Below are 57,671 nucleotides of genomic sequence, written 5' to 3' on the forward strand. Positions count from 1 at the left end.
TGATTTTCCCTTTCCTCCTGGTAGGAGGGGTCACGCGACACTCAAGTCGAGTGGACCGAAAAAACCGGGGCATTCCAGGGCGTGACGCAGAATCCGCATTCTTCAGCGGTAGATCCTCCCCGTAGATTGCCCGGAGGAACCGCTCATCCTTGAACAGCTCCTCAAGCTTCGCCTGCGCCAGGGCGCAGTGCTTGTCCACGTCCAACTCCACCGGAGAGCGGCGGCTCACCGCGACGCGTCCTCGGACGGTATCGACGCTGGCCTGACAGTTTTGGCCACCTCTGTCCTTGTCCATCACATAGTTGTGCGCAAAGATCGTGCCCGGGATCAGCGGTGATGGTGCTTCCCCCAGAATGGAGTCGCCATTGCGTTCCATGGCGGTCCGACTGACGGGCTCTGCGGTGATTTCGTAGTCCTCCATCAGATGCCTGGATTGGCTACTGAGGCAGCTCCAGCTGAACCAATGGGCGGGCTCGGTGATTTCGACGAAATCCCCACGGTCCATCGGTATGCCGTGGTCCGCGTACACAGGCATGAGTTCGTCCGAGCACGGGTTGAAGATGTCGAACTCCGGGGCATACGGATCAAAGCCCGTGTTGATCGCGGTGTAGTCCACGCGCTCCCAGAACTCAGCGCTCTCCGCCGTCTCCTGCGATGCCTCCGTTACAGGGGCCACCGGCTTGGCAGCGCCCGGTGCGCCCGGGCGCACCACACATCCGCTCACCGCCACCCCGGCGAGGACAATCGTGGCAGCCACGCCCAGCCGCGCGAAGTTCTTGTCATTCGCCACGACTGACTCCTCCTTGCGACACGCGCCGCGTCGCAGGCTCGGCGCTCTTCAACGGCAGGTCGTCTCCATACAGTGCGCGCAAGAATTGTTCGTCTTTCATCACGGAATCGAGGAGCTGCTGCGCGAGCTCACAATGGAGTGCCAGCTCATCGACCTGGTACGTGGTGCCATGGGATACCGCGAGTCGCCCGCGGGCGGTATCGATGTTGATTTGGCAGTTCTGCCCGCTCTTCTCCGTGTGCATCACGTAGTTGTGGGTGAAGTAGGCGCCCGGGACGATGCTTTCAGGGGCGTCCTCCCGAAAGGCATCAGAGCGGGTCTCGATGAGGGTGGGGTTAATCGGTTCCACTGCGATTTCGTAATCGGAGAGGAACCGCTCTGGGTCCTTCATCAAGCAGTTCCACATCACCAAATGGGGTTTTCCTTCGATGACATGGTCGTACGCGCGGGCCTGCCCTAAGCCGAGAGCTTCGTACACTGGCAACAGCTCATCTGCGCAGGGGTTAAACAAGTCGAGGTGCGGGTCGTAGGGGTCAAAGCCGGTGTTGATGGCCGCGTAGTCGACCGTCTCCCAGAAGTCCCCCGCCGCCGGACCTGTGTCGGCCGCCGTTGATGTCGCCATCCCTGCTGCGGGTTCTTCTCCCCCGCCCTGTGGAGTGTTGCTTCCCGGTGCCACCACGCAGCCCGCCGCAAGCAGTCCGACTGCGCCCACTGCTGCAGCGCGCCCGGCACGCACGACGGACGGCCGCAGATGCCGGCCCCGCCGCAGGGCGCGGGTGTTGCTGTTGCTATTTGACGGCGTTGGTGAACGCATCGTTGCGATCCCATTCCTCAGCAATCATCCATGCGGCCGTGCAGGCGTCAGCCCGGGAGGGGAACGATCCGCCGGACAGCACCTCGAGGGTGAAGCGCCCGCGGGTGCGGGAGTCGTGGGCGATCGCGCAGGAGATGTCGAGGTCGTCCGTAGCGGCGAGTCGGTAGTACTGCACGGTGGTGGAGTGGGCGGGCAGCTCTTCGGTGGCGATGTGGGGTGCGCGCTGGCGGGTGTCCCAGTCGCTGGTGAGGTGGATGATGACGTCCTCGTAGGGGGCGAAGGTGGGCCGCAGGTAGCAGCTGTGCATGAGTCCGGGGAGGGAGTATTCGGGGAAACCGCCGGCCACCAGGTCGTAGCTGCCGTAGAGGTCGAACAGTTCCTCGCTGCAGGGGTTGAGGAGCTTCTTCTTCTCCGCGGGCAGTGCGGCGTACAGCGGCCCGTCGAGCCAATCACGTTGTTGTTCTTTAGCACGTTCCCGCCAGTCCACACTGCCTTCGGGCAGGAGGGCTTCGTCCCCACCGGTCGTGGCCCCGGGGAGGGTCGGCCCACCGGCGGCGGGCGGGATCCATTCCTCGGGGAGGGTGCGCTCCAGGTCGTCTAAGCGTTTCTTGCAGGCCGCGTCGCAGCGCTCACCGGCGGCGCGGGCGAGCCGGCCTTGGGTGGTGCCCCACCAGTCGCCTTCGGCGGCGCGGGCGAGCCGGCCTTGGGTGGTGCCCCACCAGTCGCCTTCGGCGGCGGCCGGGGCGTCGCCCCGGTGGCGGCCCCGCCCGGGGTTAGTGTCCGCCGCCGTGTCGTCGCCGTCCCTCGCCCCGCGGGTGCGGGTGGCCGCGGCGCTGCCGCGCGGCGGGGCGGGTGTGGCCGCCGCGGGTGCCTGCCCCTCGCGGTCGAACAGTCCGCCGCCGCGGGCGGCGGTGGGCGGGGTGCTGCTGTCGGCGGCGGTGTGCGCGATACGCGGTGCGTGCTGCCCGCCGGGCAGTGCGCAGCCGACAAGTCCCAGGCCGGCAAGTCCCAGGCACCCCAGGAGCAGCCCCCGCTGCAGCGCGCCAGCGAGGCGCGAACCCTGCCCGGGCGGCGCGGTGCGCGGCTGCGGGTGGCCGCCGGGGTGGGCGTACGCGTGTGAACGATTGTGTGGCATGAGCCATCCCCTCCGAGAACACGGCACACACGCGCCCCACCGCGCAGGCTCCACCGGCAGGACTCCGGCGGCACGGCCCCAGGCGCGCCCCGGGGTGGGGTGCGTGTGTGCATCACATGGAAGACAAGAAAAGAAAGACAGTAAAGACAGTGATGTGAAGACGCCACGCCTCCGCATCCCACCCGCCGTGGTGCGTCTGCACCACAGGCCGGGGCCTGTCGGACTTTGGTGTGGGATGCGAGGTGTGGTTCTCCCCCGCGCGTGCGGGTGCACGCATGGTTGTTGGCAGTGTGCCACAGCAAGGGTTGGCTGCGCAGCGTTTTCGGCAGGATTTTTTCCCACCCCCTCGCAGCGGGGCCTCAGCACCCCAATCATTACCCCCGCCAATTACCCCCATTTGTGTACTCCACACTCATTTTTCGCCGCCGCGCCCCGCCGCGCGGATCGGCCTCAGCGACCGGGTCGCGCACCCCGCACTCGCCCCCGTGCGGGGCCTCCTGGGGAGCCCCCTCGCCGCGCCGTGCCCCGCCCTCAGCGCCACCCCGTGACACCCTCATCGCCGTCCCAGTACCTCCTCACCGCCGCCCCGCCACAGGCACGCACGTACGCTGCGCCTCACCCCTCCTCGCGCCCCCGTCGCGCACACTCACGCTCCGCAGGGCGGAGGCGGCTCCCCCGGGACGGCTGCGGGCCGGCTTCGCGTGGGGGCTTGTCGCCCGACCTGCACATGCACGAGCGCCCCACCGGCAGCGAAGGGGTGTGGCTGCTGAGGGGGCGCTGATGAGGGCGGCTGCGGGGCGCGGGGTGTGCGCCCGCCTGCCGCGCGGGGTTGTTCTGCGTGCCGGGTTAGAGCACCAGGCCGAAGACCGGCACCGCGAGGAAGTAGGTGACCAGGGTGATGAGGACGACGCCAATGAGGTTGAGCCACAGGCCGCCGCGCACCATCTCAGAGATCTTGACGTAGCCGGAGCCGAAAGCGATCGCGTTCGGCGGGGTCGCCACCGGCAGCATGAACGCACAGGTGGCGGCGAGGGCGACGGGGATGGTGAGCAGCATGACGTTCTCCGGGGCGGCCTCCGTCAGGCCGATGCCGACGGCCACGCCGCCCATGATCGGCAGGAACGCCGCCGCGGTGGCGGTGTTGGAGGTGAACTCGGTGAGGAAGATGATGATGAGCGCAATCGCCGCGATGAGCAGGATCGTCGGCAGATTGGCCAGCGCCTTGGACTGTTCACCGATCCACAGGCTCAGACCCGACTCGGAGAACATCTTGCTCAGTGCGAGACCACCGCCGAACAGCAGCAGCACATCCCACGGCAGCTTGGAGGCTGTCGCCCAGTCGATGAGCCGCACGCCCTTCTTCAGGCGGGTGGGGATCATGAACAGCAGCATGGCTGCCGCCATGCCGATCGCAGCATCGGCGATGGCCAGCTTGCTGTCCGTCCGCTTGAGCACGATCGGGATGACAACCCAGCTGATGGCGGCACCGGCGAAGATGATGGCGGTGAGCGTCTCACCGCGGCCCATGCGGCCCATGTCGTCGAGCTCTTTACGAATCAGGTCCCGGCCGCCGGGGATCTCAGCAATCTCGGGCTTGAAGATGGTGACGAGGATGAACCAGGCAATGAAGAGGAACACCACGGCCAGCGGCACGCCGACCATCATCCAGCGGCCAAAGCCGATGACAATGTCGTGGGTGTCCTCTAGGTAGCCCTGGAGCAGCGCGTTCGGCGGGGTGCCGATGATGGTGCCCAGCGAACCGATCGACGCCGAGTAGGCAATGCCCAGCATGAGGGCGGTGGAGAAGTTCTTCAGCTTGTCCACGCCACCAATGATGTCGGCGGCGAGCATGACAATCGACAGACCCAGCGGCAGCATGACGACCGCGGTCGCAGTGTTGGACACCCACATGGACAAAAAGCCCGTGGCCAGCATGAAGCCCAACACCAGCTGCTTCGGCTTCGTACCGACGGCCAGCACCACCGCGAGCGCGAGGCGGCGGTGCAGGTTCCAGCGCTGCATCGCGAGCGCCAGGATGAAGCCGCCCATGAACAGGAAGATGGTGGGGCTGGCGTATTGCCCGGAGATCTTGCCGAAGGCGATGGTCTGGCTGAGCGGGAACACCACCAGCGGCACGAGTGCCGTGGCGGCCAGGGGGATGGCCTCCGTCATCCACCAAATGCCCATGAGCACGGCGGTGGCGGCCGTGATCCGCAGCGCGGAGTCCGTGAACGGCACCTCCGCGTCCGGCTGCAGGCCGTTGACGATGTCGACCGCCGAGTGGGGGAAGATGAGGTAGATGAGGATGGCCGCCAGGATGCCGGCGACCATGCCGATGCCGTGGCGGCGGACGGGGTGCTCGCCGACGCCTTCGGCTTGCTCCAGGTAGTCCATGACCGTGTGGTCGCCAAGGTTTTCGTCTGTGTGCTGATGCACCTGAGGACTCATATCAGGTGTTCCTTTCACCAAAGGGGTAACTGGTGCTCCTCCCTGCCGGTCACAGCCCCCGTGCGATGGACAGGAGCTGCGTCGGTGGTGAGGACACAGGGGACAGTCCCCGCGCACGCCACGGTGTCGCCAGAGACGGCGTCACGCAAAAAAAAGGCATCACCCCAGGGGTGGCGGGGTGGGCACGTGCGGCGGGGTGCGCCGCGAGGTGGAATCGCGGGGAGGAAAGAGCAGCGAAGAAAAGAGTGAAGAAAAGAACGACACCCACGGCACCACCCACCCCGACAGTGCGGGGACGGTGCGGTGGTGGGGGACGAACACGTCGCGGCGCATGCCAGGCAGCGGGGGTATCCGCACCGCTGAGATGGGTGAACTGGCGACAACAACGATTGCCAGTTCGCGCACACCCCACGGGAAAGCCGGTGGGACGACCATGCGCCGCTTCACGTCACAGAACACAAAGTAACGGACACCACGCGGACCTGTCTATGCGTCACACCCGCAGCCCTACCCCCGCCCCACCGATTGGGGGTAGCAGCCCCACACACGCTGTGCGGCGATGCGCACACGTCGGCCACCCGCACGGCGCACACCCCACCCGCCAGGGGCCACACCATCCAAGGATGGACACCCTGAGCGACGAGCGCCGGTCGATCTGGGACCGGCTGGCGAACGCCCCCGCCAGGCCTATCAGAGCTGTGAACGGTGGCGGACGACAACGGCGAGCCGCAGGTGCCTCACTGTGGCTGGCCCTCGGACTACCCCCTGTCTTGGGAATGATCGAGTTCGTCCCTCACCGGCTCACCGGATTCCGGGGACTCGCCAGCCCCTCCCAGCAGGGCCTTGAGTGGTCCCAGATCGACTGGGGTAAGCTCCCCAGGTTCCTGTTCTGAGACACGCTCGCCTACTGGCTGTTCATCATTCCACTGTTCTACCTGCGGCGGTATTTCTGGCGGCAGGAACATCAGGACACCAGCGACAACGACGGCGAGGGTGCACTATAGAGCTCCCGCGAAACCGACATGAACCGGTCCCCCTTTTGCACTTCCATTCCCTTTGATTCAGCCTCACGAACAGCCCTACCAATGCCCCAAGGGCCGCTCCCTGCGCACTACGGAACCCCTTCGGGTACCCCCTTGCCAAATCTATCACCACTGTTCAGGATGTAGACACCACAGAATTGCCACCCCCACCACCTGAAAATTTCCCACATTCACCCCCTTGCGAGCGTTGTTTAGGTTAGTGTGTCCATCAAGAACCCAACCTCCCGATTGGAGCGAGTATGATGAAACGCAAGATCTTAGCGCTCATCAGCGCTGCACTGCTGCTCCCTGCAGTCAGCGCTCCAGCCAACGCCACGCCCGAAGACGCACAGTACGAAGCATTGCTCTCGTCACTGCCTGCCGAAGACCGCGCTGTGGTCGAAGACTACGTCGATCGTGAAATGCGGTATCAGACCCAGCAACATGACGGTCCTCTTGTCATCAACGACGAGGGGGAGACTGAAGACTTGTCTTCCCGAGCGGAGTATCAGCCTCGCACGCTGAGCCCGTTCAAAGACAAGAACAAGTTTGTCGGCGAGCTCTGGAACCAAACGCAGGGGCTATGCACGGCGAACCACATCCGCGGGAGTTTCTGGCTTACCGCTAAGCACTGCTTCCGTAATGGGAGTGAGTTCAACGGCTACATCAAGCAGTATGACGGCACGAAGGCAAACGTCTTGGCTGTATATCTGCACCCCAACGCGACAACCGATCTTGCGATGGTGAGGGTGAGTTCCGGCTTGTCGCCGGAAACTCCTGCACTCTCCAAGGAGCGCCCGAAGAAGGGTACCCGGTTCGCAGTCACCGGTTACGGTGGCCAACGCGACGGCGTTCCCACCCGCTCGGTGTTTTTCGTCACGGACTACGACAAGACCTATGGAAAGCAGCAGTGGCACGGACTGATGGAAATCCACCTCGACGTTCCGCTCCCACACGCGACCGTCGGAGGCGACTCCGGCTCCGGGCTCTTTGCTTATCCCACCACTCTTCATGGTGTCTTGAGTGGCGGTTCCAAAGATCCGAAGGACCCCAAGTACCGAGATTACGCAACCCCTGTCGCAGATCATCTCACGTGGATCAACGAGACCATGAAGACTCCACCTCCGAAGCCTATTGACGTGGTGAAGCCTTTGGATCCCTGCCTTTCCTTCTGCTGGTCCAGCAGCGGAATCAGCAAGGCTGGCGTGGAGACCATTCGTAACCTGATGGAGGAACAGTGACTCACTCCCGACGCATCACGACGCTTGCTCTCGCGGTCGGCCTCTGTGTCCACGGGCTCGCCGCCCCTGCGTCGGCGCAGTCCTCCCACCCAGCGGTTAGTTCCGATCCGGCAGCCCAGGGCTCCGCAGCGTTCGTCTACGGTTCCACCAGTGGCCGCCCCGCAGATGGTGACCTCATCCGTGATTTCCTCCTGATGTTCACGAGTCACCCGGACCGGGTGTTTTCTGCGCTCGAGCGCTGGAACTCGATGTCCTCGTCCTCATCAACGAGCAGCTAAGGATGATGCACTCATGAAACGTTACGCACCCGTTCTTCTCGCCCTGTCGGCCGCAGTGTCACTCGCCACGGCGACTGACGCGCACGCCGCAAGCTCGGGGTCAAGCACGACGAGCTCCACGCAGGCGGGCACAGACACCACCATGTCCCGCGCACGCGCAGTCGAGATTCTCATGCATGGTCCGCTGGACGAATCCCAGGTGATCATGTGCAAAGAGGACCCCCACTGGCCGCCCGGGATGATGATCACCAAGGAAGCCCGGTGGGGTGCAGATGCTGTCTGCCCGGACGAGGCCATCAGCGACGATGACATTGAGGCAGCCCTGGCGCGGGCCGCCAGCGACATCACCATCCTGTTCGAGGCTCAGCAGCGCACCTGGCAGTCGAAAGCCAATGGGTTGTTCCACCATCGTCAGCCCCGATTCTTCGGCTACCTGCCGGCCGTGCTCGGACAGGGAGCCTTGTCCTCGTAGCGCACCTCCCCGGCACACCCCGCAGGCACGCCCCCGGAAGTAGGAGTTCACTACTTTCTCGGGGGCGTGCCTTGTCGCATGTTAGGCGGTCAGCCCCGTCATCTGGTTGATGAGCCAGGCGTACTCGTAGGCCGATTGCCGCCAGGAGGCGTAGCGGCCGGACACGCCGCCGTGGCCGGCGGCCATTTCCGTCTTCAGCAGGAACTCACCGGCGGTGGCAGTCTCGCGGAGGGCGGCGATCCACTTCGCGGGTTCCACGTACAGCACCCGGGTGTCGTTGAGGCTGGTGGTGGCCAAAATGTTGGGGTAGGGCTTGGCGGTGATGTTTTCGTAGGGCGCGTAGGAGGCCATGTAGTCGTACACCTCCGCATCATCCAGCGGGTTGCCCCACTCGTCCCATTCGGTGGCGGTGAGCGGCAGTTCCGGCATGAGCATGCTCGTCAGCGGATCGACGAAGGGCACGGCGGCGTGAATGGCAGTGAAGTACTCGCCGCCCAGGTTCGCCACCGCCCCCATGAGCAGCCCGCCCGCGGAGCCACCCGCGGCCGCCAGCTGCGGCGTCGTCGTCACACCTCGGGCAATCAGGTCCTTGGCGACCGCGATGAAGTCGGTGAAGGTGTTGCGCTTCGTGGTGGTTTTGCCGTTGTCGTACCAGCCGCGGCCCATCTCCCCGCCGCCGCGGACGTGCGCGACCGCGAAGATGATGCCCCGGTCCATCAGCGACAGGCGCATGACGGAGAAACCCGGATCGATGGAGTGCTCGTAGGAGCCGTAGCCGTACAGCAGCACCGGGTGCGGCTGGCTGACATCGAGGTCCGCGCGGTGCACCATACTCACCGGGATGCGGGTGCCATCCTCCGCGGTGGCCCACAGGCGGCGCGCCACATAATCCTCCGGGGTGTAGCCGCCCACCACTTCCTGCTGCTTGAGCACCACCCGCTCCCCCGTGGCGGGGTCCAGCTGGTACAGGGTGGACGGCACCGTGAAGGAGCCGTAGGCTACCCGCAGGCGGCTGGCCTCCCATTCGGCGTTCGCCCCCATCGAGCACGTGTACAACTCCTCCGGGAATTCCAGCTGCTCAAAGGTGCCGAAGAGATCCGCCAGGTCGCCGTCCTGGTCCTCGCCCGGCGCGCGGAGATCCATGATCGCCAGGCGGCCGATGCCGCCCGCCCGGTAGCCCAGCACCAGCCACTGGGCGAAGGGATCCACCCCCTCGAGGCGGACGTCCGCGCGGTGCGGCACGAGGGTGTACGCGGCATCGAAGTCGAGCGGCTGGCCGACCTCCACCACACTGACCGCGAAGTTCGGGCCGAAGGCGTTGTGGGTGACGACCCACAGGTCGCGGCCGCCGAGGTGGATGTGGTCGACGTCGTACTCGCGGCCCTCCTCGCGGGGGCGGATGCACGTGAGCGCACCCTCGGGGTCGCGGGTGTCAAGGTAGTACACCTCGGAGGTCACCTTGGAGCCTGCGGCCACCAGCAGGTACTTCTCACTGCGGGTGGTGCCCACCCCAAGCCAGAAACGCTCATCGTCTTCCTGGTAGACGAGCACGTCGTCCGCGACGTCCGTGCCCATGCGGTGGCGCCACACCTGATAGGGCCGCCAGGAGGAGTCCACCCGGGTGTAGAAGAAATACTCGTCGCCGACCCAGGTGCCGCCACCGTCGATGTTGTCGAGGCGGTCGGGCAGCAGCTCGCCTGTCGCCAGGTCGAGGAACACCAGGGTGTAGCGCTCATCGCCGGCGGTGTCCGTGCTGTAGGCCAGCACCGAGCCCGAGTCGTTGACGGTGGAAGTACCCATGGAGAAAAACTCGTGCCCCTCGGCCAGCGCATTGCAGTCGAGCATGAGTTCCTCGCCGGGGAGGGTGGAGTCTTCGCGCACCTCGGGCGGCATTTCATCGGCCGCGCCGGTGGCGGGCACGCGGCACAACATGCCGTAGCTTTGGCCCTCCTGGGTGCGGGTGAAGTACCACCAGCCGCGCATGCGGGTGGGCACCGACATGTCGGTTTCCTTCACCCGGGACTTCATCTCGTGAAAGAGGTTCTCCCGCAGCGGGGCGAGGAACTCGAGCTGGGAGTCTGTGTAGGCGTTGTTGTCCTCCAGCCAGGCGCGGAGCTCCGCGGAGTCTTTGTCGCGCATCCACTCGTAGTTGTCGACGAAGTCGCGGCCGTGGTGGCTGCGGGTCACCGGGCGGGCCGCCGCCCGGGGCGCGGTGTGTGCATCCGTGTTCATTGTGGAATCCATGCCAGCCATCCTACGGCAGCACACCTACGCCACCGCCGGCCGCACAGGGCACCGCTCCCCGGCACCTGGGCGCGCGGCGCACCCAGCCGCCGAGGAGCGGACAGAGGAACGAAAAAGACAGATACCTGGAGGGCCTTTAAGCCCCGGGGGCGGCGACGCGCGCCAGGTAGTCGGCGAAGCTCGTGCCGGAGATCTTCTCAAAGGCTTCGATGTAGCGGGCCCGGGTCGCGGCAATGACGTCCTCGGGCAGGGTGGGCAGGTCCTCCCAGTCGGTGGTGTTGGCCTTCAACCAGTCGCGCACGTACTGCTTGTCGAAGGAGGGCTGCACCTGGCCTTCCGAGTAGCCCTCGGCGGGCCAGTAGCGGGAGGAGTCCGGGGTGAGCACCTCGTCAGCCAACACCAGCCGGCCCTCAGCATCGCGCCCGAATTCGAACTTCGTGTCCGCGAGGATGACGCCAGCATCCTCCGCGATGCGGGCGGCGGCGGTGTAGATCCCCAGGGTGGCGTCGCGGAGTTCCTCCGCCGCCTCCTGCCCGAGGGCGTTCACCACATAGTCGAAGGTGACGTTTTCATCGTGGTCGCCGATCTCTGCCTTGGTGGCGGGGGTGAAGATCGGCTCCGGCAGGCGGGAGGCCTCCGTCAGTCCCGGGGGAAGCTCAATTCCGCACACGGCGCCGGTCTCCTGGTACTCCTTCAGCGCGCTGCCGGTGAGGTAGCCGCGGGCCACGCACTCGAAGGGCACCATGTCGAGCTTGTTCACCAGCATCGCCCGGCCGCGCACCTCGGCGGGGATGCGGGGGTCGTCGAGGGGGGCTGCGACGTGGTTGGGCACGTCGAGGGCGTGGAAGAAGAACTCGCTCATCGCGGTCAGCACCGCCCCCTTGTCGGGGATGGGGGTGTCGAGGATGTAGTCGAAGGCGCTGATGCGGTCGGAGACCACCATCAGCAGGGTGTCGTCATCAACGGCGTAGATGTCGCGCACCTTACCGGCCGCGATGCGCTCGTAATCATTCAGGCTGCTCACGCCCCTCATGCTAGTGCGCGGCGGCAGAAAGCAACCCTCCTCCATTGCCCCCGGGGCTAGTGCACCCTACCCCCGCGCCGGGGCGCACCCTTTCCTTATATATATAGGGTGCAGTGCAGTGCAGTGCGGGACGGTGCGGTGCAGTGCCGTGCGGTGCGCGCCCACGGCACCTTTAGGTGTGGGTGGCGTCGGCGCGGCTGGTGCGCAGGTGCGCGAGGACGTGGGCGACGTCGCGGATGTCGAGGGTCGGCAGGTAGCACTTGGTGATCCCCAGGCCGATGGCGGGGAGGGCGAGTTCGTCGCGGTAAAGCAACGACCAGGTGCGGTGTTGGGGTTGGAATTTCTTCTTGAAGCTCGCCAGGGAGCGGAACCCGTAGAGGGGTTCCATGGTGTGGCCGATGTGGTCGAGAATGCGCTCAAGGACCCGGGTGCTGTCGCCGTCCTCAGGCGTGGGGTGCGCGAGCGGAGCCCCGGAGAGGCTCACCCAGTCGAGTCCTTCCTCACTGGCGGCGAGGACAGCTTCGGCGATGAGGAATTCGACGACCGGGCGGAAGCCTGCGGCGTCGCGCCGCATGAAGTCGAGCACGAGGCCCCGGGTGGTGCCGTCGACGCGGGCCGGCAGCCAGCTGGTCACCCCGTGGATGTGGCCGTCTGCGCCGACGGCGAGCAGCAGCCGGGCGCCGGGGAGTTGCTCCACCCCGCCGAGAGTGAACCCCATCTCCGGCAGGGCTTTGTCTTGGACCCATTCTTCCGACAGGGCGATGATGCCCTCCCGGGTGCGGCGGGGCGCCTCCTCCCAGGTGGTCCACTGGGCGGTGATGTGTTCTTTCGCCGCCCGGTTGCGGGCGGTGCGCACATCCTGAAATTTCTTGCCCGTGAACGTGACGCTTCCGCGGGTGTCGATGAGGGATTCTTGGGCGACGGGCACGCTGCGGTAGCCGGGGCGGTGGAAGTCCTCGTCGACGGAGTACCAGGCGACCTGCCAGCCCATGCTGCGGGCGTAGGCCTCAAACGCGGTGGCGATCTCCGCGCGCAGCACCCGGCGTTCCGCGGCGGCGGCCGCCGACGTGGGGTCCACCCCGACGCCGGCGATGCGGCCGGCGAGGACCGGCTCCCCGAGGGTGATCGCCACCCCGAGGTGCACCCGGTAGGCAACGTAGCCTGCGTCGACAGGGTCCTCCTCTCCCCTTTCGGCGAGCCCGCCCAGGGGCGGGATGTCTGCGCTCGTGGCGAACCAGTAGCGATTGTCCGGCCACACCGTCATCGCGCTCAAGTGATCGCCGGTGCCGCTGGCGAGGATGCGCCGGGCGCGCGCCACCTGCGCGTCCTCGTGCGGGACCCGCAGTAAGGCGCCCGCGAGGAACACCGCGACCACCACCCAGCAGGCGGTGTGGGCCCCACCGGTGACAGCCCACGCCCAGTAGTCCTGGGGAATGTGGGTGCGGGGCGCGGCAATGGTGTGCGGCAGCACCAGCCGCGGCCAGTCCCCCGGCGTCCAGGGGGTGTCGAAGTGGCGGCGCAGCACCCAACTGCCGGCCGCCCAGGCACCGACAATCGCGAGGAGGGATGCACTGAGGCCCACCAGGTTGAGCCGGGAGCCGCGCACGGGGAAGCTACGCACCGTCACCAGCAGCAGCACAACCGCCAGGCCGCTCGGCGCCAGCGCCCCGCCGAGGTCCACCCACTCGGCAGTACTCGCGGTGGCGGGATCCCCGGCGAGTGCTTCCGCGGAGGCGGCGATGACGAGGAGGCTCGCGAGCTGGCTGCCCAGCATCACCCACCAGGCGAGCCGCCGGCCCCGGGCCAGCCCCAGGGCGGCGACGAACACCACCACGAGCGGCAACGCCCCACTCATCAGGTTCGCGAACCACGCCACCGAGTCGTAGCCTGCGGGAGTGTCCTGCCGGGTGGCAACATCCCACCCGGTGAGCAGCATCGAATCCCGCCAGGGGGCGATCTGCCGGGCGAACTCGGTGACGCTGCCGGCGGGTGCCCGGTGCACCGTCGGCGGGGTCAGTGCCGCAAGGAAGGGGCCGACAAGGGCTTGGACGGTGACAAGCGCGACCGCGAGGCGCCGCTCCCGGACGGACACCCGCGGCCACGCCAGGCGCAGGCCGGCCTGCCGGTGCCCGAGGAGGATACCCAGCCCCGCCCCGCAGGCCAGGGGGAAATCCTCCACCGTGCCGGAAAACAGCAGCATCGTCGCCGCGAGCGCGCCCGCCGCCACCCACACGCGGGTACGCCACAGTGCCGGCGCACTCGCCGCGGCCACGCAGGCGGTGAACACCAGCCACGGCCAGGGGGTGAAGTACATCTGGGCGGAGAACTGCTCGCCCCACGCCGGCACCACAGCGGACGCTGCCCGCACCAACAGCAGCCCGCAGGCAGCGCTGGCGACCTGCCCGCCCAGCATCACCGCCACCAGCCGCCGGGGGCCACAAAGCCGCTGCGCCGGGGGTAGCACCACCAGCGCCAGCACCACACTCATGACCAGCCCCACAAGGTGCAGGTCTCCCACACCCGCGGTGAGCAGCTGCCAGGGGCGCAGCTGCCCCGCCACGATGGGGAGCTGGAGCACCTCCACCGGCAGGAAAAACGTGCCCAGCAGCATCAGCAGCACGATGCCCGTGATGATCATTGGTGCCTCCCGCAGTCGTCTCGCATGGTCTGTGGGCGCCACCGCACAGCGGCGCACGCACACACAAGGACTCTTGCAGCCTATCCCCCGGGCGGCTACAGCACGCATGCCGCAGACAACGCCCACGCACCCGCGTAGCGGATCACCCCTGGTCCCAACGCCCTCCCCCATCTGGGAGCCACGGGTGCCCCGCGGATGCCGGAGAGATACCCTCGACAACATGGTTGCGTCCCCTCATTCCCTGGAAGCCGGCGACCCCCAGCAGCCGCCGCCGATGACGTGCGACTCGGCAGTGCCCGCTCCGGGGCCGGCGCCGAAGTCATGGGCGGCCATCGTCGCAGCGATCCTCACAGGGGCGTGCTGCCTGGCGTGGCTGTTGTTCGGTACTCCGTACCGGTGGGCGGGACCGCTGTGGCAGGACCCGCCGATGGTGCCGTTGTCGTCGTTCGCCGCGATCCGGCTGCTGCCACTGGATGTGGCGGGGACCGTCTGCGGGGTGGTGGCCGGGGTGCTGGGCCTGCGGGCCCGGGGCGCTGTGCCCCGGGTGTGGCGGTGGTCAGTGCTCGGGGCGCTCATCGTCGGCATCGCCACGGTCGCCGCCGCCTGCGGCGCCGGGGACCAGGTGACGCCGCTTGCCGCGGTGGGGGTCGTGGTGTGTTGCTGGCCGCTGGGAGTCTGCGCGGCCCGGGCGGCCGGGTGGCTGGGCGCGCCCCGCACGGTCCCCCTCATGCAGTGGCTGGATAGCGTGGCGCTGCCGCTGGCACTGCTGCCGATAGCGCAGTCGCTGCGCCTGTCGGGGCGCGTCGCCACCGGCCTGTGGCTTACTCCCCCGCTGGGGTGGGCGCTGATGGTGGCCGTGGTGGTACTGCTCGTGCGGGGTGTACGCCGGCATCTTGCATCCCGGGGGACTCTGGGCGCACCGGGCGCGTGGGTGGCGGCAGCGCTCACGATCCTGGGCCTGGGGGCGGGTGTCGTCGGGTTCGTCACCACGGTGGCCGCAGCGTCGGCGATGGCGTTCGCCGACGCACAGGGCGAGGTGACCTCGCCCGTGGCGGTGGACGTCATCGCCGTAGGCGTCCAGGGCATGATCGTCGTGGCGACTGCGTGCGGGCTGGTCGGCCTGGTCGGCCTGATTGCTGGGTGCGCGGGGTGGGTTGCCGCGCCGCTGGTGCAGCACCGTATCGCCCACGGCATGACCGTCCGGCAGCAGCATGTGACGTTCCGTCTCACAGCGATTGTCCTCGGCGGGTTGTTCCTGCTGGGGTTCGTCTTCGCCGGTGGCGGGGTGGTGCCCAGCTTCAGCCTGCACACCGGCCACGCGCTGGTGCCGATTGTGGCGTTGCCGCACCCGCCGCTGCGGGTGCTCTATGAAATCATGGCGCAGCAGCAGGGGCTGCAGCCCTACCCGCAGGATGCGGATATTCCGCTGGCGGTGGCGGCCGCGCCGTTCCCGCCTGGCGGGGGCGTGGTGCTGGCGCTCTCACCGGCGACGCTGGGGGCGACGGTGGCGGCGTGCCTGGGCGTGTGGCTGCTGCTGTGGGGCCTGTGGCCCACGGTGTCCGCGCGCAGTGGGCGCCGGCTGCGGGCCGGTGTGCGGGCACTCCCCGGGGTGCTGTGGGCCGTAGGCGCGGCTGCCACCGTGTGGATGCTCACCCACCTCGCCGACGCCTCGGCTGTGCTGTGGTCACCGCACACCCTGACCGAGAGGGCAACGATAGGGGGTTCGTTCCTGCTGTCCCACGATTACACCCCGCTGGTGGAGGCGACGAACAGTTTCCAGGATGCCCACGCGCTGGCGATCTGTTGTTTCAGTTTCCTGCTGGTGCATACGCTGGCGGCCACCGCGGTGCGCCGTGTCACCGGGACACCGGGCGGTCCGCGGTGGGTGTGGGCCGGGTTGGCGGCGGCGTGGTGGCCGCTGGCGACAGGCCTGGTGCAGACCCTGCCGCAGCCTCACGGGTGGGCGGTCAGCGTATCAACGGCAGGCCCGGCCGCGCTGGTGTGCGTGACAGCTGTCGGCACGGTCGTCTGTGTCCTGTGCGCGGCCAGGGCTGCCGCCCGCGCCGAACAGTAATGTGGGAGTGCCACCCGCCCAGCACCGGCGAAGGAGATTCCCCATGACACTCAGCCTGCGGCGCACACTACCGCCCGCGTGACACGCCCGCTGCGGGCGGCGGCGGCAGGGCTCGCCGCGGCCGCCTGCGCGGCCATCGGCGTGCCAGCAGCCACCCCGCCGACCCGGGTACACCCCGGCGGCACCTGGGGTGAGGAGGTCGTGCCGCCGGTGGCGACGTGGACTCTCACCCCGGGGTATGGGCTCGCCCTCGTCAGTGTCGTGGTGTGCGGCATCCTTGCCGGGTGGGGGCTCGGCGGCCGCGCCCTTAGCCGGTGGGTGTGGGGCCACCTGGTGGCGGGCACGCTCCTGCTCGGGAGTGTGGCGGCGCACTCGGCTCTCGGCGCGGGCTCCCTGCCCGGCGGTGGGCTGCTCCTCTCCGCCGCGGTCGCGTGCGTGGTGCTTCCCGTGGGCTACATCGGGGGCTTCGCACTGAGTCGGCGCCGCGCCGGGGGCACCGCACCGCATGCCCCCACCGCGCCGGTCGTGGTCGCCGGGTGTGCGGTGCCGCTGGCGGCGCTGCCCCTGGCTGGGGCGGTCGCGGGTACGCCGGGAACGTGGGCGCAGCTGCTCGTGGATGCCTCCTGGGTGGTGTCCGCCTGGCTGCTGGTCGCGGCCGTCGCCGCCGGAAGCCGCCTGCTGGGGTGGGTGCGTGGGCGCAGCCCCCGGCAGCAGGCGTGGGTGATGTGGTCGGCGGCACTACTGTCCGGCGGGGTGCTGGCGATCCTCAGTCTCAGCTGGGCGTTGGGCCTGCCGGAGGGCCTGCGCCCGGAGGTGAACGTCGACACGGCCGAGTCCTGGGCGGCGGTTCTGCGCGTCCTCGCGCTGCGGGGTGCAGCACCCGTCGCACAGCTGGTGTGTGTGGCCGTGTTTTTCCTCGCCGTGTGGGGGATCGCCGCGCAGCTCAACGCCAGCCCGGATCGCAGCGGACGCGTGTTGGCCCGGGCAGGTGTGGCCATCTGGGGTGCGGCGCACACCTGGGCGTTCGTCTGGTACCGGCTGTTCATTCCCCTGCAGCTGGATGGGTCGGCTCTCTCCTACCACCTCGCCGCCCGCCCGGGGCTGTTGCTGCCACTGGCGACGACCCTGCCGGGGGCGGCCGAGTGGACGTGGGTGCTGGCATGGTGGACGCTGCGCACTCAGCTGGTGTGCGGCCTTGGAATGTGGGCGCTGCTCTGGGTGGGGTTGTCTCTCGTGGGGCAGCATCGACGGGAACCCACGGTGACGCTGTGGGGTCTTGGGGTGGTGGCACTGGGGTGGTGTGCCGCCCACGCGGCGACGTTGTCGCTGCAGCCGGCGCGCCTCGCCCGCGCCCAGGTTGAGGACGCCTTCGTGGCCGTGTGGCCCGGCACCACGAGCGTGATCCTCGCGCCGCAGTCGGTGGCGGTCTCCGTCGCCGCAGCCACCCTCCTGTTCAGCTTTCTCGCTCTCGACGGGGTGCGGCGCCACGACGTGCGCCAGGCCGGGGCCGGCGCGGGCTGGTGGCTGGTGGCTACCGCGATGCCGACGGCGGCGCTCGCCGGGGGCAGTGCCCCGTGGGTGCTGCTGGGCTGCGGTGCTGCCGTGAGCGCCGCGTGTGTCCTCACGCGCCGCCCAGCCCCCGCCCCCGCCTCAGAAATCAGGGGCACCCCATGACCCCGCAGCGCACCGCCGGCGTTCTCGGGCTCGCCGCCGGGGTGCTGGCATTAGTGCTCTTGTCGCTGCCTGCCGCGTGGATGCCGCCCTACCCCGACCTGCTGTGGGGTGCTCCGGGTTCCCCCGGGATGGCGTGGCACCCCACCTGCGGGGTGTGCGTCGCCCTGATCGCAGGGGTCATGGCCGCCGCGCTGCTCGCTCCCCGCTGGCGGTGGTGGTGGGGGCCCGCGGCCGGCGGCGGTCTCCTCGTGGTTGTGCTCGTGATGCTGTGGGTGGGCGGCTGGGAGGTGCCGCCGCTGGCAGTGCGCGCCCTGGGTGCTGCGGGGTTGCTCGCGCAGGTGCTCCCCGCCGGGATGGTGCTGCGCGACAGGGTGCTCGCCCGTGGCGCGCACCAGGTGACATGGCGGCAGCTCGCAGGCAGTGTCGTGTGCGTGGCCGTCACGTGGCCGCTCGTGCCGGTCGTCGTGGCGCTGTCCGCCGGTGGGCGCACATGGGCCTCGTGGGACGCGGTCGTCATCTCCGCCGGCGGGTGGGTGGTGGCCTGGTTGGTGGTGGTGTGGGTGTGGCCGCGTCTGCGGCGCAGCCCCTGGCCCCTCCAGGGGGCCGCGATCATCATGATTCCTGTGGCCGGTGTCATCGATAGACTGTGGGTGCCGCACACGGCCGACAGCGCGCCCGCGATCGCAAGCCTGATTCTCCTCCGGGGTGTGCTCGCAGGCTGGGCATTCTGCGGTGCCGGGGTCCTCGCCCGCGCGGCCCGCACCGCCAGCGCCGCACTCCGTACCGGGCCCGACGTGACGGCGCGCGTCCTGGCGATCGTTGGGGCTTTCGCCTTAGGCGTGCCGTGGACGATCAACTGCATGCTCATCGCGTTCGGGATTCCCCTGTCGTTCACCCACCCGCCCTCCGCGTCGGTGTTGTCGCTCAAGGCCGCGCCGCTGCCGTCGCTGCTCACGGGGAATCCGGATGTCACCATCTGGGAGCTGTCCGCGAACTCACTCTGGGCGAGCGCGTATCTTCTCGGCGGGCCGCTGCTCGTGGGGTGGGGTGTGGTGGTGCTGCTGCGCAGCCTCTGGGCGCGGATCTCCACCAAGGATGACGGCGCGCTCTGGGGCGTGGTGCTGTGGGTGATGGCCGTGGTGAGTGTGGCGGCGGTGCTCGCCTTCGCCACGAATCCCACGAGCGAGGAGCTGCTTCCCCGCAGGCTGTTCGCCACCGGGGCGGTGTGCTGCGCCGCCGTGCTCCTCACCCGCCACCGCGCGGCCCCCGTGGTCGCCCCCTGGCTCGTCGCTGTCCTCGCGTTGCCGGACGCGCCGAACCCGGCAGTTCTCGCAGGCTCCGCCGCCATGGCCAGCGCCGCGATCCTCGCCGCCACGCTGTGGACCACGCGCAGCGCGCCCGCCCCCGGCAATCAGGGGCGGGCGCGGCGTGCGGGGGCAGAGCTGAGTTAACGCAGCGACAAAAACAGCTTTTCCAGCTTCGCGGCATCCACCGAACCGCCTGTGGGGTCCTGGCGGAAGCATTCCTGCATGCCGGAGGCGATCATGGCGAAGCCGGCCCGGTCGACGGCGGAGGACACCGCCGCGATCTGGGTGACGATGTCTTCACAACTCCGCCCCTCCTCCAGCATGCGGATCACCGCCGCCAGCTGGCCGTGGGCGCGCTTGAGGCGCGTTGCGATCGGCTTCGTCACGTCCGGGTCAAGCTCCATGGATTCCTCTCGAGCGTTGCGCGGCGAGTGCCGCATAGGTCTGGTAGCCGCCGGCCAGGTTGACGGCGGCAATGCCATGCCCGCGCAGCAGGCAGGTGGCGGTGTGGCCGCGCACGCCGACGGCGCAGTGCACCACCAGCGGTTGCGGCAGTGCCGCCACCTCGTCGAGGTGCTCCCGCAGGTGGTCGAGTTCGATGTTGAGTGCGCCGTCGATGTGGCCGCGGGCGTATTCGCCGGGGGTGCGCACATCGAGAACACTACAACCAGTGTCACACAGTGTAAGGAACTCAGTGACGCTGATGGTTTCCGACAGGCCGGTGGCCTGATTGTCGGCGACGAATCCCAGCATGGTGATAGGGTCTTTCGCCAGCCCAAACGGCGGGGCGTAGGCCAGGTCAATGCCGGCCAGGTCGACCACGCTTAAGCCCCCGGCGATCGCGGTGGCGAGCACATCAATGCGCTTATCGACACCGCTGGTGCCGACGACCTGTCCGCCGAGGATGCGCCCGGTGGGCTTGTCGTAGACGAGCTTGATGTGCATCTGGCTCGCGCCGGGATAGTAGGTGGCGTGGTCGAAGGGGTGGGTGTGGATGGTGGCGTAGTCCGCGCCCTTGGCGCGGGCGGTGCGCTCATTCCAGCCGGTGGCGGCGGCCACGAGGCCACCGATCCCGACGATCGCCGTCCCCAGCACCCCGGTGCGACTCCGCTCACCTGCGGCCGCGGCGTGGCCGGCGATGATGTCGGCGGCGGTGCGCCCATCCCGGTTGGCGCTATTGGCCAGGGGCACGTGGGTAGAACTGCCGTCGAGGCGGTCGACTTTCGCCACGGCGTCGCCGACGGCGAGAACATCCGCAGCGCTCGTGCGGTGCTGCTCGTCAACGAGGATGGCACCCCGGTCGTCGAGGGCGATGCCCGCGGCCGCCGCCAGTGCCGTGTCGGGGCGCACGCCGGTGGCGGCGACGACGAGGTCGGCGGGGAGTACGCGCCCGTCGGCCAGTTCCACCGCGTCCGCAGTGATCGCGGCCGCCCGGGTGCCGGTGAGGACCGTGATGCCCATGTCGGCCATGTGGTTATCCACGAAGGCCGCCATCTCCTCGTCCAGGGGCGCGAGGATCTGGGGTGCGGCCTCCACGAGGGTGACCGCCACGCCTCGGGCGTGGAGGTTCTCCGCGAGCTCCACACCAATGAACCCGCCGCCCAGGATGACGGCAGTTGTCGGCGCCTCCGCCAGGGCCGCGACGAGGGCGTCGACGTCGGCGACGTTGCGCAGCGTCAGCGCCCGCTCGACGCCGGGCAGCGGCGGCACCGACGGCCGAGCCCCCGGCGCCAGCAGCAGCTGGTCGTAGCCCAGGGTGTACTCCCCGTCCGGGCCGGCGACGGTCACCTCATGGGCCGCCACGTCCAGCGCCACCGCCTCGTGGCGCACCCGCACGTCCAGGCGGAAGCGTGCCGCCAGCGACTCTGGGGTCTGCAGCAGCAGCGCCTGCCGGTCCTCGATGACCCCGCCCGCATAGTAGGGCAAGCCACAGTTGGCGAAGGAGACATGCTCCCCGCGCTCCAGGACAATGATCTCGGCGTGCTCGTCCAGGCGGCGCAGCCGGGTCGCGGCCGACATGCCGCCGGCCACACCGCCGACGATGACATACGTGGCCATGGCGACTTACCGCCCGAACAGCTTGCCCAGGAAGCCGCCGGACTGCTCCCGGGGGCAGGTGCACTGCTGGTTCTTCGGCACGTTCGCCATGACGGCGTCGACGTGCTGGCCGCAGCCAGCCCAGGTGGTCTTACCGCACTTCTTACAGGTCACAGGACGGCACATGGGAAAAGCTCCTTCGCATCAGTCTCCGCGCACAGTGCGCGGGGACACCGGGGACATTCTTGCGGAACACGTCAATGGACGTGGCGGTGGCGAAAGAAACAACCACCGCCACGACACCCATCACCCAACACCATACCCCCCGGGGTATCCACGTGGGGCCAAAATTCGCCACATCACCCCCACACACCACCCCCGCCGCCGGGCACAACAAATGCCCCCGGGGCTGCGCCTGCGAGGCGCCGCGCCGAGGGCATCGGGGGTGGTGTTAGAGAATGTCGCCCGGGGAGTAGTCGGCGGCCCCGGGGTGCGCGGCCTTGAGCTGCTCAATGCGGGCCAGCACCCGGCCGACCTGGCCGGAGGCGTCGCCGATGAACGCCTGCCGGTCGGCGAGTGCCGCGAGGAGCTGTTCTTCGTCGAGCGGCATCCGCTCGTCGGCGGCGAGCCGGGCTACGAGGTCCTGCTCCCCGCCGTTTTCGCGCATGTTGAGCGCCACCGCCACCGCGTGCTCCTTGATGATCTCGTGGGCGGTTTCCCGGCCCACGCCGGCACGCACCGCCGCCATGAGGATGCGGGTGGTGGCGAGGAACGGCAGGTAGCGTTCCAGCTCCCGGTCGATCATGGCGGGGAAGGCACCGAACTCGTCGAGGACGGTGAGGAAAGTTTCGAACATGCCGTCCAGGGTGAAAAACGCGTCCGGCAGGGCCACGCGCCGCACCACGGAGCAGAACACGTCGCCTTCGTTCCACTGCTGGCCGGACAGGTCGGCCACCATGGTGAGGTAGCCGCGCAGCAGGATCTGCATGCCGCCGACGCGCTCACAGGAGCGGGCGTTCATCTTGTGCGGCATCGCCGAGGACCCCACCTGGCCTTCCTTGAAGCCTTCGGTGACGGTCTCGTTGCCGGCCATGAGCCGGATGGTGTGCGCCAACGAGCTCGGGCCCGCACCCAACTGGACGAGCGCGCTCAAGGCATCGAAGTCGAGGGAGCGGGGGTAGACCTGCCCCACCGAGTCAAAGACGTGGGCGAAACCCAGGTGGTGGGCGATCGACTGCTCCAGGGCGGCCAGCGCCTCCTGGCTGCCCAGCAGGTCCAGCATGTCCTGGGCGGTGCCCATGGGGCCCTTGATGCCGCGCAGCGGGTAGCGGGCCAGCAGCTCCTCCACCCGGGTCACGGCCACGAGCATCTCGTCCGCCGCGGAGGCGAAACGCTTGCCCAGGGTCGTCGCCTGGGCGGCCACGTTGTGGCTGCGGCCCGCCATGACCAGCTCCTGGTACAGCGCCGCCCGGCGCCCCAGGCGGTCAAGCACCGCAATCGCCTTATCCCGCACCAGCGCCAGCGCCTGGGCGACCTGCAGCTGCTCCACGTTCTCGGTGAGATCGCGGCTCGTCATCCCCTTGTGGATGTGCTCGTGGCCGGCGAGCGCATTGAACTCCTCAATGCGAGCCTTCACATCGTGGCGGGTCACCTTCTCCCGGGCGGCAATACTCGCCAGATCAATCTGGTCGATGACGCGCTCATAGTCGGCGATCGCCTCGGCGGGGATGTCCACACCCAGCTCCCGCTGGGCGCGCATCACCGCAATCCACAGCTTCCGCTCGGCAATAATCTTCGACTCGGGCGCCCACAGCGCCACCATCGCCGGGGAGGCGTAGCGCGTCGCGAGAACATTCGGGGTTGCGTTCAACGGGAAATCCAATCAGTCATGCGCTCAAGCGCCGCCAACAATTCTTCAGTATCGCCGCACACGCTCATACGCAGCGCGGTACGGCAGGAATCCGTGGAGCCGAAATCGGCCCCCGGGGCCAGCGCCACACCCGTGGCGTCCAGCAGGTCCGCGCAGAAACGCTGCGCGTCATCCGTGAGCGAGGAGGCATCCAACCACAGGTAGAAACTGCCATCGGCCGGGGCGGCCAGTTCCATCCCCAGCGCCTCAAGGCGCGGGATCGCCAGCGCACAATTGCGCTCATAGCGCGCCACCAGGGGGGCGAACTCCTCCGCATGGTCGAAGGCCGCCAGTGCCGCGTACTGGCTCACCGCCGGCGGGCACAACGCCAGATTACCCAGCAGGTTTTCCACCGGGGTCACCAGCTGCTCCGGAAGGATGAGCCAGCCGACCCGCCAGCCCGTCATCGTGAAAAACTTCGACATGCTGCCGACGACGATCGCGTCCTGCGAAAACTGCCGGGCCGTCGCCAGCGGCCGGCCGAAGGACATCCCGTGGTAAATCTCGTCCGAGATCAACCAGCGGCCACTGTCCTCCGCCCAGCGCGCCAGACGGCCGAGTTCCTCTGGCGAGATGATCGTCGCCGTCGGGTTCGCCGGCGAGGTCACAATCAGCGCCTGCGACTCCGGGGCGTACTCCTCCACCAGCTCAGGCGTCGGCTGGAAGCGCGTGTCAGGCCCCACCGGCACCGCATCCACCTCCAGGTTGAGCGCCCGGGCCGTATTGCGGTACGCCGGGTACCCAGGATCGGTGATCGCGAGGTGCGCGCCCGCATCGAGCAGCGCAATGAACAGCGCCACCAGCCCGCCCGAGGAGCCCGTCGTCACCACCACCTGGGAGGCCTGCGTCGCCACGGAGTAGGTCTCGCGATGCCAGCGGGCAATCCGCTCCCGCAGCGCGGGCAGGCCAGCGATCGGGGTGTAGCCGTGCTGCGCGGTCGCCGCCGCGGCGGCCACCGCCTCCGGCAGGCGCGCCTCCGGCTGGCCGACACACAGCAGAATCGCATCCCCGTGGGTGCGCTGCCGCTGCTCCGCGCGGCCCACGATATCCATGACGCGGAACGGCTCCACCTGGGAGCGCCGGGAGGGCTCCATCAGTCGCTCTCCCCGAAACGCTCCAAGTCCTGCACCCGGCCGGCGGCAATGATGAGGTCACCGGACTGGATGATGTCCTCCGGGCTGGCGGGGCGGAACGACCCCTTCCCCGAACGGATCGCCATGATCCGCACCTCCGCCGGCGCATGCGACGCCGGCTGCCCAATGAGCGACATCGGAGGCGCGAGCTTCACCATCGCGAAGTCCCGGTCGAACTCCACGTACTCCTCCACCCGGCCCGAAATGAGGTGCGCGACCCGGCGGCCCGTGTCCCGCTCCGGGCGGATGACATGGTGCACGCCAATACGGGACAGGATTTTCGCGTGGCTCAAGTTATCGGCCTTGGCCCACACGTTCGGCACCTTCAAATCCACCACCACCGCCGAGGCGGTGAGCAGCGAGGCACCCATGTCGGAGCCAATACCAATGACCACCCGGGGGGCCTCATGCACACTGAGCTGCTTGAGCGCATCCACATTCGTGGTATCCGCCACCGCCACGTGCGTGAGCAGCGGCGCCGCCTTCGACACAATCGACTCGTCGGCATCCACGCCCAACACCTCCACACCGGAGTGCACGAGCTCCTCGCCCAGCGCCAAACCAAAACGGCCCAAGCCCAGCACCACCACCGGCGGAATCTTCTGCTTCGGGCGGAACATGTTAACCAATGAGAGGCCTTTCCACGGGGTAGTTGTACAGGCGCCGCTGTTCGCGGGCCGCCATCGCAGCCACCAAAGTGATCGGGCCGATACGGCCCGCGTACATCAGGACAGTAATCACCAGTTTCGCGCCCGTCGGCAGCGCGCCCGTAATGCCCGTCGAGAGACCGACGGTCGCAAAGGCGCTAATCACTTCGAACACGATCTGGTGCGTAGAGAACTCCGGGGCGATGAGCTGCACCGCAGCAATCGCCATCGCCACAATCAGGCTCGCGAGCATGAACACCGCCAACGCCTGCCGCATCGTCCGGTTCGGGATACGGCGCTCAGAGAACAGAATCGAATCATCGCCCCGGATCTCCGCAATCATGACGGCTACGAGCACCGCCACCGTCGTGATCTTCACCCCGCCGGCCGTACCACCCGAGCCGCCGCCGATGAACATCATAAAGTCGGTGAGCATGAGGGAGGAGGGGTGGAATTCACCGAAGTCGACGGAGTTGAAGCCGGCGGTGCGGGTGGAGACCGACTGGAAAAACGCCGACAGGATCTTGTCTTTCACGCCCAGGTGGCCCAGCGCCCCGTTCCACTCCATGAGCCCGAACCCCACCCAGCCGAGGGTGACCAGGATCGTGGTGCCGATGAGCACGAACTTCGTCGTGAGGCTCACCCGCGGCAGGTGGGTAATGCCCTGGGTGCGGCGCCGCACCCGCAGCGCCAACTCCAGCAGCAGCGGGAACCCCAGGCCACCGATCATCAGCGCCGCCGCAATCGGCAGCAGCAGGCCCGCATCGGAGACAAACGGCACGAGGTTGTCGCTGTGGAGGGAAAAGCCCGCATTGTTAAACGCGGAGATCGAGTGGAACACCCCCCACCACAGGGAGCGCCCCCAGTCCATGCCGTAGCCGACGTGGAAACGCACCACGAGGAAACAGGCGATGATGAACTCGACGGCGGCGGTGAAACTCAACGTCGCCACCAGCAGGGTTTTCACATCCCCCAGCTGCGCGCCGCGGCCCTCCGCGGAGGCGTTCAGCCGGGACTTCACCCCAATCTGGCCGGCGATCACCCAGGAAGCAATCGTCGCCAGGGTCATGATTCCCAAGCCGCCCGCCTGAATGAGCAGCATGATGACCACCTGGCCGAAGTGTGACCAGTAGGTGGCGGTGTCGACCACGATAAGCCCGGTGAGGCACACCGCCGAGGTGGCGGTGAACAGTGCGGTGACGAAGTCCGCGCCGCCGGCATCCCCGGCCCGCGACATCGGCAACAGCAGCAGGCCGGTGCCGACGAGGACGAAGGTGGCGAACGCGCCCGCCACCAGCTGCGCCGGCGACAGGGCCTTCGGCGCCGCGCCCCGCCCCGCACGCCCGGCGCGCCCCACCGCCGGCCGGGTGGTCGGCGTGGTGGGGGTGCCGGCCACGGGGGTGGTGGGCCAGGGTTTCCAGCGCGGCTGGGACTCCTCGCTACTCATCGCAGGTGATGCGGCCTTCGACGGCAGGCAGGGCGATGTCGCCCCGGTAGTGGGAGCCGGCCAGCTCGATGCCGGCGAGGACGGCGTAGGCGTTGTCGCGGGCGGCGGCCAGGGTGTCGCCGGTGCCGATGACGTTGAGGACGCGGCCGCCGGCGGAGACCAGCTGGCCGTCGGCGATGGCGGTGCCGGCGTGGAGGACCTGGGGATGGTCCGCGCCGGTGATGACGTCACCGGTCGTGGGGGACGCGGGGTAGCCGGCGGCGGCAAGCACCACGGTGAGCGCGTAGCCCTCCTGCCAACTCAGCGGGGGCTGCTCCGCGAGATGGCCGGTGGCCACCGCATACAGCAGCTGCGCGAGCGGGGTATTGAGCAGGGCCAGCACGGCCTGGGTTTCGGGGTCGCCGAAACGGCAGTTGAATTCCACCACGGCCGGTCCCTGCGCGCCCCACGCCAGGCCGGCGTAGAGCAGGCCCGAGTAGGGGGTGCCGCGGCGCACCATCTCGCGGGCGACGGGCACGCACACCTCGTCGACGATGCGCTGCACGCCACCTGCCGGCAGCCACGGCAGCGGGGTGTAGGCCCCCATGCCGCCGGTGTTGGGGCCGGTGTCGCCCTCGCCGACGCGCTTGTGGTCCTGGGCGGGCAGCAGCGGCACGACGGTCTCGCCGTCGACGAGGCAGAACAGGGACACCTCGGGCCCGTCGAGGAAGCTTTCCAGCAGCACCGGGTTCCCGGCCGCCAGCACGGCGTCGACGTGGGCCCGCGCGGCCGCGCGATCCGGGGTGACGACCACTCCCTTGCCGCCGGCCAGGCCGTCGTCCTTGACGACCCACGTCGGCCCGAAGCGGTCGAGGGCGGCCTCAATGTCGGCCGCGGCGGCCCCCGGGTGGAGGGTTTCCGCCACGGCGGTGGCGACACCGGCGGCGGCCATGACGTCCTTCGCGAAGGCCTTCGAGCCCTCCAGCTGGGCGGCTGCCTTGCTCGGGCCGAACACGGCGAAGCCGGCGGCCCGCAGCTCGTCCGCCACGCCCGCCACGAGCGGGATTTCGGGGCCGATGACTACGAGGTCGGCGGACACCTCCCGCGCCAGGGCCACGGTGGCGGCGCCGTCGGTCACATCCGGCAGGTCGCGCAGTTCCGCGACCCCGGCCATGCCGGGGTTTCCGGGTGCGGCCACCACTGCGGTGGTCTGAGGGTCAGCTGCCAGGCCTGTGACCAGCGCGTGCTCGCGGGCGCCGGAACCGATGACGAGAATTCGCATGGGGCTTAGTCTAACGCCCCCACACCCGCCGTGTTCACTGGATTACCCCCGCCGCCGCCCCCACACTCCCGGGCTGGCGGGTGATTGATAGCCGGCGGCCGCATGGCTACCGTGGGATGCTATGAGCACAGTGTTTAGCAAGATCATTGCAGGCGACATCCCGGGCCGCTTCGTCTACCGCGACGAGGATGTCGCGGCGTTCCTCGACATCGCCCCGCAGAACTACGGCCACACCCTCGTGGTGCCCGTGAAGGAAGTCGACCGGTGGACGGACCTGGACCCGGAGACCCTGGCGAAGGTCATGGCGGTCGCGCAGGCGGTGGGCCGCGCCCAGATTGAGGTGTTCGGCTGCCCCCGCGCGGGCGAGATGATCGTCGGCTTCGACGTGCCCCACACCCACGTCCACGTCTTCCCCGCCTGGGGTGTCGAGGACTTCACGAAGGCCCCCATCGCCACCCCGGATGAGGAGAAGATGGCTCACGCCCACGAGGCGCTGGCGGCACAGCTCGCCGACTTCCACTACCCCGCCTAGCGATGATGAACCTCGTGCCGTCTGCCGCCGTGTCCACGTTCCTGCCCACCCGCGGCTGGTTCGAGGACGATTGGCGCGCCCGCCCTGACCGCCGCCGCCCCTGGCCGGTGGTGCTCATCCACGGCACGACGGTGAGCAACGGCGACTGGCTGGAACTCGGTGCCGGGCTGCGGCGGCAGGGCTGGGCCGTGTTCGCCCCCGCCTATGGGCACCGGGCCACCAACCGGGTCGCCGACAACGCCGCCGAGGTCGCCGCCTACTGCGAGCAGGTGCTCCACGCCACGGGTGCGGAGCAGCTCATCATGGTCGGCCACTCCCAGGGCGGGCTCGTGGCCCGCGCCGCCCACGCCCACCACGGGATTCCCCTCAAGCACTTGGTGTGCCTGGCGACCCCCAACCACGGCACCACCCTCGGCGGGATGCTCTCCGGAAGAGTCACCTCGGAGCGCAGGGCCGCGCAGATGCGGCAGCTCATTGATCGTTTCTTCGGCCCCGCCGGCCAGGACCAAATCGAAGGCTCCGAGTTCCTCACCTCTTTAAACGCCGCCGGGGAGACCCTGCCCGGCACCAGCTACACCTGCATCGCCACCCGCACCGACACCACCGTCGTGCCCGCCGAATCCTGCTTCCTTGACGGCGCGAACAACATGTGGGTACAGGACTACTATCCGCGGGCGCTCGTCCTCCACGAGCAGATGCCCTTCGACCGGCGGGTCCGCTCCCTCGTCATTGGCGACATTGAGCAGTGGCAGCGGCTCACCTAGGTTGCCCGCACCCGGTGGTTAAGGGAATGCTGGGCGTGTGACACTCAACCTCATGCACGTCATCCCCCGCCGCGGGGTCATGCCCAGCCCGCTGCCGCTTGTCCCCGGGGCGTACCCGGTGGTGTTCCTCCACGGCAGTTTCGGCTCCGCCGGAAACCTCGCCGACCCGGCGCGCGCCGTCCAGGAGGCCGGGGTGCCGGCCATTGGGGTGGAGTACGCCTCCCGCGGGGTGGGCGACCTGCGGCGCGGCCTGGTGGAAATCACCCGCCAGCTCCGGGCGATCCTGGCCACCTGCGACAAAGTCGACCTGGTGGGGCACTCCATGGGCGGTTTCATGGGGCTGCAGGCCGCCAGCCAGGAGGAGTTTTTTGGCCGCATCGGCACCGTGGTGGGCCTTGGGGCCCCGTTCAAAGGCCACCCCATTGAAGGCACTGTGCTCACCCGCTTCGCGGTGCGGCACCTCTTCGGCCCCGCCCACGATCAGCTCTACGCCCACGAGCACCAGCCGCGCGCCGTGCCAGAGGGCCTGCGGGTGGTGTCCATCATCAGTGATAACGACCAGATCGTGGACCGGGAGGTCGCCGAGTTCGGCGACGTGGTGGAGGTCTCGGACGTGCCCCACTCGCTGCTCGGCAGCCTCGTGGAGGAACCCCTTGTCGCGCTGGGGCGGCCCGAGTTCGACTCGGTGTTGGCCCGCTTCCATTTCAGTGGCGGGCAGGAAGAACCCGGCGCGGTGAAGAAATTCCTCATGCCCTAAGGCACCGGCCGAATTGCTCTGGGCGTGGGCGGGATGCTTGCATGACGGGCATGAGTGAAGCGACAGCCGACATCGACGGCGTGGACTACCCCTTCGACTGGCCGGAGGACACCACCCTCCTGGCCGCCATGCTGGACGCGGGGATTCCCGCCCCGCACTCCTGCACCCTGGGCCAGTGCGGTGCGTGCCGCTGCACCGTGGAGGGACCCGAGTCCACGATGCGCATCAACCAGGTGCTCGACGACTTTGATGTGCGCGCCGGCGACCGGCTCGCCTGCCAGACGGTGCGGGTGCCGGGGGACACCACGCCGGCGGAGATTTCCTACCCCTTCTAGGCGGCGAGGAGGATCTCCGCGCCGCGGCGCTGGGCGCGGGCCAGCAGCTCCTCCAGGGGACCGCGGCGGTGATGCGCCAGCCACACGGTGGCGAAGGTGAGGAAGACGAGGATCTGCCCGGGCAGCATCCAGGCGGGGAATTCCTCCGGCTCCGGCACGCTGTCCCACCCGGGTACGGGCCTGCCGAGGAGTTCGTCGTCGGCGCGGTAGGCCGCGTCAAGGACCTCCTGCACGCTCGTGGCGCGCGCCGCCGCATCCTGCAGTTCGCGGAGGATCGTCTCTTCGTCCACTGTGGACTCCACCACGGCAGGCTCGGGCGGGGAGACCGCTGCGCGGTCGTCCAAGATACCCAGCCCGATGCCAGTGACCAGGACGTGGACGACGTACACCGTGAGCGCCATCTGCCCCATGCGCTGCACGGGCAGCAGTGACACTCCTGCCGCGCGCCAGCGCACGGCCGCCCGGCCCAACTGCTCACAGCACACGATGACGCCGACCGCCACGGTGGCGGTGAGGAGCACATCATCCGGGGTGCCGCTGTGCGGCCAGGCCACGCCCCACTGCTGTAGCCACGGCCGGGCCGCCAGGCACACCGCCGCAGCTGGGACCGCCACCCACCACCAGCGGCTCGTGCGGGTGCGGATGTACCAGGAGCCGACGAGCCCATAGACCACCCACACCGGCACCGGGTAGGCGTTGACCGCACCAAACATGGCCCCGGCGAACACGACCGCCGTCACCAGCTGGTTGCCCAGCAGCAGCACAACACCCAAGAGCACCTGGTAGCGGGGGCGCCACGCCAGCACGAGGCTGAGGACCACCATCGACACCCCCAGCGGCACGAGCACCACCGCAATGTGCGACTGCACCGTATCCAAGGCCACGCCTGCCACGCCCAGCAGGGCGCCGCGCACCAGCAGCTGCAGCCGCCCCGCTGTCGGCAGCATGAGCACCGTGGAACAGCCCACGAGGACCGCAAACAGGGTGGAGGGGTACCCGGAGGACAGCTCCGCCACCCAGCTGCGGACCCCAGCGTCGCCGCTGCTGTGCCACTCGGCGGGGTAGATGTGCGCCACGATCATCCCGATGATCGCCACCGCGCGGGCCACGTCGAGGCCGATGATGCGGCCGGTGGGACTACTCATGGGCCGCATTCGGCAACGTCACCGTGAACGTGGTGCCCTCCCCGAGGGTGGACTCCACGTCGACGGTGCCTCCATGGGCCTCCACGAGGGACTTCACAATCGCCAAGCCCAGGCCACTGCCGCCACTGTTGCGGTTGCGGGACGCATCCGCCCGGTAGAAACGCTCAAAGACGTGGGCGGCATCCTCCGCGCTCATGCCGACACCGTTGTCGGCGACGGTGATGGTGGTGGTGAACTCCCCCGGGCACAGCGTCAGCGTCACCTGGGCGTCACTGCCGGCGTGCACGAGGGCATTGTTCGTCAGGTTCGTAATGACCTGCCGCAACCGGCCCGCGTCGCCCAAGACCACCGGCACCGAATCGCATTCGCTGTTGACGATGATCTCCCGGTCGGGGTGTGCGACCCGCAGGCTCGTGGCCACGCTGACCGCCACATCGAGCAAGTCGACGGGGTCCGCGGCCAGCTTATTGCCCTCCGCGCGGGTCAGCGCCAGTAGATCCTCGACGAGCACACTCATCCGGTCCGCCTCGTCCTCAATCCGGCCCAGCACATAGTCCGCGTCCGGTGCCGCACCGGAACGGTAGAGTTCCGCGAACCCGCGCACAGAGGTCAGCGGGGTGCGCAGCTCGTGGGAGGCGTCACCGACGAAGCGGCGCATCTGCTGCTCCTTCTCCCCGGACTCCACGATCGACTGCTGCAGCCGCGCCAACATGATGTTGAGCGCCTCCGCCAACTGGCCGACCTCCGTGTTCGCCGGCCACGCCGGCACACGCCGGTCCAGATCGCCCGCGGAAATCCGCTTCGCGACCTCCTCCACCGTGCGCAGCGGCCGCAAACTGCGGCGAATGACCATGAACGCCACCACCGCGAGGAACACCAGCACCATCGCGCCGATGAGCCACTGGGTGAGCGCCAACCACGCCAACATGTGGCGCTCGTTGCTCGTATCGCGGCCCACGATGGTGGTGGAATCCTCATCGCTGACCGCCAGCACCCGCCAGGGATCCTGGGAGGCCGAACCATCGGCCGCCGGCACCGTCACCGGGGTGCCATCCACCGTCAAGTTCTCAATCTTCGGCGCCGACGTCGAATCGTTCAAAATGAGCGTGGTGCCATCCGGCATGATCTTCGCGACGAAGAAACTCGACGGCGGGCGGGGAGTGTTCTGGGAGAAGAAGTCGCCCCGCCGCGCCCACCCATTGGCCGCATCCAACAACTCGTCATCCACCCGGGAGTACACGAACTCCCGCATGATGCCATCGACCGCGACCGACGCGGCCCCCATCCCGACGCCGCTGAACACCACCACAATGACCAGCAGCAGTGTGCGCAGCGGCAGCGTGCGCATCATGAGCGCGGGGTGCGCAGCACATAGCCCACACCACGCACGGTGTGGATGAGCTGCGGTTCCCCGGTATCCACCTTGCGCCGCAGATAAGAAATGTAGGACTCGACGACGTTGCCGTCGCCACCGAAGTCGTAGTGCCACACGTTATCGAGGATCTTCGCCTTGCTCAGCACCACCTCCGCGTTGAGCATGAGGTAGCGCAGCAGGTTGAACTCCGTCGGCGACAGCTCCACGATCTCGCCCGCCTTCGTCACCTCGTGGGTGTCGTCGTTCAAGGTGAGGTCCGCGTAGCTCAACTGATTCGACGGCTCCTCCTCCACCTGGGCACCACGCCGCAGGATCACCCGCAGGCGGGTAATGACCTCCTCGAGGGAGAACGGCTTGGTCACATAGTCGTCCGCGCCGATCGTCAACCCGTGGATGCGGTTTTCCACCGCATCCTTCGCGGTGAGGAACAGCACGGGGCCCTCGTGGCCCTCGGTGCGCAGCTTCGGCAACAGGTCGAAACCATCCATGCCCGGCATCATCACGTCGAGGATGAACGCATCCGGGGAGAATTCGCGGGCAACTTTCAACGCTTCCTGGCCGGAGGACGCTGTCGCGACCTCAAAGCCCTGAAACTTCAGGCTGACACTCAGCAGTTCCACAATGTTCGGCTCATCATCGACGACGAGCACCTTGGTGGTGGCCTCACTCACGGGCGTAGCAACCTTTCCGGGGACAGGCGGGGAGAAACAATCACACACAGGTTTTTTGAGACCACTGCCCATGCGGCAGTGGTGCGTGTGCCACCTCAGTAAACCACCATCTCCTGGCACGTTGCTGGCAACAGCCGCAGAAATAAGCAGGAATGCCCGCCCGCCGCCACGCACAAACTCGGGGGCAGCAGGCGAGCATTCCATTCAATGGGTGCCCGCCCCATCTTCAGGGGGGTGGGTGCTCTGGGGCGGTCACCGCGTGCGCACCGACGCGGATGGGAGGTTCATCGGCGCGCACCACTCATGCTAGAAGACCGCGGGAGTCCGTGTCTGGAAAATCGAAGAAAAATTTTTTCTCCTCCCCCTGGGGGATGTAACAGGTGTGCAGCCCCCGCGATAGGTCGATGGGACTACTCCCACTCGCGGGTGCGTGCCTGTCGCGCACGCCCCGCACCCTCACTCGCACACGACAGAAGGTCTTTTTTTCATGGACGTCATCGCCACTCCCCTGTTTGCTCTCGTCGGCATCGCGCTGGCCGCGCTGGCCACCCCGCTGGCGGCACTCATTGCCCTGCTCACCGGGCCCCTGCATCAGGATGTCGCCGCCGAGGCCGGCGACTGGGACAACCTGAACGTCGCCGACCAGGCGGTCAACAGCGTCGCCGACTTCTTCGGCGTCGGTGCCGGCCTGTGCGAGCCCACCACGAAGGAACAGACCTCCGGGGAGGTCTTGTTCGGGCAGCCGAAGCAGTCCGGCAGCTCGCTGCCGACACTGCTGCCGTGGTTCACGGCCGGCCAGTACGAGGGCCGCACCGTGCCCTGCAAGCCGCTGACCTTCAGCAAGTAGCCCACACCCGGCGCGCACCTCACCTGGTGCCCGCCGGGTGTCGTGTTTGTCTACCCCGCGGCGCCGACGATGCCGGAGCGGCGGCGGACGGCAAACACCCACTGACGCACCCCGGTCGCCGACAGGCTCAACACGAGCAGGAGATCGAGGCCTGCCTCCACGAGGTCGGCGGCCGAGAAGGTGTCGGCGGCGGTGAGGAAGGAGAGTTCCGCCACGCCGACGACGGTGGAGACGATGAGCAGCGCCAGGCGCGCCCACTTCCGGCGGCCCAGGGTCGCGAGATACAGCACGAGCTCCACGGCACTGATGCCGAGCATCGCGGCGCCGGCGAAGACCACCTCGTGGTCGACCTCCTGGCCCAGCCAGGGGATGCCGACAAGCAGCAGGGAGGCCACCGTTTTCAGGGCGATCACCATGCCCGCGAGCTGCAGTTGCTTCGGGGGAAGCTCCCGGTCGAGGACTTCCGCGCGGCTGTGGATGAGCTCCGAGTGGGCGGCGGGGACGAGCCCCGCGTCGGCGGCGCGCGCGGCCGCGCCCGTGACATCAAGGACCGGCATGTTCCCGTCGGAGCGCACCGCGTCCCCGCCGCCGTTGCGGTCGTGGAAGGCGGTGGTGAAGTCTTCGATCACCTCGACGGTGGCGGCGTGGTCGGTGTAGCGGACGGTATCGATGATGTAGTCGCGTTCGGCGTCGATGTCCTCATCGATTTTGTGGGTGACCTGCAGGGTCCAGGTGCTCAAGCCGACGGAGGTGTCGAAAGTGCCGGCCGCCAGCCAGTCCACCCGGTGGCCGCCGGGCAGCCGCCACCCACCCGGCACCCGCCAGAAGCGCACGTGGTGGCGCTGCGCGGCGCTGCCGTCGACTTCCTGCTGGAAGGCGAAGTCCTGCTTGCGGCCGAAGAGAAACAGGCTACTGACGGGGGCCTCCGGGTAGGAGGTGCGCAGCAGGGAGGATTTCACGATCCCCAGCGAGGAGCGCAGGGTGATCTCGTCGGCCATGGTCCACCCGGCCCGCCGCATCGCGGCCACCACGTCCTCTGCGCTGCCTGTGAGCGCGAGGTTGACCGGGTCGCCGAGCAGCCCGTCGGAGGTTTTCGACCGGGCGAGGAAGTAGTCGGGGATGTACCAGGTGGTGAGCAGCTGGTGGAGTCGCGGCAGCGCCACATAGGTGAGCACCGCCCAAAACGCCACGAGGGCGACAATGGCATGCCACTGCCACACCAGCCCCGAGAGCAGCAGCAGGAGCGCGAACCAGAACGCCAGCACCAGGCCGGCGAGCACAAACAGACTGTCCAGCAGCGAGTACACCCGCCCCAGCGACACCTGGGGGCGGCTGGGGCGGGAGTGGTACTCGGGGTAGTGCGCGGGAATGGGGTACGCCATAAGGATTCAGCCTAAACCCGCGCGGGCGCGGACCTTTAAGGGCGGGGGATGTTGCGCAGGTTCGACTTCGCGAGGTCGTACATGCGGCCCACACCGCCGTCGAGGACGGTGCGCGTCGCGGCCTTGGTGAAGCCGAGCAGCTGCTCCATCGTGATGTTCGGCGGGATGGACAGCGCATTCGGGTCGGTGACGACGTCGATGAGCACCGGGCCCGGGTGCGCCAGCGCCGCCTTCAAGTCCTCTTCCACCTTCGCCGGGTCCGTGATGCGGATGTGGGCGATGCCGGCGCCGGCGGCGATGGCCGCGTAGTCGACGTGCTGGTGGTCGGTCTGGAACTCGGGCAGGCCTTCGACGAGCATCTCCAGCTTCACCATGCCGAGGGAGGAGTTGTTGAACACCACCATCTTGATGGGCAGTTCGTGCAGCTGCACCGTGAGCAGCTCACCCATGAGCATGCCCAAGCCGCCGTCGCCGCACATGGCCACCACCTGGCGGTTGCGGTCCTGCGCCTGCGCGCCGAGCGCCATGGGCAGGGCGTTGGCCATGGTGCCGTGGCGGAAGGAGCCCATGAGTTCGCGCTCGCCGGTGGGGTTGTTGATGTAGCGGGCCGCCCACACGTTGCACATGCCGGTGTCGACGGTGAAGATCGCATCATCGTCGGCAAGCCGGTCGAGGACGTCGGCGACGTACTCGGGGTGGATGGGGGTGTGCTTCTCCACGTTCTTGGTGTAGGCGTCGACGACGTGGCGCAGCTTCTTCTCGTGCTCCTTGAGCATCTTGTCGAGGAAGCTGCGGTCGGTCTTTTCCTCAATGGAGGGCAGGATGTTGCTGATCGTGGCGGCCACGTCGCCGACGACGGGGTAGTGCACGGTCGTGCGGCGGCCAATGTGGGAGCCGTCGATGTCGACCTGGGCGACGTTCTTCGTCGGCAGGAAGGAGTTGTAGGGGAAGTCGGTGCCCAGCATGACGAGCAGGTCGGCGTCGAAGCAGGCGTCGTGGCAGGCGCCGTAGCCCAGCAGGCCGGACATGCCGACGTCGAAGGGGTTGTCGTGCTGGATGTACATCTTGCCGCCGAGGGCGTGGCCGATCGGGGACTTGATCTTCTCCGCCAGGGCGAGGACTTCCTCGCGGGCATGCGCGGCGCCGGCGCCGACGAAGAGGGTGACGGTCTTCGCCTCGTTGATAGCCTGCGCGAGCGCGGCCGCTTCCTCCGGGTGGGGGAACACCACGGGGCGGCGGGTCGACAGGGTGGAGTCGAGGTTCGTGCCCTCCTCCGCGTCCTGCATCGTCAGGTCGCCCGGCAGCACGAGCACGGACACGCCCTTGCCGGCCAGGGTGGACTGGAGTGCGTTGTGCAGGATGCGGGCGCCCTGCTCCGGGGAGTTCGCCAGCTCGCAGTAGCCGGAGCACTCCTGGAAGATGTGGGTGGGGTGGGTTTCCTGGAAGAAGTGGGAGCCGATCTGCACGCTGGGAATGTGGGAGGCGATCGCCAGCACCTTCGCCCCGTTGCGGTGCGAGTCGTACAGGCCCTGGATGAGGTGGGTGTTGCCCGGGCCGCAGGAGGCGGCGCACACGGCCAGCTGGCCGGTGGCGAGGGATTCCGCGCCGGCGGCAAAGGCGGCGGCCTCTTCGTTACGGACGTGGACCCACTCGATACTGGACTGGCGGACGGCGTCCACGATCGGGTTGAGGGAATCGCCCACCAGGCCGTAGATGCGTTTGACGCCCTGGGCTTCGAGGGTTTTCACGATTTGTTCAGCGAACTTCATGTCTGCTCCTAAAGTGTGTGTGCCGCGCCGGGTGAGACGCTCCCTCCTTTCTACGCCTGCGTGGGTGGGGTGTGGGGTGGCGTGCGCGGAGCTTCACACCTGCCAGGCAGTGTCGCCTGTGCCACGAAAGCGCTTGTCACGAGACCGCGTACACCCACGCCCCGCCCCACACCTTAGGTAAGTAATGAGGACATGAAACAAGCCCCGGACCAGCCGCAAAGCATGGTCCGGGGCTTATGGAAAAGTGAGCTGAAGATGGGACTCGAACCCACAACCTACGGTTTACAAGACCGTTGCGCTACCAATTGCGCCACTCCAGCACCGCCCACGGCGCGTGGGCGAGGAACATCGTAGCGCACTCCCCGCGGCCGGGGCGACCCATGTACCATGACACTTCCGCTTCATCAGCATCAGCCCACCGTGTGAGAGTCCCCGTGTTCCAGCGCTTGAAGAACTATGTGACCGGCGGAAACGCCGCCACGATTGACGTGGTGAAGGCGGCCCCGCCGCCCAGCCCCCTCGCCCCGGTCGACCTGACCGACCCCGTCCAGGTCAGCGGCGTCATGGATTTGGCGGCCCGCATCGGCGACATTCTGCTGTCCTCCGGGACGGGCAACAACGACGCCAAGGCCCACATCAAAGCGGTCGCGAGCGCCTACGGCCTGCTCTACACCCACGTCGACATCACGCTGAACACCATCACGATCTTCGCGCACATCGGCGTCGAGAAACGCCCCGTGAGCGTGTTCCGAGTCGTCCGCCGGCTGAGCATCGACTTCTCCAAGCTCAGTGAGGTCGACCGCCTCATCCGCTCCATCCAGGCGGGCGCGACCCCGCCCGACGTCGCGGAACGCACCCTCGACGACCTCATGGCCGCCCCGCCGCCCTTCGGGTTCCGCACCTCCCTGTTCGGCTGGGCGCTGCTCGCCGGTGCGGTCGCCGTCCTCCTCGGCGGCGGCGCCCTCGTCAGCGTCATCTCCTTCCTCTCCGCGATCGTCATCATGGGCGGCTCCGCCTGGCTGGACGCCCGCGGGTTGCCGCCCTTTTTCCAAAACATCTTCGGCGGCTTCATCGCCACCGTGCCAGCGGCCATCATGTACCGCTGGGCACAACAGTCCGGGGTGGAACTCGCGCCGGGGCAGATCATCGCCTCCGGCATCGTCGTCATGCTCGCGGGCCTCACCCTGGTCCAAGCCATCCAGGACGGCATCACCGGCGCCCCGGTCACCGCCTCCGCGCGGTTTTTCGAAACGATCATGATGACCGGCGGCATCGTCGCCGGCGTCGTCCTCGGCATCGAAACCTCCGCTGCGCTCGGCATCACGCTGCCCGTCTACGAGTCGGCCACCTCCATCGGGTTTTCCTCCGCGGGCGTGAAAGTCATCTCCGGGGCGCTCGCCTCCGCCGGCTTCGCGATCGCCTGCTACTCCGAGTGGGGCTCCGTGTGGGTGTCCGGCATGACGGCCGCCGCCGGCTCCTTCATCTACTACTTCGCGCTCGTGCCGCTCGGAGTGGGGCCCGTCGTCGGTGTCGGCATCGCCGCCACCGTCATCGGGCTCGCCGGCGGTTTGCTGGCCCGCCGCTTCCAAATCCCCCCACTGATCACCGCCGTGGCGGGCATTACGCCCCTGCTGCCGGGGTTGTCGATCTACCGCGGCATGTACGCGATGATGCACGACCAGCTGCTGGTGAGCTACAAGCTCCTCGTCGTGGCCTTGGGCACTGCCTCCGCCCTGGCGGCGGGCGTGGTGCTCGGCGAATGGGTGGCCCGCAAGCTGCGCCGCCCGCCGACGTTCAACCCCTACCGGCGCTTCCGCCGCCGGAAGAAGTCGGCGTTTTCCGCGTAGGGTAAACTTCTCCCCCGTCCACCCCTATGCCGCACACCCTGCGGCAGTTTGAGGATTTTCTAGGAGCACCCGTGCCGCCGAAGGTCACCGATACCCGCAACAATTCCGCCGAATCCCTCCACGCCGTCGCGGAGGAAACCGCTGCCGCCGCGCGCCGGATTGTGGCCACCTACTCGGATGACTTCTTCGACTTCGCCACCCTCGCCTGCATGCTCGGGGTGGAGCTGAAAGACCTGCGCTACGGGCCGATCGCCGCCGAGCACGCCGAAGCCCAGGCCCCGAAGAAGGCCACCAAGAAGGCCGCGAAGAAGACCACAAAGAAGGCGACCAAGAAGGCCGCGAAGAAGACGACGAAGAAGGCCACCAAGAAGGCGGCGAAGAAGACCACAAAGAAAGCGGCCAAGAAGGCCGCCGACTAGGCACGAAGGAGCTGTCGCTGTGGCTGCGGGCGGGCACGATTTCGTCGTCGTCGCGAACCGACTGCCGGTCGACATTCACGTCGCACCGGACGGGTCGACGCAGGTCACAGCCAGCCCCGGGGGGTTGGTGACCGCACTGCAACCCGTGCTCGCCGCACGCCGCGGCTGCTGGGTCGGGTGGCCCGGCACCACCGAGCCCCTCCCCGAGGACTTCACCTCCCCGGCGGACTTCCACGTCGTCCCCGTCGGCCTGTCGACCCGCGACTTCGAAGAATTCTACGAGGGGTTCTCCAACGCCACCCTGTGGCCGCTGTACCACGACCTCATCGTCACCCCCACCTACAACTCCGACTGGTGGGACACCTTCCGGCACGTCAACGAACGTTTCGCGCGGGCCGCCGCCGAAGTCGCCGCGCCCGGCGCGACCGTGTGGGTGCAGGACTACCAGCTGCACCTCGTGCCGAGCATCATCAAACTGCTCCGCCCCGATGTCACCGTCGGCTTCTTCCTCCACATCCCTTTCCCCGCGCCCGAGCTGTTCCGGCAACTGCCCTGGCGCGACGAGCTCCTCCGGGGGCTGCTCGGCGCGGACCTCATCGGCTGCCACGTGCCCACCTCGGCACGCAACCTCCTCCAGGCCGCCGCCCACTCCCACGGCGCGGGCGTCACCAGCGTCGACGTGGCCGACAATCCGGGGCCCCGGCAGCCCGCCGGCACCATCACCACCGCCGGCCGCCGCGTCCGCGTCGGCGCCTACCCCATCAGCATCGACTCTGCCGCCATGACCGCTGCTGCCGCCGCAGCCGCACCGCTGCCGGTGCTGCCGGGCGACCCGCACATCATGCTCGGCGTCGACCGCCTCGACTACACCAAAGGCATCCTGCAGCGGCTCGCCGCCTTCGAGGAACTCCTCGCCGCAGGCGCCGCCGACAACACCGTCCTCATCCAGATCGCCACCCCCTCCCGGGAACGCATCGACGACTACCAGCGCACCCGCGCCGAGGTCGAACAGGCCGTGGGCCGCATCAACGGCCTCTACGGGGCGGTCGGCGCCCCGAAAGTGCACTACGTGCACCGCAACCTCCCCCGCGAAGAACTCGTCTCCTACTACCGGCACGCGGACGTCATGCTCGTCACCCCCTTCAAAGACGGCATGAACCTCGTGGCGAAGGAATACGTCGCCTGCCACCCGGACGGCACCGGGGCGCTCGTGCTCTCGGAGTTCGCCGGCGCGGCCGAGGAACTCTCCCGGGCCTACCTGTGCAACCCCTTCGACCGGGACGACATCAAAGCACAAATGCTCGCAGCCCTGGCCGCCACCGCCGACCGCGGCCCCCAGGCCCGCATGCGGGACATGCACGCCCAGGTCACCGCCTGCGACGTCAACCTGTGGGCCACCAGCTTCCTGCGGGACCTGGCCGCCCGGGGCGAGTAGTGTCACAAGCATCAACCCCCCACTATTTGAGGAGGAAGCCCATGCGGCGCGCCCTGCTACTACTCGTGCCCGCCCTGGTTGCCGCGGGCTGCGCCCGCGACACCCCCATCGACAACATCACCTGGCAGATCACCGACGTCTACCAGGCCGGCTACCCCAGTGAGGTCCCCACCGACACGATCGTCGTGCCGCGGATGACCTTCGGGCACACCTCCATCGTCGGCGATACCGGGTGCGCGCCCTTCCACGCCCACATCACCTACCTCGACGAGCACGGCAACACCGCCGCGCCGCTGGAGGCACCCACCGTCGCCATCACGGACCTCCGCGTCGACTCCCTCCGCGAGGGCTGCGTCGGCCGCGGCCGTTTCCTCCACGACTCCCTCGTCGACCTGCTCCCCCACCAGTTCAACATCACCCGGGAGGCCGGCAGCCTGCTGCTCACGCAGGCGGACGTCGCGGTTGATGCGCCCGCCCTCAGGATGGTGAATTCCCAATGACCACCCCCGTGACCGACTTTGACGACCTTGAACCGCTCAATCGCGCACTGGCAGCGGACACGCTGCTGTTCGTCTGCGACTTCGACGGCACCATCGCCGAGTTCAGCACCGATCCGATGAACGTGCCCGTCAACGCCGACGCCATCGCCGCCCTGCGGCGCCTGGGCGAGCACCCGGACACGGAGGTCGTGATCCTCTCCGGGCGGGACTACGCCGGCCTGAAAACCGTCAGTGGGCTCTCCGCCCCAGTGCGGCTCGTCGGCTCCCACGGGGCGGAAGATGGCGGCCCCGCAGGCGAACTCACCGACGCACAGCGGGAACGCCTCGACGCCGTCACCGCCGACCTTGAGGCCCTGTGCGCCCGCTACCCCGGCTCCTTCGTCGAGCACAAACCCTTCCACCGGGTCGTCCACACCCGCGCCGTGCCCGAGCACGAAGACACCATCCTCGCCCAGGCGGAAACCATGGGCCAGGGGCTCAAACACATGCGGGGCAAATGCATCGTGGAATTTTCCGCCCTGGCCACGACCAAAGGCACCTGGGTGAACGACCAGCGCACCGCCATGGAGAACGCCACCGGGCACCCGGTGCCAGTGATCTACATCGGTGATGACGTCACCGACGAAGACGCCTTCTCCGTGCTGCGCGCCGGCGACGTTGGCATCAAGGTCGGCGACGGGGCGACCGCCGCCGCCTACCGGGTCGATGGCGTGCCGGAGGCCGCCCGGTTCCTCACCTACTGCGCCCGCACCCGCGGGTGAGAACTACCCCCGCCCGCAGCCCGCTGGGCTGCGGCAACGGGGCTAAACGACATCAACTGACAACGTTTTCACCGTTTTTCAGTTGACATCTTTTTTCGCCAGCGGTTTGCTGGGGGCCATGAAACTCACCCGCATCCTCGCCGCCGCCGCACTGCTACTCACCGGCTGCAGCGCCGCACCTGAGGCCACCGACGAGATCACCATCGTCACCTCCACCCAGATCTGGGCCGACATCGCCCACACCGTCGCGCCCGACGTCGACGCCCACGCCATCATCACCGGCAACGAGACCGACCCCCACAGCTTCGAACCCACCGCCGCCGACATGGCCCAGGCGAAGAAAGCCGACATCGTCATCGTCGGCGGTGGCGGCTACGACGCCTGGCTGTACTCCGCCCTGCCGGAGGACACCCGCATCATCCACGCGCTGCCGCTCGTTGAGCACGAGCACGAGGAAGGGCACGACCACGACCACGGTGAAGAACACGGGCACGGCGAAGCACATGAGCACGGGCACGACCACGAGGTCGTGAACGAGCACATCTGGTACGACATCGACGCCGTCGACGCCGTCGCCCAGGAACTCGCCACCGCCCTGGCGGAGCTCGACCCGGCCACGCCTGTCGATGCCTCGGCTGTGGCGAAGAAGCTCGCACCGATCCGCAGCACGCTGAATAGCATTCCGGCGGCCACGGTCCTGCAGACCGAACCCATCGCCGACTACCTCATCGCGCAGACGAAGCTGCGCGACGTCACCCCGGAAGGCTACCGGGACGCCACCCTCGACGAGCAGGAACCCTCCGCCCGCGACGTGGCCGAGGTGCTCGACGGACTGGCGGGCGTCGATATCCTCATCTTCAACCCGCAGACCGCCACGCCCACGACCGAAAAGATCCGTGCCGCAGCTGAGGCCGCCGGGGTGCGGGTGGTGGAGATTTCCGAAACGCCCGCCGCGGGCGAGAACTACTTTGAGTTCTTCGCCGCCGCGGCCGACCGCCTCGCACAGTGACAGCCCTCCACGCCGACGGGGCCACGCTGCACCCGCTGTGGTCGGATGTGTCGCTGACGGTTGCACCCGGGGAATTCGTGGCCGTGCTCGGACCCAACGGGGTCGGCAAATCCACCTTCCTGCGCGCCGCCCTCGGGCTGGTGCCCCTCGATTCCGGCCGCATCACCACCGCCCCGCGGGTGGGGTTCATCCCCCAGCAGCGCATGTTCGACCCGGACCTGCCGCTGCGGGTGCGGGACCTCGTGGGCCTGTCGCTCGCACACCGGGCGTTGTCCCGCCCCGACCGCGCCACGGTGGACGGTCTGCTCGCACAGGTCGGCGCTGCAGAGTTCGCGAACACGCGCGTCGGCGCGCTGTCCGGCGGGCAGCAGCAGCTCGTCCGCCAGGCGCAGGCACTAGCCTGCGACCCGCAGCTCATCCTCGCCGACGAGCCCCTGCTGTCGCTGGACTACCTCATGCAGTCCCGCATCGTGGACCTGCTGGACGCCCGCCGGCGGGCCTGCGGCACGGCGGTCGTGTTCGTCACCCACTCCATCAACCCCATCCTGCGGGTCGCCGACACGGTGCTGTACCTCGGCCCCCGCGGCCACACCGCCGGGCCGATCGAGGACGTCATGACGTCCGAGACGCTGTCGGAGTTGTACGGCACCCACGTCGACGTCGTCCGCATCGGAGATCGCCTTGTTGTCGTCTAGTGTCGAGCTGCTGCACTACGACTTCGTGCAGCACGCCCTCATCGCCGCCGCGTTCCTCGGGCTCGTCAGCGGCGTCATGGCGCCGATGATTGTGCTGCGCAGCATGAGTTTCGCGGTGCACGGCACGAGCGAGCTGGCGCTCATGGGAGCGGCCGCCGCCCTCCTTGTCGGCGTCAATGTTGGCGCAGGTGCCGTGGTGGGCTCCGTGGTGGCGGCGGTCGTGCTCGCCGTGCTGGGGTTCCGCCGCCAAGACGCCGCCGTCGGCGTCGTCATGAGCTTCGGGATGGGCCTATCGGTGTTGTTCATTCACCTCTACCCGGGGCGCAGCTCCACCGCGTTCGCGTTGCTCACCGGCCAGATTGTCGGCGTGACGGGCAGTAGCGTCGCTGTGCTCGGGGGGATCAGCCTCGCGGTGAGCGCCACCGTCGCGGTGCTGTGGCGGCCCCTGCTGTTTGCCTCCGCGGACCCCATGATGGCGGCGGCTATGGGCGTGAAAGTCCGCGCCCTGTCGGTGGTGTTCGCGATCCTCGTCGGGCTCACCGCCGCGATGAGCGTCCAGATTGTGGGCGCGCTCCTCGTCATGGCGCTGCTGATTACCCCCGGGGCGGCGGCCGTGGCGGTCACCAACCGCCCCGGCGTCGCCGTCGCCCTGTCCGTCCTCTTCGCGGAGATCGCCGCCTGCGGCGGCCTCGTGTTGTCCCTCGGGCCGGGGCTGCCCGTCAGCGTGTTCGTGACAGCCCTATCCTTCGGGATCTATGTCGCCTGCCGGGCTATCGCTGGCGTCGCTGGCGGGCGAATTCGCTGAGCACCACACCGGCGGCGACGGAGGCGTTGAGCGACTCCACCCAGTCCGTCATCGGCACCGACATGATGGTGTCGCAGTTCTCCTTCACCAGGCGGGAGATGCCCTTGCCCTCCGAACCGACGACGATGACGGTCGGGGTGGTGCCATCGTAGGTATCCAGGGTGTGGCTGCCGCCCGCGTCGAGGCCCACGACCTGGTAGCCGGCCTTCTGCAGGCGCTGCAGGGTGCGGGTCAGGTTGACGGCCCGCGCCACGGGCAGGCGGGCGGCGGTGCCGGCGCTGGTGCGCCACGCGACCGCCGTGACGGAGGCGCTGCGGCGCTCCGGGATGATGACGCCGTGCCCACCGAAGGCAGCCACGCTGCGGATCACCGCGCCCAGGTTGCGGGGGTCGGTGATGTTGTCGAGCACCACGAGCAGGCCCGGCTCGCCGGAATCACGAGCGGACTCAATGAGGTCCTCGACGTCGGCGTACTGGTACGGCGGAATCATCAAGCCGACACCCTGGTGCATGCCGTTGCCGGTCAGGCGATCCAGTTCGAACTTGGACACTTCCTGGGTGGGGATCCCCCGGTGGCGGGCCAACTGCACCGCCTCCGCGAGGCGATCATCCGCACTCGTGCCCTCCACCACGTACAACAGGGTGGCCGGCACCTTCGCCCGCAGGCACTCGATGACGGGGTTGCGGCCCACCACCATTTCGCCCAGGTCGGCGCGTTCGTGGCGGCCCTGGTCGCGGCGCTGGCGTTCCAGCTTCCGCTTGTGGGCGGCGTGGTAGACCCGATCCTCCGCCTTCGGGGTGGGACCCTTCCCGGCCAGGCCGCGGCGGCGCTGCCCGCCGGAGCCCTTCTCCATGCCCTTCTTGTTGGTTTTGCGCATCGCGCCGCGGCGCTGAGAGTTGCCAGCCATGTCCTACCCTTTGTTGTTGTCCAGGGCCCACTGCGGGCCGTCCGGGGAATCTACCACGCTAATCCCAGCGGCGGCGAGTCTCTCCCGCACCGCATCCGCGGCCGCCCAATCCTTCGCCGCCCGCGCCTCGGCACGGCGCTCCAACTCGGCGGCCACCAGCACCTCCAGGGCTGCTGTCGCATCGCTGCCCGACTCCGTCGCCCAGGCCTGCGGGTCCACGCCCAGGATCGCGGTCATGGCGCGCACCTGCGATGCCACCGCCCGCGCCTCATCCTTGTTGCCTTCGGCGAGCAGCGCGTTGCCGCGGCGCACCGCGCCGTGCACCACGGCGAGTGCTGCCGGCACGCCGAAGTCGTCGTCCATGGCCTCAGCGAACTCGGGCAGCACCTCGCCCACCTCGACCGGGCCGGTGCGCTCCAGGAAGTCCTCAATACGGCGGTAGCCGGCCGCCGCCTCACTCAGGTTCTTCTCCGAGTACTCCAACATGCTGCGGTAGTGCGCGGAACCCAAGTAGTAGCGCAGCTCCACCGGGCGCACGAGAGTCAGCACATTCGGCACGCTGAGCACGTTGCCGAGCGACTTGCTCATCTTCTCCCCCGCCATCGTCACCCAGCCGTTGTGCATCCAGAACTGGGCGAAGCCGTCGCCGGCGGCGTGCGCCTGCGCGATCTCGTTCTCGTGGTGCGGGAACTTCAAATCCAGGCCGCCGCCGTGGATATCAAACTCCGGGCCCAGGTACGTCGTCGCCATGGCGGTGCACTCGATGTGCCAGCCGGGCCGGCCCCGGCCCCACGGCGTCGGCCACGACGGCTCCCCCGGCTTCGCCGCCTTCCACATGGTGAAGTCTCGCGGGTCACGCTTGCCCGTCCCCGCCGACTCCCCCTGGTCCATTTCCTCCAGCTTCTGCCCCGACAGCTGCCCATAGTTCGGCAGCGACGCCGGCGACAGGTACACGTTGCCGTCGGCGGCGTAGCCGTGGCCGGCGTCGATGATGCGCTGCATGTAGTCCACCATCTCCGTGATGTGGCCCGTCGCCCGCGGCTCCAGCGACGGCGGACGCACCCCCAACACCTCATAGGCGGCGCTGAACTCGCGCTCATAGGTGGCGGCCCACTCCCACCAGGGGCGGCCGGCCTCGGCCGCCTTGGTGAGGATCTTGTCGTCAATGTTGGTCACATTGCGCACGAAAAGCACATCGAGGCCCTTGGCCTCCAACCAGTTGCGCACAATGTCAAACGCGACGCCGCTGCGCACGTGCCCAATGTGGGGCGTGGTTTGCACGGTCGCACCACACACGTACACGGACGCCTGCCCGTCGACGAGGGGAACAAAATCGCGCTGGGCGCGGGTCGCGGAATCAAAAATGCGTAGAGTCACGCGCCTTAGTCTACGTTGTTAGCGCCACACCACGGCAGTTGCGACCGCAGCCCGGCCCTCCCCCCGGCCCGTGAACCCCATGTGGTCCGTCGTCGTCGCCGACACATGCACCGGTGCGCCCAAAAGCCGCGACATGACCTCCTGGGCTTCCTGCCGCCGGGGGCCCATCTTCGGGGTCTGCCCCACCAACTGCACGGCGGCATTGCCGATGGTAAACCCGTTGTCGCGGGCGAAGCTCGCCACCTCCTCGAGCAGCTGCGCGCCGCTCACGCCGGCGTACTCGGGACGGCCCACCCCCACAAAGGAGCCTAAGTCGCCCAGGCCCGTGGCGCTGAGTACCGCATCGACGACCGCGTGGGCGACAACATCCCCATCGGAATGCCCCTCGCAGCCATCCGCGTCCGGGAAATGCAGGCACGCAATCCAGCAGTCTTTACCCGCTTCCACGCGGTGAGCGTCCGTCGCAATACCAACCTGGGGAACAATCATGCACTTCACTGTAGCGCGAGAAAATGCTCCGCCAGCACTATGTCGACGGGGTGGGTGATCTTCAGCGCCCGCTGATCCCCCGGGATCGTGGCCACCGTGCCGCCGGCAGCCTCAATGAGGCTCGCATCGTCCGTGCCCTCCAGGCCGAGGGCGAAGGCCCGGCGCAGGGCGCCCGCACGGCACGCCTGCGGCGTCTGCACCGCCCGCAACGACGCACGCGGCGGAGTACCGGTCACCATGCCGTCGGCGTCCACAGTTTTCACCGTGTCGCTCACAGGCAGCACCGGCACCACGCAATCCACCCCTGCGGGGAGCTCACACAGGCTGGTAATGAGCGACACCGGCACCAGGGCGCGCGCCGCATCGTGGACGAGCACCACCTCATCGTCCGGCACATCCAGCGCCTCAAGGGCACAGCGCACCGAATCGACACGCTCCGCGCCACCGTCCACGAGCACCGCCCCCGGGCACTGGGCCGCCGCCAGCGGCCGCATCTCGGGCGCCACGGCGATGACGATGCGCTCGATGCCTGCCTGCCGCAGCGCCTCAAAGGAGCGCTGCAGCAGCGAGACTCCCCCGAGCTCCACGAAAGCTTTCGGGATCCCCGCCCCCAGGCGGGCACCCACGCCCGCCGCCGGAATCACCGCAGCAACCATTAGTCGTCGAAATCAATATCGTCGAGATCGACGTCATCATCGACGACGTCCTCGGCCTTCGGGGCCTCCCCAGAGGCGCGCTGCTTATCCAACGCCGCCTGCATGAGAGCCTCCAGCTCATCGGCCTTCTTCTCATCGACCTTGTCGGCCAGGGCCAACTCGCCCACCAGCACCTGACGGGCCTTGGCCAACATGCGCTTCTCACCAGCGGACAAACCACGGTCCTGATCGCGGCGCCACAAATCGCGCACCACCTCAGCGACCTTGTTCACGTCGCCGGAAGCCAGCCGCTCCTGGTTCGCCTTGTAGCGGCGAGACCAGTTCCCGGCCTCCTCCACATCAGTTTCCCGCAGCACGGAGAACACCTTGAGCAGGCCCTCCTCGCCGACGACGTCGCGCATGCCGACCAACTCCACGTTGTCGACAGGCACCCGCACCACCAGGTCAGACTGGTTAATCTGCAACACCAGGTACTCGAGAGTTTCCCCAGCAATCTCACGGGTCTCGATGTCCGTGATGACAGCAGCGCCGTGATGCGGATAGACAACAGTGTCGCCGACCTTGAAATCCATGGGTTTAGAAACGCTCCTTCACACGTCGCCCGGTATAGCCGTCCGATTCTAACACGCGGGAACTACCCCCACCTGTGGGTAGGGAACTATGTTCCGACCACCCCCACCGAGTAGGCTTGGATAGAACTGACTGACCACCCTTAACGCCTCAGATGGAGGGCAAATAAAGTGATGTCCCGAACCGCGGCCGCCCGCCGCGTCGCCGTAGCCGCCCTTGCTGTGTCCCTGGCAGCCTGCTCCGCCGGCCAGGTCACCCAGACCTCCGACCAGGTGGCCGCCGTCGATGGCAACTCCGCCAACTCTGCCAACAACAGCGTCGCCGTCCGCGACGTCACCATCGTCCTCGAGCAGAACAATGCCGCGGCCCTGAAGTTCACCGCCGTCAACCAGGACCCCACCAACGTCGACCACGTGCTCAAGTCCGTGTCCGTCGACGGTGAGGACGCCGGCATCGACACCCTCACCATCAAGCCGGGCTGCTCCGTGGTCGCAGGCCCCGCCTCCCTCATCGACGAGATGAAGAAGGTCAACGACATCTGCATCACCTACGTGGAGGCCCCGCTGGCCAACCCCGGCTTCGCCGCCGGCGGCAACAAGGACGTCACCTTCACCTTCGACACCGAAGACATCACCCTGCCGGCCACCATCAACGGCGTCGTCCTCGAGGCCGGCACCGAAGAGCGCAACGCCTCCCAGGACGTCGACGCCTTCCAGCACGGCGAGAAGCACTAAGCTTCCCCCACTCGAGCAAGCCCCACCCAGCCCGGTGGGGCTTTTCTCATGCCTGTGGACCAAGGTTCGCGTCCCCTCCCACCAGCGCACACGGAGTGGGTGGGGTGAGTTATCCACAGGCTTGCGCGCACCCTCTAGATTTCTGCTTGGCTGTGCTCTTAGGGTGTGCGGCATGGATTGGATCAGCCTCACTAAGGCCATGCCCAGCATGACCTCCGAACAGCGGCGCGCAGCGATGGAACAAGCGCAGCCGCAGCTTCGCGCTGCCCAACACCTCCTCGCCGAATACGCCTACTACGCCGATAAAGACCACGCCGGCGACGAGGTCGGATCCCCGCGCACCGAGGACTACCTCGCCGAGCTCTACGCCGTGCCCACCCGGGAAGCAAAGAAGCTCATCACCCGGGGCGCGTCGATGTACAAGCCGGTGCGGAAAGACCAGCGCGCAGCGCAAGCAGAATTCCGCGACATGCACCTGGGTGGGCAGCTGAGCGACGCCACGGTCGATGACATCAATGCTGCGGTGGTGAAAGCCAATGAGGGCAAGGCCACCCCGGAGGATCCCGCAGCGCGATTGGAGCTTGCGCGCCTGGTGGCTGGTCGGCCGATCAAGGACGCGAAGCGCATGTTGAAGGAACGCCAGGAGCCGGCTTCTGATCGTGAGCCGGCGAAGCCGGGGGCGGAAAGCCTGCACTGGAGCAGCACCACGGACTCAGATGGCCTGTACACCTTGACGGCGAAGTGCAATCCGACGACGAAGGGTCTACTCGATGGGTTTATCGCCCAGGGGGAGGCCGTGATGAAAGGAGCCCTGCGGCACACCAAGAAATCAAAGAAGAAGAAGGATGATGAGGGGCCGAACCCGGCATGGCTTGCGATCGAGGGTTTGAAGCGTGCCATCACTTTGGGTAGTGGGGCGCCTGCCCTGGTGGTGAGTGTCACCGCCCAGGAGTTGTTGGGCACCCAGGCTGAGTACTTGGGCAGTCATGGTGGCACGTTGAATGGTCACGAGGTGCAGGCTTTGATTGATGAGGCGGATTGGTGGTTGTGTATCCACGATCCGGTCACCTTTGTCCCCATCGCACTGGGCCGCACCGAAAGGCTCGCAACGGTGGCGCAGCGGATTGCGTTGCACGCGGAGCAGGGTGTGTGCCAGGCGGAGGGGTGTAATCAGGGTAGTGCCCGGTGTCAGGTGCATCATTTGAAGGCCTGGCGGTATGGCGGGAAGACCGATGTGGGGAATTTGGCGTTGTTGTGTGCCAGGCATCATGGGTTGAACCGGGACGCGGGGCCGAACCGCAGCCGGGGTCAGTTCCAGCGGGACGCGGACGGGAAAGTCAGATTCAAGTTCCGTGGCCGGGCCACGGAGGGTGAGTCGACGATGTCGCGGTTTGCGGCGGGTGAGACGTTGCGGCATTTGCGGGGGCCGTAGGCGGTGGGGCGTGAGCAGCCCCCGGATCCAGGGGTGGTCCGGGGGCTACTCGTCGTGCCTGCATGACAAAACCCCCGGGCTGTGGGGCCCGGGGGTTTCATCAGTGGGGGTTAGTCCTGCTTACGGCGGCGGGACGCGCCCACCAGCAGGGAGCCAAGCACGATCAGGATCGCGCCGCCACCCACAACACCGATGACGGAAGCACCAGTGTTGGCGAGGTAACGAACCTCAGCGAGGGTCCGCGGGATGCCCTTCTCCGGCAGCTTCGTTGCCGGTGCGGGCTGCGCGGGCTGCTGCGGCTGCGGCTGCGGTGCCGGCTGGGCCGGAACCTCTGCGGCAGGCGGTGCCGGCGGCGTCGGGGTGGAGGAACCACCGCCGATGATTGCCGGGATCAGCAGGCCCGGGAGCAGCGGCCACAGCGGGATGCTGGAGGATTCCTCCTGCTTCCCGGCGGGCACGCGGGACTCGGACTCGTTGGAGGTCACCGTGGTCTCGCCGGTGGTGCCGGTGGCGGTGGCCACGTTGACCACAGCGCCGTCCGCTGCATCCTTGGCAGTCACCGTGTACTCGCTGGAGCGGCACGTGGTGGACTGGCCCGGCTCGAGGGTGGTGGCCTCACAGGTCACCGCGCCGACCTTCGGGTCGTTGATGCGGATGTTCTCCAGGGTCGTGTTGCCCGTGTTGGTCACGGTGAAGGTGTAGGTCAGGGACTGGCCTTCCTTCACCGGGCCGGCCTGGTCGGCACGCTTGACGAGCGCCAGGGCCGGGGCATCCACGGTCACCGTCGGGACGGTGAACTCCGCCTCGGCGACCGGGGAGGTGACCTCGGTGCCGTTCGGGGTGACCGGCAGGCCCTTCGCGGTGGCGGTGTTGACCACGCGGCCGATGGCTGCGTCTGCCTCCGTGACCTTGTGGGTCTTGGTGCAGGTGGTCGACTCGCCGACCTTGAGCTCGCCCTCACCGCAGGTAAAGGTGTCGCCGAACATCGCGTCGGAGACCACAACCTTCACCAGGTCCACATCACCGGTGTTGGTGACGGTGAACTCGTAGGTGACGGTGTCGCCCACGGCGTAGGAGGTGTTGCCCTTGATGGTCTTCTTCAGGCCGATCGCCGGGTTCTTCACCGGTGCGGGCACCGTGAACTCTGCGTGATCCGGGGCGGACACAACGGCCAGCTCCGGGCGGGCAGCATCGACGCCCTTGGCGGTGGCCACGTTGACCACAGTGCCAGCCTTGGCATCAGCCTCGGTGACGATGTGAGTCTTCGTGCAGGTGGTGGACTCGCCGACCTTCAGCGCGCCCTCACCACAGGTGAAGTCCTCGCCGAACATCGGGTCGCTCACCACAACCTTGTCCAGATCCACTGCGCCAGTGTTGGTGACGGTGAAGGTGTAGGTCACCTTCTCGCCGACCGTGTACACGGTGCCGCCGGTGATGGCCTTGTCGATGGCGATCGACGGGGCACCCGGGGCGGGAACCGTGAACTCGGCAGTCGCCGGGGTGGAGGACACCGGGGTGCCCTTCGGGTCCACGCCCTTGGCGGTGGCCACGTTGACCACAGTGCCAGCCTTAGCATCAGCCTCGGTGACGATGTGAGTCTTCGTGCAGGTGGTGGACTCGCCAACCTTCAGCGCGCCCTCACCACAGGTGAAGTCCTCGCCGAACATCGGGTCACTCACCACAACCTTGTCCAGGTCCACTGCGCCGGTGTTGGTGACAGTGAAGGTGTAGGTCACCTTCTCGCCAACGGCGTACTGGTTGACGCCGTTGATGGTCTTCTCCAGCGCGATGCGCGGAGCACCCGGGGCGGCGGGAACCGTGAACTCGGCGATGGCCGGGGTGGAGTTCACCTGGGTACCAGACGGATCCACACCCGCAGCCGATGCCACGTTGACGACCTTGCCGGCCTTGGCGTCAGCCTCGGTGACCTTGTGGGTCTTCTCGCACGTCGTCGTCGCACCCGGAGCAAGCTCCGACTCAACGCACACGAAGGGCTCTTCGCCGAACATGCGGTCCGCGACGGTGACGTTCTTCAGCGTCGTCTCACCGGTGTTGGTGACGGTGAACTCGTAGGTGACGAGCTGGTCGACGGTGTACTCGGTGCCGCCCTTGATGGACTTCACCAGCGCGATGGAGGAGTTCGCCGGAACCACGACCGGGGCCGGGACCGTGAACACTGCCTTGTCCGGGTTGGACTCGACAGTGGCGCCGAACTCGTCCTCACCCGCAGCGGTGGCGGTGTTGATGACGGTCTTTGCCGCAGCATCGACACCGGACACCACGTGGGTGGCGGTACAGGTGGTGGTCTCGCCCGGAGCCAGCTCCGTAGCGAGGCACTCCACCGAGGTGAACATCGGATCGTCGACGTGGACGTTCGTCAGCTTCTGCAGGCCAGTGTTCTCCAGGGTGAACACGTACTTCACGAGCTCGCCTTCGGCGTACTCGGTGGCGCCGTCGATGGCCTTCGTCAGCTTCAGGGAAGCTGCGCCCGGAACCACTGCCGGCGGCACGGTGAACTTGGCGTTCGCCTGGTTGGACTGCACCGGCCGGCCGTTGGCGCCGGTGGCAGAAGCCTGGGCAACGTTGACGACGGTGACGGCCTTGGCGTCAGCCTCGGTGACCTTGTGGGTCTTCTCGCACGTCGTCTTCGCCTTCGGAGCAAGCGTCGTCGCACCGCACTCGAACGGCTCCTCGCCGAACATCAGGTCGGTGATCATCACGTTGCTGACCGGGGTGTTACCCGTGTTGGTGACCGTGAACTCGTAGGTGACGGTGTCACCCACCGTGTACTCGGTCGCGCCCTTGATGGTCTTCTCCAGCGCGATGCTGGAGGGACCCTCGGCGGGCACCCGGAACTCAGCAGTCGCCGGGCCGGAAGCCACCGGCTTCTCAGCCGGATCCTTCGCGGACGCAGTTGCCACGTTCACCACAGTCCCCTTGGCCTTATCAGCCTCAGAAACGGTGTGGGTCTTCGGCTCACACGTCATCGACTCGCCCTTCGGCAAAGTACCGGCCTTACACAGGAACGGCTCCTCACCGAACATACGGTCCGTGATCATCACATCATGCAGATCCACATCACCAGTGTTGGTGACCGTGAACTCGTAGGTGACGGTGTCACCGACCGTGTACTCGGTCGCGCCCTTGATGGCCTTCGCAAGCTCGAGGCTCGACGGACCGTCCGGAGTCACCCGGAACTCAGCAGTCGCCGGGCCAGAAGCCACCGGCTTCTCAGCCGGATCCTTCGCAGACGCAGTCGCCACATTCACCACAGTCCCCTTGGCCTTATCAGCCTCGGTGACCTTGTGGGTCTGCGGGTCACACGTCATCGACTCGCCCTTCGGCAGAGTACCGGCCTTACACAGGAACGGCTCCTCACCGAACATGCGGTCCGTGATCATCACATCGTGCAGATCCACATCACCAGTGTTGGTCACAGTGAAGGTGTAGGTCACCTCCGCACCCACGGCGTACTCAGAACCACCATCGATGGCCTTCGCAAGCTCGAGGGCGGGCTGCGCCTGCGTCACGGTGAAGGTGGCGGTGTCCTCGTTGCCCGGGACCTGCTGGTCGTTGGGGTCGAGGGCACCCACCACTGCGGTGTTGACGACGGTGCGTGCCTCCTGGTCGGCGACAGTCACGGGGTGGGTGGCCTGACCGCAGGTCGCGGTCGCGCCCACCGGCAGGCTGTCGACGGCGCACACGACGCCGCCGAACATCGGGTCGGTGACCTCCACGCGGTGGAGATCAACGTCGCCGGTGTTGGTGACAGTGAAGGTGTACGTCACGTTCTCACCCACGGCGTAGACGGAACCACCAACGATGGCCTTGTCCAGCTTCACGCCGGGCACGAGTGGCTTCGGCACGTAGAAGGTGGCGGTGGAGTCGTTGGAGACGACGTCGCCGGATTCTGCGTGCGCGGTGTTACGCACCATGCCGTTGTCCTCGGGCTTGACCGTGTAGGTGCCGGAGCAGGTGATCGTCTTGTTGAGCGGCAGGTCGCCGCACTCGATCGGCTCACCGAGCATCGGGTCGATGACCTTCACGCCCTCGATCGGGGTGTTACCGGTGTTGGTGACGGTGAAGGTGTAGGTGACGAGATCGCCTGCACGGTACTCGTCGCCGCCGGTGATCTCCTTGACCAGGCTCATGGACGGAGCCGGGTCGGGGTCCCGTTCGGTGCGGATGGTCTCCCGGTCCGGGTTGGACTGGACGGACTTGCCGTAGGCGGGGACACCCTGGGCGACGGCCACGTTGGTGACGCGGCCGGCGCGGGCATCAGCCTCGGTGATGGTGTACTCCGGGCCCGGGCAGGTGACGGAGGTGCCCGGCTCGAGCGGCCCTGCAGCACAGGTGAAGGGCTTCTCGGCGAGCATCGGGTCGTCGACGGTGAGGTCGGTGATGGACACCTTGCCGGTGTTGGTCAGGGTGAAGGTGTAGGTGACCTTCTCCCCTTCCTTGTACACGCGGTCCTCGGCGACGGCCTTGTCCAGCTTCAGCGAGGACTCGGTGACGACGCGCACGACGGCGGCGTCGGTCGGCTCGGAGTCTTCGGCGTAGACCGGGGTGTCACCGTAGAGGCCGTTGACGGCGGCGGTGTTGTGGATTTCACCGAACTCGTCGGGCTCCGGGGCCTTCTTCAGCGGGACGGTCAGCCAGCAGGTGGCCTTCTCGCCCGGGTTCAGGGTGCCCAGGTTGCCCGGCTTCAGCTTCGCGCCGGCGCGCTCGGTGCCGGGGTGGCACTCCACGTCGGAGGCGACGTCGAGCTGCTCGTCGGCGATCTTCACCTTCTCCACAGGGAGCTGCGAGTTGTTCTCGACGGTGATGCGCCAGACGATGTTGCCGTTCTCCAACACCGGGGCGGTGTTGAGCGCGGACTTCTCGATCGCCAGGGTCGGCAGGCCCACGGTGACGGTCTCCACGTCCGGGTTCGACGTCGGCCGGTTGGGAACCGGGGTGTCCTTCGTCTGGTTCGGGCGCAGTGCGGTCGCGGTGGCGGTGTTGACCAGCTTGCCGGCCTTCGCATCCTCGGCGGTGAGCGTCAGCTCGCCGGAGGTGCAGGTGACGGTGCCGCCGTTGGCGGGGATCTCCACGTCCGGGCAGTCCACGGTCACGCCGCGGCTGGTGAGCACCTGGTCGGTGATCTCCGCGCCGTGGAGGGTGGTGGTGCCGGAGTTGGTGACAACGAACTCGTAAGAGACGCGGTCACCGGCGACGAAGGGATCCTTGCGCTCGCCGACGAGCTTCTTGTCCAGGCGCAGCTCGGTCTCCGTGGCGGGCACGGTGACAGTAGCGGTGTCGGACTTCGGCTCGAGGTCGGTGTCGCGGAACTTCGCGGTCATGGTGACGGTGTTGGGCAGGTCCTTGCCGGCCTCAACATCATCGGCGGTGACTTCGTAGGCGAAGGTGCAGGTGAACTTGTCGCCGACGGCCAGGGTCTTGCCGTCGCGGAAGTCACCACAGTCGAGCTTCGCCTTGCCCTTGGCCCAGACGTCGTCGAGGCGGACGTCCTCGAGGGGGACGTTGCCGGTGTTGGTGCCGACGATCTGGAAGTAGGCGGTCTCCCCTGCGGACAGAGCGATGCTCTTGTTCGCGGGGTTCTGCGCGTCGTAGTCGACGGTCTTGACCAGCTCGAAGGCCGGCTGGGCGTCGACGACGTGGACGGTGGCAGAAGACTCGGCGGTGTCAGTGACCTTGTCGCCGTCCGCGTTGGTGTAGCTGTAGCTCACGTCGGCGGTGTTGACGAGGTCGTCGCCGGCCACGACGTCGTCGATGGTGACGAAGTCGGGCACGTTGGCGCGGCAGGTGAAGCTCTGGCCGGGGGCCAGGGTGACCTTGTCGCCGAGGTCGAAGGCGGTGCCGTCGATGTCGCACTCGAAGGTCGGCTTGTCCTTGCCCTTGGGGTAGGTGTCGCCCAGCTTCACATCCGTCAAGGTGACGTTACCGTCGTTAGTGCCGGTGATGACCCAGTTGGCGGCGCCGCCGCTGGCGAGGGTCACATCCTTGGCATCGTTGACAGTCTTGTTCAGCGTCAGGTGGCCATCGGCATCACGCATGACGACGGTGGCGTCGGAGTCCTGCTTGAGCGGGGTCTCCACACCGTAGCCGTTGGTGTAGGTGCCGGTGAGGGTGGCGTCGTTGCGCAGGGACTCCTGCGCGTCCTGATCGTCCTGGGTGACGGGGTATTCCGCCACACAGGTGAACATCTCACCCGGTGCGAGGGCGTCGATGACGTCGCCGGGCACGAAGGTCCGGGTCGGGTCGGCGTCCATGGCACAGGTCACGGACAGTGCGGGCTCCTTGGCCCACTTGTCCGCGAGGGTGACGTTGCGCAGGGTGACGTTACCGGTGTTGCCGCCGGTGATGCGGAAGAAGGCGGACTCGCCCGCGTTCCGCTTGACGGTGTTGCGGTAGTTGCCGTCCTTGGCGCCTGCGACGGTCTTCACCAGTTCCATGTTGGGCACGGAGCCCGGAACGGTGATGGTGGCCTCGTCGTCATCGTTGACGGGGACCTCCTGGCCGTTGCCCTTGTCGAACACGGCAGTGACTTCGGCGGTGTTCTCCAGCGGGACCTGGTATTCCAGGTCGTCCTGGGTCACCTGGTACCCGGAGGTCACGCAGGTGACGATCTCGCCGGGGTTGAAGGTGAAGTTCGCCGGGTCGATGGCGTCACCGGTGGCGGCGTTGGTGCACTCGCGCAGCTCGAGAGCCGGCTTGTTGCGGCCCTCGGCGAAGGAGTCCACAATGTTCGCCTTCGTCAGGGTGACGTTACCGCGGTTCTCCACGGTAATGGTGAACACGCCTTCCTGGCCGACCTCGACGCGCTCGGCCTTCTTGCCGTTGATGCGCTTGGTCAGCTTGAT

At 67.9% G+C, this 57,671-nt stretch carries 47 protein-coding genes and 1 tRNA gene (1 of these 48 running past the window's edge); 21 read left to right on the forward strand and 27 right to left on the reverse strand.

Translation table 11 applies throughout. The features are described from left to right. From C1Y63_RS05600 to C1Y63_RS05615, 4 genes are all read right to left on the reverse strand, one after another. On the reverse strand, positions 1 to 790 hold a 790-nt coding region (locus tag C1Y63_RS05600; RefSeq protein WP_146128873.1), incomplete at its 3' end, for a hypothetical protein. Continuing rightward, positions 780 to 1,412 carry a hypothetical protein gene (locus C1Y63_RS05605; RefSeq protein ID WP_106015490.1) on the reverse strand — a complete coding sequence of 211 codons (633 nt, stop codon included), beginning with the start codon at positions 1,410 to 1,412 and terminating at the stop codon, positions 780 to 782. The genes C1Y63_RS05600 and C1Y63_RS05605, both read right to left, overlap by 11 nt. Positions 1,413 to 1,578: 166 nt before the next feature. Then, positions 1,579 to 2,739 carry a hypothetical protein gene (locus C1Y63_RS05610; protein ID WP_106015491.1) on the reverse strand — a complete coding sequence of 387 codons (1,161 nt, stop codon included), beginning with the start codon at positions 2,737 to 2,739 and terminating at the stop codon, positions 1,579 to 1,581. 846 nt (positions 2,740 to 3,585) lie between these two features. Next, positions 3,586 to 5,133, reverse strand: a complete 1,548-nt coding sequence (locus tag C1Y63_RS05615; protein WP_233195598.1) for a DASS family sodium-coupled anion symporter — start codon at positions 5,131 to 5,133, stop codon at positions 3,586 to 3,588. 1,336 nt (positions 5,134 to 6,469) lie between these two features. Here C1Y63_RS05615 and C1Y63_RS05620 point away from each other — a divergent pair. Genes C1Y63_RS05620 through C1Y63_RS05630 form a run of 3 tightly spaced genes read left to right on the forward strand, consistent with a single transcriptional unit; the run spans position 6,470 to position 8,200 of the window. Further along, a complete protein-coding gene (locus C1Y63_RS05620; RefSeq protein ID WP_106015493.1) occupies positions 6,470 to 7,450 on the forward strand; it encodes a trypsin-like serine protease in 981 nt (326 codons plus the stop codon). Beyond that, the gene (locus C1Y63_RS05625) at positions 7,447 to 7,728 is read left to right on the forward strand and encodes a hypothetical protein (protein ID WP_106015494.1); all 282 of its coding nucleotides are present in this window, start codon (positions 7,447 to 7,449) and stop codon (positions 7,726 to 7,728) included. Before C1Y63_RS05620 ends, C1Y63_RS05625 begins: the two co-directional genes overlap by 4 nt. Before the next feature lie 13 nt (positions 7,729 to 7,741). After that, positions 7,742 to 8,200 carry a hypothetical protein gene (locus tag C1Y63_RS05630; RefSeq protein ID WP_106015495.1) on the forward strand — a complete coding sequence of 153 codons (459 nt, stop codon included), beginning with the start codon at positions 7,742 to 7,744 and terminating at the stop codon, positions 8,198 to 8,200. Positions 8,201 to 8,281: 81 nt separating this feature from the next. On the opposite strand, the gene C1Y63_RS05635 is transcribed toward C1Y63_RS05630, so the two are convergent. From C1Y63_RS05635 to C1Y63_RS05645, 3 genes are all read right to left on the reverse strand, one after another. Next, entirely contained in the window at positions 8,282 to 10,444 is a 2,163-nt protein-coding gene (locus C1Y63_RS05635) for a S9 family peptidase (RefSeq protein ID WP_369831022.1), read from the reverse strand. A gap of 136 nt (positions 10,445 to 10,580) precedes the next feature. Then, complete coding sequence (locus tag C1Y63_RS05640; protein WP_233195593.1) at positions 10,581 to 11,468, reverse strand: phosphoribosylaminoimidazolesuccinocarboxamide synthase; 888 nt, start codon at positions 11,466 to 11,468, stop codon at positions 10,581 to 10,583. A gap of 172 nt (positions 11,469 to 11,640) precedes the next feature. After that, positions 11,641 to 14,106 carry a bifunctional lysylphosphatidylglycerol flippase/synthetase MprF gene (locus C1Y63_RS05645; RefSeq protein ID WP_146128874.1) on the reverse strand — a complete coding sequence of 822 codons (2,466 nt, stop codon included), beginning with the start codon at positions 14,104 to 14,106 and terminating at the stop codon, positions 11,641 to 11,643. Positions 14,107 to 14,326: 220 nt separating this feature from the next. Here C1Y63_RS05645 and C1Y63_RS05650 point away from each other — a divergent pair, with 220 nt between their 5' ends. The 3 genes from C1Y63_RS05650 (at position 14,327) to C1Y63_RS05660 (ending at position 19,305) form a co-directional block, all read left to right on the forward strand. Continuing rightward, positions 14,327 to 16,180 (forward strand): hypothetical protein, encoded by a 1,854-nt coding sequence (locus C1Y63_RS05650; protein ID WP_106015499.1) that lies wholly within the window; start codon positions 14,327 to 14,329, stop codon positions 16,178 to 16,180. A gap of 78 nt (positions 16,181 to 16,258) precedes the next feature. Next, positions 16,259 to 17,854, forward strand: a complete 1,596-nt coding sequence (locus C1Y63_RS05655) for a hypothetical protein (RefSeq protein WP_106015500.1) — start codon at positions 16,259 to 16,261, stop codon at positions 17,852 to 17,854. Beyond that, entirely contained in the window at positions 17,851 to 19,305 is a 1,455-nt protein-coding gene (locus C1Y63_RS05660; protein ID WP_106015501.1) for a hypothetical protein, read from the forward strand. The genes C1Y63_RS05655 and C1Y63_RS05660 overlap by 4 nt, the downstream gene beginning before the upstream one ends. Here the strand turns inward: C1Y63_RS05660 and C1Y63_RS05665 are convergent. The 8 genes from C1Y63_RS05665 to purD all read right to left on the reverse strand — a co-directional run bounded on the left by C1Y63_RS05665 (position 19,302) and on the right by purD (position 27,595). Further along, complete coding sequence (locus C1Y63_RS05665) at positions 19,302 to 19,565, reverse strand: metal-sensitive transcriptional regulator (RefSeq protein ID WP_106015502.1); 264 nt, start codon at positions 19,563 to 19,565, stop codon at positions 19,302 to 19,304. The two genes, C1Y63_RS05660 and C1Y63_RS05665, sit on opposite strands and share 4 nt — an antisense overlap. Next, positions 19,555 to 21,219: an FAD-dependent oxidoreductase gene (locus C1Y63_RS05670; RefSeq protein WP_106015503.1), complete on the reverse strand. Its 1,665-nt coding sequence runs from the start codon at positions 21,217 to 21,219 to the stop codon at positions 19,555 to 19,557. Before C1Y63_RS05670 ends, C1Y63_RS05665 begins: the two co-directional genes overlap by 11 nt. Positions 21,220 to 21,225: 6 nt before the next feature. After that, a complete protein-coding gene (locus C1Y63_RS12820; RefSeq protein ID WP_199189066.1) occupies positions 21,226 to 21,384 on the reverse strand; it encodes a hypothetical protein in 159 nt (52 codons plus the stop codon). A gap of 265 nt (positions 21,385 to 21,649) precedes the next feature. After that, positions 21,650 to 23,068 (reverse strand): adenylosuccinate lyase, encoded by a 1,419-nt coding sequence (gene purB / locus C1Y63_RS05675; protein WP_304481693.1) that lies wholly within the window; start codon positions 23,066 to 23,068, stop codon positions 21,650 to 21,652. Continuing rightward, the gene (locus tag C1Y63_RS05680) at positions 23,065 to 24,201 is read right to left on the reverse strand and encodes a pyridoxal phosphate-dependent aminotransferase (protein WP_106015505.1); all 1,137 of its coding nucleotides are present in this window, start codon (positions 24,199 to 24,201) and stop codon (positions 23,065 to 23,067) included. The genes purB and C1Y63_RS05680 overlap by 4 nt, the downstream gene beginning before the upstream one ends. Next, positions 24,201 to 24,860: a TrkA family potassium uptake protein gene (locus C1Y63_RS05685; protein WP_106015506.1), complete on the reverse strand. Its 660-nt coding sequence runs from the start codon at positions 24,858 to 24,860 to the stop codon at positions 24,201 to 24,203. The genes C1Y63_RS05680 and C1Y63_RS05685 overlap by 1 nt, the downstream gene beginning before the upstream one ends. A 1-nt stretch (position 24,861) precedes the next feature. Then, positions 24,862 to 26,334 (reverse strand): TrkH family potassium uptake protein, encoded by a 1,473-nt coding sequence (locus C1Y63_RS05690; protein WP_106015507.1) that lies wholly within the window; start codon positions 26,332 to 26,334, stop codon positions 24,862 to 24,864. Continuing rightward, positions 26,327 to 27,595 (reverse strand): phosphoribosylamine--glycine ligase, encoded by a 1,269-nt coding sequence (purD, locus tag C1Y63_RS05695; protein WP_106015508.1) that lies wholly within the window; start codon positions 27,593 to 27,595, stop codon positions 26,327 to 26,329. The genes C1Y63_RS05690 and purD overlap by 8 nt, the downstream gene beginning before the upstream one ends. 121 nt (positions 27,596 to 27,716) lie before the next feature. Here purD and C1Y63_RS05700 point away from each other — a divergent pair, with 121 nt between their 5' ends. From C1Y63_RS05700 to C1Y63_RS05715, 4 genes are read left to right on the forward strand one after another with little or no spacing between them, the layout of a single operon-like run. Continuing rightward, positions 27,717 to 28,127: an HIT family protein gene (locus C1Y63_RS05700; protein WP_106015509.1), complete on the forward strand. Its 411-nt coding sequence runs from the start codon at positions 27,717 to 27,719 to the stop codon at positions 28,125 to 28,127. Positions 28,128 to 28,129: 2 nt separating this feature from the next. Beyond that, positions 28,130 to 28,891: a triacylglycerol lipase gene (locus C1Y63_RS05705; protein WP_106015510.1), complete on the forward strand. Its 762-nt coding sequence runs from the start codon at positions 28,130 to 28,132 to the stop codon at positions 28,889 to 28,891. A 37-nt stretch (positions 28,892 to 28,928) separates the two neighbouring features. Then, positions 28,929 to 29,648, forward strand: a complete 720-nt coding sequence (locus C1Y63_RS05710) for an alpha/beta fold hydrolase (RefSeq protein WP_106015511.1) — start codon at positions 28,929 to 28,931, stop codon at positions 29,646 to 29,648. A gap of 50 nt (positions 29,649 to 29,698) precedes the next feature. Beyond that, positions 29,699 to 29,983, forward strand: a complete 285-nt coding sequence (locus C1Y63_RS05715; RefSeq protein WP_106015564.1) for a 2Fe-2S iron-sulfur cluster binding domain-containing protein — start codon at positions 29,699 to 29,701, stop codon at positions 29,981 to 29,983. Here C1Y63_RS05715 and C1Y63_RS05720 read toward each other — a convergent pair. Genes C1Y63_RS05720 through C1Y63_RS05730 form a run of 3 tightly spaced genes read right to left on the reverse strand, consistent with a single transcriptional unit; the run spans position 29,980 to position 33,174 of the window. Continuing rightward, positions 29,980 to 31,128: a heparan-alpha-glucosaminide N-acetyltransferase domain-containing protein gene (locus C1Y63_RS05720; RefSeq protein ID WP_158256095.1), complete on the reverse strand. Its 1,149-nt coding sequence runs from the start codon at positions 31,126 to 31,128 to the stop codon at positions 29,980 to 29,982. The genes C1Y63_RS05715 and C1Y63_RS05720 overlap by 4 nt on opposite strands. Next, positions 31,121 to 32,479, reverse strand: a complete 1,359-nt coding sequence (locus tag C1Y63_RS05725) for a cell wall metabolism sensor histidine kinase WalK (protein WP_233195594.1) — start codon at positions 32,477 to 32,479, stop codon at positions 31,121 to 31,123. The genes C1Y63_RS05720 and C1Y63_RS05725 overlap by 8 nt, the downstream gene beginning before the upstream one ends. Then, positions 32,476 to 33,174 (reverse strand): response regulator transcription factor, encoded by a 699-nt coding sequence (locus tag C1Y63_RS05730; RefSeq protein ID WP_233195595.1) that lies wholly within the window; start codon positions 33,172 to 33,174, stop codon positions 32,476 to 32,478. Before C1Y63_RS05730 ends, C1Y63_RS05725 begins: the two co-directional genes overlap by 4 nt. A gap of 487 nt (positions 33,175 to 33,661) precedes the next feature. Between C1Y63_RS05730 and C1Y63_RS05735 the strand changes: the two genes are divergently transcribed. Continuing rightward, a complete protein-coding gene (locus C1Y63_RS05735) occupies positions 33,662 to 34,021 on the forward strand; it encodes a hypothetical protein (RefSeq protein ID WP_106015514.1) in 360 nt (119 codons plus the stop codon). A 50-nt stretch (positions 34,022 to 34,071) separates the two neighbouring features. Here the strand turns inward: C1Y63_RS05735 and C1Y63_RS05740 are convergent, their stop codons facing one another. The 3 genes from C1Y63_RS05740 to C1Y63_RS05750 all read right to left on the reverse strand — a co-directional run bounded on the left by C1Y63_RS05740 (position 34,072) and on the right by C1Y63_RS05750 (position 37,492). Then, positions 34,072 to 35,403 carry an LssY C-terminal domain-containing protein gene (locus C1Y63_RS05740; protein ID WP_106015515.1) on the reverse strand — a complete coding sequence of 444 codons (1,332 nt, stop codon included), beginning with the start codon at positions 35,401 to 35,403 and terminating at the stop codon, positions 34,072 to 34,074. 35 nt (positions 35,404 to 35,438) lie between these two features. Continuing rightward, on the reverse strand, positions 35,439 to 37,172 hold the full coding sequence (locus C1Y63_RS05745; protein WP_106015516.1) for a pyruvate dehydrogenase: 1,734 nt from the start codon (positions 37,170 to 37,172) through the stop codon (positions 35,439 to 35,441). 247 nt (positions 37,173 to 37,419) lie between these two features. Next, a tRNA-Thr gene (locus C1Y63_RS05750) sits at positions 37,420 to 37,492 on the reverse strand. A gap of 114 nt (positions 37,493 to 37,606) precedes the next feature. Between C1Y63_RS05750 and C1Y63_RS05755 the strand changes: the two genes are divergently transcribed. From C1Y63_RS05755 to C1Y63_RS05790, 8 genes are all read left to right on the forward strand, one after another. Then, positions 37,607 to 39,019 carry a threonine/serine exporter ThrE family protein gene (locus C1Y63_RS05755; RefSeq protein WP_158256096.1) on the forward strand — a complete coding sequence of 471 codons (1,413 nt, stop codon included), beginning with the start codon at positions 37,607 to 37,609 and terminating at the stop codon, positions 39,017 to 39,019. Positions 39,020 to 39,090: 71 nt separating this feature from the next. After that, complete coding sequence (locus C1Y63_RS05760; protein WP_106015518.1) at positions 39,091 to 39,438, forward strand: hypothetical protein; 348 nt, start codon at positions 39,091 to 39,093, stop codon at positions 39,436 to 39,438. Positions 39,439 to 39,457: 19 nt separating this feature from the next. Further along, positions 39,458 to 40,873 carry a trehalose-6-phosphate synthase gene (locus C1Y63_RS05765; protein WP_106015519.1) on the forward strand — a complete coding sequence of 472 codons (1,416 nt, stop codon included), beginning with the start codon at positions 39,458 to 39,460 and terminating at the stop codon, positions 40,871 to 40,873. Positions 40,874 to 40,914: 41 nt separating this feature from the next. Then, entirely contained in the window at positions 40,915 to 41,373 is a 459-nt protein-coding gene (locus tag C1Y63_RS05770) for a hypothetical protein (RefSeq protein WP_106015520.1), read from the forward strand. Further along, on the forward strand, positions 41,370 to 42,134 hold the full coding sequence (otsB, locus tag C1Y63_RS05775; RefSeq protein ID WP_106015521.1) for a trehalose-phosphatase: 765 nt from the start codon (positions 41,370 to 41,372) through the stop codon (positions 42,132 to 42,134). The genes C1Y63_RS05770 and otsB overlap by 4 nt, the downstream gene beginning before the upstream one ends. Before the next feature lie 118 nt (positions 42,135 to 42,252). Beyond that, complete coding sequence (locus C1Y63_RS05780; protein ID WP_106015522.1) at positions 42,253 to 43,143, forward strand: metal ABC transporter solute-binding protein, Zn/Mn family; 891 nt, start codon at positions 42,253 to 42,255, stop codon at positions 43,141 to 43,143. Beyond that, positions 43,140 to 43,838: a metal ABC transporter ATP-binding protein gene (locus C1Y63_RS05785; protein WP_106015523.1), complete on the forward strand. Its 699-nt coding sequence runs from the start codon at positions 43,140 to 43,142 to the stop codon at positions 43,836 to 43,838. Before C1Y63_RS05780 ends, C1Y63_RS05785 begins: the two co-directional genes overlap by 4 nt. Continuing rightward, positions 43,825 to 44,643, forward strand: coding sequence for a metal ABC transporter permease (locus tag C1Y63_RS05790; protein ID WP_106015524.1), 819 nt, complete (start codon positions 43,825 to 43,827; stop codon positions 44,641 to 44,643). The genes C1Y63_RS05785 and C1Y63_RS05790 overlap by 14 nt, the downstream gene beginning before the upstream one ends. Here C1Y63_RS05790 and rlmB read toward each other — a convergent pair. Genes rlmB through C1Y63_RS05815 form a run of 5 tightly spaced genes read right to left on the reverse strand, consistent with a single transcriptional unit; the run spans position 44,609 to position 48,644 of the window. After that, complete coding sequence (gene rlmB / locus C1Y63_RS05795) at positions 44,609 to 45,550, reverse strand: 23S rRNA (guanosine(2251)-2'-O)-methyltransferase RlmB (protein ID WP_106015525.1); 942 nt, start codon at positions 45,548 to 45,550, stop codon at positions 44,609 to 44,611. The genes C1Y63_RS05790 and rlmB overlap by 35 nt on opposite strands. A 3-nt stretch (positions 45,551 to 45,553) precedes the next feature. Next, positions 45,554 to 46,927 carry a cysteine--tRNA ligase gene (gene cysS, locus C1Y63_RS05800; RefSeq protein WP_106015526.1) on the reverse strand — a complete coding sequence of 458 codons (1,374 nt, stop codon included), beginning with the start codon at positions 46,925 to 46,927 and terminating at the stop codon, positions 45,554 to 45,556. Positions 46,928 to 46,945: 18 nt separating this feature from the next. Beyond that, a complete protein-coding gene (ispF, locus tag C1Y63_RS05805) occupies positions 46,946 to 47,416 on the reverse strand; it encodes a 2-C-methyl-D-erythritol 2,4-cyclodiphosphate synthase (RefSeq protein ID WP_369831023.1) in 471 nt (156 codons plus the stop codon). A gap of 5 nt (positions 47,417 to 47,421) precedes the next feature. Then, on the reverse strand, positions 47,422 to 48,072 hold the full coding sequence (gene ispD, locus C1Y63_RS05810; RefSeq protein WP_106015528.1) for a 2-C-methyl-D-erythritol 4-phosphate cytidylyltransferase: 651 nt from the start codon (positions 48,070 to 48,072) through the stop codon (positions 47,422 to 47,424). Then, positions 48,072 to 48,644, reverse strand: coding sequence for a CarD family transcriptional regulator (locus C1Y63_RS05815; protein ID WP_106015529.1), 573 nt, complete (start codon positions 48,642 to 48,644; stop codon positions 48,072 to 48,074). The genes ispD and C1Y63_RS05815 overlap by 1 nt, the downstream gene beginning before the upstream one ends. Before the next feature lie 171 nt (positions 48,645 to 48,815). On the opposite strand from C1Y63_RS05815, the gene C1Y63_RS05820 reads away from it, so the two are divergent. Both C1Y63_RS05820 and C1Y63_RS05825 read left to right on the forward strand, forming a co-directional pair. Further along, a complete protein-coding gene (locus C1Y63_RS05820; protein WP_106015530.1) occupies positions 48,816 to 49,376 on the forward strand; it encodes a hypothetical protein in 561 nt (186 codons plus the stop codon). Positions 49,377 to 49,548: 172 nt separating this feature from the next. Further along, positions 49,549 to 50,808 (forward strand): HNH endonuclease signature motif containing protein, encoded by a 1,260-nt coding sequence (locus tag C1Y63_RS05825; RefSeq protein WP_106015531.1) that lies wholly within the window; start codon positions 49,549 to 49,551, stop codon positions 50,806 to 50,808. A 110-nt stretch (positions 50,809 to 50,918) separates the two neighbouring features. Here C1Y63_RS05825 and C1Y63_RS05830 read toward each other — a convergent pair whose 3' ends face one another. Next, positions 50,919 to 57,671, reverse strand: partial view of a DUF11 domain-containing protein gene (locus tag C1Y63_RS05830; RefSeq protein ID WP_146128875.1) — the 3' portion only. 6,498 nt of this gene lie beyond the right edge of the window; the window shows 6,753 of its 13,251 coding nt (coding positions 6,499-13,251); its start codon lies beyond the right edge, outside the window; its stop codon occupies positions 50,919 to 50,921.

Source organism: Corynebacterium sp. 13CS0277 (genome assembly GCF_002994655.1).
Classification (GTDB): Bacteria; Actinomycetota; Actinomycetes; order Mycobacteriales; family Mycobacteriaceae; genus Corynebacterium.

Bases quoted from the DNA above. Each gene is read 5' to 3' on its own strand.
- C1Y63_RS05745 (WP_106015516.1), bottom strand. From the start codon at position 37,172: ATGAAGTTCGCTGAACAAATCGTGAAAACCCTCGAAGCCCAGGGCGTC.
- C1Y63_RS05670 (WP_106015503.1), bottom strand. From the start codon at position 21,219: ATGGCCACGTATGTCATCGTCGGCGGTGTGGCCGGCGGCATGTCGGCC.
- C1Y63_RS05645 (WP_146128874.1), bottom strand. From the start codon at position 14,106: ATGATCATCACGGGCATCGTGCTGCTGATGCTGCTGGGCACGTTTTTC.
- C1Y63_RS05715 (WP_106015564.1), top strand. From the start codon at position 29,699: ATGAGTGAAGCGACAGCCGACATCGACGGCGTGGACTACCCCTTCGAC.
- C1Y63_RS05740 (WP_106015515.1), bottom strand. From the start codon at position 35,403: ATGGCGTACCCCATTCCCGCGCACTACCCCGAGTACCACTCCCGCCCC.
- C1Y63_RS05825 (WP_106015531.1), top strand. From the start codon at position 49,549: ATGGATTGGATCAGCCTCACTAAGGCCATGCCCAGCATGACCTCCGAA.
- ispD (WP_106015528.1), bottom strand. From the start codon at position 48,072: ATGGTTGCTGCGGTGATTCCGGCGGCGGGCGTGGGTGCCCGCCTGGGG.
- C1Y63_RS05635 (WP_369831022.1), bottom strand. From the start codon at position 10,444: ATGGATTCCACAATGAACACGGATGCACACACCGCGCCCCGGGCGGCG.
- C1Y63_RS05820 (WP_106015530.1), top strand. From the start codon at position 48,816: ATGTCCCGAACCGCGGCCGCCCGCCGCGTCGCCGTAGCCGCCCTTGCT.
- C1Y63_RS05605 (WP_106015490.1), bottom strand. From the start codon at position 1,412: ATGGCGACATCAACGGCGGCCGACACAGGTCCGGCGGCGGGGGACTTC.
- C1Y63_RS05720 (WP_158256095.1), bottom strand. From the start codon at position 31,128: ATGAGTAGTCCCACCGGCCGCATCATCGGCCTCGACGTGGCCCGCGCG.
- C1Y63_RS05650 (WP_106015499.1), top strand. From the start codon at position 14,327: ATGGTTGCGTCCCCTCATTCCCTGGAAGCCGGCGACCCCCAGCAGCCG.
- C1Y63_RS05700 (WP_106015509.1), top strand. From the start codon at position 27,717: ATGAGCACAGTGTTTAGCAAGATCATTGCAGGCGACATCCCGGGCCGC.
- C1Y63_RS05735 (WP_106015514.1), top strand. From the start codon at position 33,662: ATGGACGTCATCGCCACTCCCCTGTTTGCTCTCGTCGGCATCGCGCTG.
- rlmB (WP_106015525.1), bottom strand. From the start codon at position 45,550: ATGGCTGGCAACTCTCAGCGCCGCGGCGCGATGCGCAAAACCAACAAG.
- C1Y63_RS05770 (WP_106015520.1), top strand. From the start codon at position 40,915: ATGCGGCGCGCCCTGCTACTACTCGTGCCCGCCCTGGTTGCCGCGGGC.
- C1Y63_RS05725 (WP_233195594.1), bottom strand. From the start codon at position 32,479: ATGATGCGCACGCTGCCGCTGCGCACACTGCTGCTGGTCATTGTGGTG.
- C1Y63_RS05680 (WP_106015505.1), bottom strand. From the start codon at position 24,201: ATGGAGCCCTCCCGGCGCTCCCAGGTGGAGCCGTTCCGCGTCATGGAT.
- C1Y63_RS05690 (WP_106015507.1), bottom strand. From the start codon at position 26,334: ATGAGTAGCGAGGAGTCCCAGCCGCGCTGGAAACCCTGGCCCACCACC.
- C1Y63_RS05610 (WP_106015491.1), bottom strand. From the start codon at position 2,739: ATGCCACACAATCGTTCACACGCGTACGCCCACCCCGGCGGCCACCCG.
- C1Y63_RS05780 (WP_106015522.1), top strand. From the start codon at position 42,253: ATGAAACTCACCCGCATCCTCGCCGCCGCCGCACTGCTACTCACCGGC.
- purD (WP_106015508.1), bottom strand. From the start codon at position 27,595: ATGCGAATTCTCGTCATCGGTTCCGGCGCCCGCGAGCACGCGCTGGTC.
- C1Y63_RS05630 (WP_106015495.1), top strand. From the start codon at position 7,742: ATGAAACGTTACGCACCCGTTCTTCTCGCCCTGTCGGCCGCAGTGTCA.
- C1Y63_RS05660 (WP_106015501.1), top strand. From the start codon at position 17,851: ATGACCCCGCAGCGCACCGCCGGCGTTCTCGGGCTCGCCGCCGGGGTG.
- C1Y63_RS05620 (WP_106015493.1), top strand. From the start codon at position 6,470: ATGATGAAACGCAAGATCTTAGCGCTCATCAGCGCTGCACTGCTGCTC.
- C1Y63_RS12820 (WP_199189066.1), bottom strand. From the start codon at position 21,384: ATGTGCCGTCCTGTGACCTGTAAGAAGTGCGGTAAGACCACCTGGGCT.
- C1Y63_RS05665 (WP_106015502.1), bottom strand. From the start codon at position 19,565: ATGGAGCTTGACCCGGACGTGACGAAGCCGATCGCAACGCGCCTCAAG.
- C1Y63_RS05815 (WP_106015529.1), bottom strand. From the start codon at position 48,644: ATGGATTTCAAGGTCGGCGACACTGTTGTCTATCCGCATCACGGCGCT.
- C1Y63_RS05615 (WP_233195598.1), bottom strand. From the start codon at position 5,133: ATGGACTACCTGGAGCAAGCCGAAGGCGTCGGCGAGCACCCCGTCCGC.
- otsB (WP_106015521.1), top strand. From the start codon at position 41,370: ATGACCACCCCCGTGACCGACTTTGACGACCTTGAACCGCTCAATCGC.
- ispF (WP_369831023.1), bottom strand. From the start codon at position 47,416: ATGATTGTTCCCCAGGTTGGTATTGCGACGGACGCTCACCGCGTGGAA.
- C1Y63_RS05685 (WP_106015506.1), bottom strand. From the start codon at position 24,860: ATGTTCCGCCCGAAGCAGAAGATTCCGCCGGTGGTGGTGCTGGGCTTG.
- C1Y63_RS05705 (WP_106015510.1), top strand. From the start codon at position 28,130: ATGATGAACCTCGTGCCGTCTGCCGCCGTGTCCACGTTCCTGCCCACC.